Genomic DNA, 57671 nt, shown 5'->3' with positions numbered 1-57671 from the left:
TGCGATTAACTTTTTTCATACTAGTACTGGTCAGTGCGATATTCAGCACCGGCTGTAGTTCAACAGATTACAACCCGACGACCTACGACTATTTTATCAGTCGCGACGACCTCAAACAAAAACCTCTTAAAAAAGTCCTGCTAGCAACAGTTAATGTCAGCGGCGAACCCACTCGCTCCATATTGCGCGACAGTGTTGATAAAGTAGACAAGCAAGTTGTGGAATATCTAGAGAGCAATGGCATTAGCCTTGCGCCCAGCCATTTATTTGATAACGCTTGGCGTCAAGCCCTGTTGACCTTCGGCAACTTCTACGACCCAACAACCGGCAAGGTTGACCGTGTTGGCTGGCAGCAAGTTATGGCCGCAACTCTACAAAGCTTAAAGGAACAAAAAGACATCGACGCCATCGTGTTTACCGATTTACTCGAACACGACATCCAGCACAGCCCAGGCATGAAACACTATGCGCGCTGGTATGGGGTTAGCCGCGAGCCAGCAACTGAAGGGCCTACCTCGAGTGTTCCAACCGACTTCAATTGGACCCAAGTAATTAAGGGCGCCACCCTGATGGTCACTATTTATACGCCAGACGGTAAACCCCTGTTCTCTAGCCGCGGCGGTATCGACACGCTACACAGTATAGACTCACGTAAATCTCAAAAAAGCTTTGTGCGTCGCAGCAAAATTTTAAGCCGTTCTAGCAGCATTGAAGAGGGCATAGAACTCGCCTTCCACCCTCTTATCAAAATGAGCCGCTATCCAGGCAAGCCCGAAAAGCTCACGCCTGCCGCCGCCGAGTAGGCAAGCAACTAGCCACATCGTGGCCTCTGTTCACGCAGAAGGCCACGAGTTAACTGCAAAACTTCCCGCAAGCCCAGCCAGGCTCCCCTACTCCGCAGACAACGCCACCCCAAGTAAAAATTGTCCGGTTACCGCAAGAAGCCCCGTGATTCAGCTCGGGTTCATATTGACCATGGCATCCTGCAGGTGTTTTCTAGCCAAGGAGTTACCGTCATGAAGTTAAGCATTAGCCTTGTCCTTGTAGCTGGGCTGGCATTCGCCGCAAATAGCTACGCTGACCATAAGCGCAGCAACACCGAATTTGAGGCCCGCTACCGCTATCAGAGTGATAACGGCCACAATCGTCACTCCTACAAGCGCCACCATGACCACGATGTATACTATGTGCGTGAAGACCATCACGACCACCATTACGATAATCATGATCGCTATTATGTTCGCCATGTTCACAGCCGCGACTGCGGGCATCACTATGAACCCGCTTTTAATACCCGAGTTAAAGTATTTCTTGGGATTTAACTAGCGAGAGTATTCGAGCCGTATCGAGGGGCGGCAAGCCACCGCCCCTATGCTACTACTCTCCGAGTTTAGTTTTCATGCCGCTAAACCACGCCAGCAATACTGGGCAGGTCTCGGGAATTTTTCGTTTTACCCAACCACAAAAACCAAGTACCACATACAGATCAATATCGGCCTGTGACATATTTTTACCAACCAAAAATTCTCGGCCAGCCAGCTCCGCATCCATCGCCTCAAAAAAAGCACCAATACGAAGATTACCACGCTCAACTAATTGGGGGATTTGCGGCATTTTCAATGGCCCTGGCAGAGGCCTATCTTTAAACGCTTCACCTTGGTTGCGCAGCACCTCTGCAACTGCAGAAAAGCCCTCAAAAAATATTTGATGGCAACGGCCGACAACTTGGGCACGCTCCACATCATTACTGCCAAATAAGCTGCGTTCAGGGTATATCGTGTCCAAATACATACAGATGGCGATGGTATCGGTGAGCACCGTGCCGTCATCAATTACCAATGTTGGCAGGGTTGAGCGAGGGTTGACCGCACAAAAGCTTTCGGAGAATTGCGCCTTACTCATTAAATCAACTTCTTGGGTATCGACATTGATGCCCTTGTATTTCAATAACAGAGCCACTCGACGCGGATTTGGGGCCGCCGAAAAGGTATATAATTTCACTATGTTCACCCTCTTTTATCATTTTGGGAAATCAGCTACTTGGCACTGATTTATTCAGCTTTAGTTCAGCCTCAGCCACGTAAACTGCATGCTAACTACTCAAAGGAGTATATGCCATGTTGAAGTACTCTGTAATTCCCCTACTAATCGCTTGCTCGAGCGTTGCTGTAGCCGACCATCGCCACTACAGCCACAGCACAACTCGCCTTGCGTGGGTTACCCAGGCCACGCCTATCTATGAGCGCGTATCCTACTCAGCTCCCCAGGAACACTGCTGGCAAGAAACTGTTGCTTATGAAGAGCGCCGCAGTAATAGCGCGCCAATTATTGGCGCAATATTAGGTGGCGCACTGGGCAATGAGCTAGGCCATCACAAAAGTAATAAGCGAGTAGGTACCGTTGTAGGCGCCGTACTTGGTGCTACTGTTGCCACCGACATTTCACATAGGCGCAGTGGCAGTCACTATGAAACCGTTAACCGCTGCGAAATTCAGGAGCGCCGTGAATGGCGAGAGGAAATTGTTGGCTACAATGTCAGCTATCGCTATCAAGGAGAGATTTATCACACTCGTTTACCCTATAATCCAGGTAAGCAAATTGAGATCGACGTGAACGTTACTCCCCGCGGGTAAGGGCGAATGCCTAGGAATTTTATGAGCAGAACAGAGCTGTACAAAGTGAGTATTTTAGCTGGTGCCTGGATTCTTCTTGCCGCGCAACTGAACGCTGATCCGCTGCGCGGCGCAACAGGCGGCCACCTTGGACTACCTGAGCGGCCTCAATTTGAACAGCGGTTCGATTCGCGAGCAAAAGATGCCATAACGGCCAACGAGGCGATTAGCATTGCTGAACGGCGCTATGGCGGCCGTGCAGTAGGTGCCAAAAAGACCGGTACTGGCTACCGCGTTCGTATCCTGCAAGATAATGGCAAAATCAAAAATGTCACCATTGATTAACCGCTGACCGGACATCCTTATGCGCATTTTAATTGTAGAAGACGAGCAATTGCTCCTAGAACAGCTTCGTCGTCAATTTGAGCAGGCTGACTATGCCTGCGACTGTGCGGCCGATGGCGCCGAGGGACTCTTTCTCGGCCAAGAAAACCCATACGACCTTGCGATAGTTGATCTGGGTCTTCCAAAGCTAGACGGCATTAGCCTTATCAAACAATGGCGTAGTGAGGGCCGCAAATTTCCAGTTTTAATATTAACCGCCCGAGATCGCTGGCAAGACAAAGTTGAGGGCCTAGAAAGCGGAGCCGACGACTATGTCGCCAAACCCTTTCAAATTGAAGAAGTCATGGCCAGAGCCAATGCCCTCATTCGTCGCTCGGCTGGCTTTGCAAGCCCACAGCTGGAGTTCGGCTGCTTGACTATCGACACCGGCGCCAAGCGTGCGCTGTTAAATAAACAAGCACTCGAGCTCACCGCCTACGAATACAACGCCCTTGAGTTTATGGCGATGCGCAGTGGTCAAGTAGTATCTAAGACCGACCTAACCGAGCATCTTTACGACCAGGATTTTGATCGCGACAGCAATGTTATCGAAGTATTTATCGCTCGACTGCGCAAAAAAATTGACCCTAGTAATACCTTAAAACCGATATCCACCTTGCGCGGCCGGGGCTACCGTTTTGAGCTAAGCGAAACCCAACACTAAGATGCCCAGTACTCGCCCTGGCTCAATCACACGTCGCTTAATACTTGCCAGCCTCACTTTAATGCCCCTGCTACTCGGCTTAACGGGCATCGCTATCGATCGAGCCCACACCAGTAGCCTAATCAGCGCCGAAGAAGAGCAGTTACGACTGCAATTTTTTGGCTTACTCGGCGCCATCGAGTGGCAGGACGGCAATTTTGAAATGGGCGATAGGCTCAAAGAACCACGTTTCTGGCAATTCCGCTCGGGTCTCTACGCCGAGATAAAAGAGCGCAATGGCACCGTGGTGTGGCGCTCCGTATCGAGCGACACCTTAAATCTGCCCCCACCAAAAGACATGCCGCGCTCTGGTCGCGAATTGTTTGATGAAACGAAGATCAACAACAAGCCGTTTTTCACCTTTCATTACCACGCAATTTGGGAAACCGAGAACGACAACGACGTACCGCTATTATTTTCTTTGTACTCACAGCAAAGTACATTGCTAAACGAGCGCAATAATTTCCGTGCTCAGCTCAGCCTGTGGCTTGGTCTAGTACTCCTTCTCTCCCTGTTTATTAGCGCCTTTATTCTGTATTGGGGACTTCGCCCACTGCGTGAGCTAGCACGAGACCTACGCCGCTTAGAGCACGGCGAGACCCTGAAACTCAGTACCAACTACCCTCGTGAACTGCGCGGTATCACCGACAACTTAAATCAACTACTCGACAAAGAGAAAAAACAACGCGAACGCTATCGCAATACCCTTGCCGACCTCGCCCACAGCCTTAAAACCCCACTAGCGGTATTGAAATCGGGCAGCGCTGACCCAGCGGCAACCCAAGATCAAATCACGCGCATGGACAATATTATCAACTACCAACTAAAGCGCGCGGTAAGCAGTGGTAAACAGCAATTAGCCAGCAAAACCCCTATCAAGGCCCTTATTGACCGCCTCAGCCAATCCTTAGAAAAAGTGTATCGCGACAAATCTCCCCAGTTCCAAAATCAATTACCCAACAAGCTTGCGCTCGCAATCGACGAGCAAGATGCCATGGAGCTATTCGGAAACCTTTTAGACAATGCCAGCAAAGCTTGCCAAGGCAGAGTTAGAATCACAGCAAGTGAAAAACAACACGCCTGCCACGTTCACATTGATGATGACGGCCCCGGCATGACTGAAGATCAGCGCCAGCAACTTTTACAAAGGGGCTTACGTGGCGATCAATACGGCCAAGGCCATGGCTTAGGGCTGGCCATTGTTCGCGACATTATTGACAGCTACGATGGCGAAATACACTTTAGCGACTCAGCTCTAGGCGGCCTAAAAATCACCCTTGTCCTTCCAAAACGCTAATTACCCACAATAAAAAAGGCCAGACTGCTAGCAGCTGGCCTTTTTTTAATCACCGCGTCTACGCAGCGTATACTGACTTAGATAGGCAGTAACGCAAGCGGGTTAACAGGCAGCGCACCTAGACCTGGCAGGCTCGGTAAGCCGCCGCCAAGCAGCGAAGTTGGGTCAACCGGCAAGGCACCTAAGCCAGGTAGGCTCGGCAGACCGCCACCAAGCAATGAAGTTGGATCAACCGGCAAGGCACCTAAGCCAGGCAGGCTCGGCAGACCGCCACCAAGCAATGAAGTTGGATCAACCGGCAAGGCACCTAAGCCAGGCAGACTCGGCAGACCGCCACCAAGCAATGAAGTTGGATCAACCGGCAAGGCACCTAAGCCAGGCAGGCTCGGCAGACCGCCACCAAGTAATGAAGTTGGGTCAACTGGCAAGGCGTCCAAACCAGGCAAGCTCGGTAATCCGCCACCGGCTAAAGAGGTTGGATCAACGGGTAATGCATCTAAACCGGGAAGGCTGGGTAAGCCACCCGTGAAACCGCCCAGTTGTGCATCGACATCAGACAATACATCGATGACTGGTGCCAATGGGCCAGCAAAGCTCAGTGCACTTCCTGACACGAGTGCAACAGCCAAGGCTAGTTTTTTAATATTCGTCGTTTTCATAATGTCCCCTATGCTTTCTTCAAGCGCTATCCATTATTATCAATACAGCTAAGTCACAGTGAACTTTGTTTTAACTTAGCCGCAAACCGCACATAGATACTACGTATTAACGCCTATATTCAGGTGTGATATTCATCACAAAAAAATGGCACTTAGAGGGGAATAGATACAACAATGACACACAACAGCCTCATCGCGCACTATCGAGAAGTAATAATATCGAGGTTAAACGTTCAGTAAAACTCAGAGGGGGCTGTTAACTGCCCGCTGCCGAGAGCCCCTCGGCAGCGTAGTAAAGAGCGCGATGACAAAACTAGAAAGTTAGTTTAATACGCCAAAAGAAATCGACTTCTAACGCCGACAGAGCATCTTCGTTAAGATTGTCGTCATAAAATGGTGTTGCAGCAATCAGCTCTGTTTTTAAGTGTTTCCCCCACTCCGCCTTTAGGGTAAAACCAGCGTCAGCAATAGCCCGCACATCGCCAGATTGGCCTGCAGCATCTTCGTACCATGCTTGACCATGCTCGACAAAAAGCGAAGGTTTAAACTTTAAACCTAATAACGGCAAGCCGTTGCTCTCTATAGCAAGTTTTGTATACACACCTGAATCACCCACTAAGACACCAGGTAAATACGCGCTGAGACCACTGCCACCGCCAAGGAAAAACTGTTGCTGCAGTGGCAATTGCTTGTCATTAGAAAACTGACTCACAAGGTCAAGTTTAACGCTAGCCCAGTCGGCAACCGCCATTTTAAGTCCCGCACGAGGTTTGAATACCACAAATTCGCCAGTGCGCCGACCAACAGCTACAACTCCCTCACGACTGTCGGTACCCAATGTACCTCCCTCCCCTTCTAATCCAGCCTCAATAAAGCCCTGTGCAGTTAACTGACTACCAACACCAAACAACCTAAGCAGCTTATTGTATTTAAGCCCCACTTCCAGGGTTGTGTGAGGCTCATCCAGTGCCGCACCAAGATTCTTTACATCAATAAAACTGTCAATTTTTTCTAGGCGCTGGGAACTGGTAAAGCGATGAAAGCTATCACTACTAATAACCTGCTCACCGGTAAGTGCCACCGCTGTTGTTTCAGAATACAAATGAAGTGTCGTACTCTCCGCTGTAGCGGGCGCTGACGGATCGTTTGGTAAATTCAAATCGAGACCAAGCAAGCCGCCGCTAATATCACAGACCACAGGTACCGAGCACAAACCTATCGAGGTGCCGCTGTCTGGCTCCGCGGGCACATCGCCCTCAAGCAGCACATCTGCGTCACGCTGATACTCTGTATAGCGTGCCTCTAAACCGTATAAACCAAAACTACTCGGGTAATTAACTCTGAAGGTGTAACCGTCGTAATAATCACCACCATTAACCTCGCCAAACTCAGTTAACGCGCGATCGTAAGATAGGGAGGCTTCGATTCCACTGCTGAAATCATGCTTAAGTGTCGCGTTTGCAAAATAGCGGCCAAGAAAGCGATTACCAAAGTTATTCACGCTGAGACTAAGATCAGTACTGTCGTAGTCAGCTTTTGGCTTCTCAGTAAACACCAAGGTGTAAGCAGCAGGGTCACCAGCTACCTGATAGGTCACGGCGTAATCTAGCCCCGCCCGATCACTTTTTAAATTAGCGAGAACCTGCTTACCGCCAAATTCAGATTTACGTAAATCTTCGTCACCAACCAACCCCGAGAAATAAGGAGTGATACTGTCTGGCGCCTTAATCCCCGACAACCTACCATTGATCACATGGGCATAAATTGTTTTATCGCGCTGGGCAAAATACACCGTAACTAATAAATGGCCTAGCTGATAATACGCTTGGTTCAGGGCATTTACTGCCTGCGCAGGAGACTTCGCAGCCCCCATAATCATATCGACTTGCTCGCGACTCAAATAGCGATTTCCAGATATACGCAAATCGTAATCGCCCACTTTTACCGCAATAACGCTTTCAGAATGCTGCGCTGAATATTGCTCTATTCGATCTGCAGTGGATGCTTGCGGTGGAATAAGTGGTGGTAAATCGATAGCCATACAATCTCCAATATGATTTTATTTGCTTTGCTCACGGCGCTCGTTCAGAACAAGCAACTCAACACGTCGATTCCGAGCGCGTGCTTCAACCAGCGCCTTGCTCCCAAGGGCGTATATAGCCACCACCGGCCGGCTTTCGCCATAACCGCGAACAACAAGCATTTCCGAGGGGACACCCTCAGCCAAAAAGTATTTTTTTACAGATTCGGCTCTGCGCTCGGAGAGCCGCTGATTATATTTTTCACTGCCTAAATCGTCGGTATGACCGCCAATTTCTATTCGCAAACCGCGGTTTGCCTTGAGTATTTTTGACGCTTGGCGAAGCGTCGCAGTCGATGACGCGGTTAGCAGCGCAGTAGTGTCTACGGCAAAGGTCACGCCAATAAGCTCCAGTGGCGCCTTGGCGTCCAAATGACATCCCGAGGGCAATACCATCGCATGTGGTGGTGAATTTAGGCACTGATCATGGCTGTCACAAACACTATCTTTATCTTGGTCAGTACAGTGATACTTACCATCTTTGGGCAGCTTCTGTGTAGACTCGCGATTCTGTCGTGTTGTTTTATCTTTACTATTATCAAAACCCACATTAGAGCCATTGCTAGAACCAGGCAACTCCACGGTAAGCACAGTCGGATTGATGTCTGCGTCGCTCGCCGTTTCCTGTAAAAATTCAAGCACTGCGCCCTGAGAATCCCCTAGGCCCATCAATGGTGCCAACGCCCCCCCAACAGGGTCATCTGCCACGGGTGCACCCAAAAGTAATATGTCTTGGCCACTGACACTAAGACCAAGTAGGCCGCTGTCACCAAAAACGTCTACCCCAACAAGATTGCCCAAGCCACCCGCATCTTCGTTCAGAAGATCGACATCAGAAAGGGCATCGGTTACTGGCGCTGTCAGCGAACTGCCCATCAAATCAACATTAATCAATTGGGCACGCAAACTTGGCGATATGGCAATAACGCTAAACGTTAGAAAAAGTAACTGCACTAATCGAACCAAAAGATCTTAACACTCCGCATGACAGTAATATTAGATACAGCTATTGCTGGAAATTTGAGCAACTCTTGACTTTAAGCCAAGTTAATCACAGTACAAGCATAGTGTGGCATAGCAACACAGCTTTACCAAATAACAAAAAGCCAGCCCCGTGAAACAGAGCTGGCTTTGAGGAATTCTACCTTAATAAAGCTATGTGAAAACGGTAATTACTCGCTATCACTCCCAACTTAACTCTGGCTTTACTCGAACGATGGCCCATCGCCATCAATGGTCAGCGCACCTGCTGGTGTCGTCAATACCGCAGAGAACTCAGGAGAATCACCGCCGCCACCAAACATAGCGGTCAAATTAGCCTGTAAATTTTCCGCTGCACTTTGCACCGTGGGGGGAATCGCTTCGATATCGGCTTGGATTGCAGTAGGATCAGTTGCAAGGGTATCAAAAAGATCAGTTACTGCATCAACAGTACCGCCATTACCCGCTACATCGTCGGCGAGCATGTCTACAGCAAAAGTAAACTGAGTTACGTAGCCCGCCAAGGGGTTTCCGCCGCCGCTGGGAATCTGATCTGTAATTGCTGACAATGGGTTTTCACTACCCTCGCCTTCCTCGCCACCGCCATCAGCACCGGGAATTTGGTCCGTAACCGGTGCCAGTGGGTTATCACCACCGCCCAAGCCAGTAATTTGATCTAATACTGGCTGCGCGGGATTATCACCGCCACCCAATGATGTAGGGTCAACCGGCAGCGAGTCAGCGCCTGGAAGTGAATCCGCACCGGGAAGCGAGTCGATTCCTGGCAGAGAATCCATTCCCGGTAAACCGCCGCCAGATAACGCCGCTAACTGCTCATCTAAACCAACAAGCTGGTCACCTAAAGCCTCAAGTGGTGAACCAGACAATGCGTCGGCAACTGGATCGACAACAGGCGCAACTGGACCGGCCAATGCAATAGAGCCCATTGAAGCTAATGCAGCTGCAAGAGCGAGCTTTTTCATAGTAGGTGTTTTCACGATGTGTACTCCAGACAATTTAGAAACGCATATTATTCAATTAGCCTCGCACAACGACAGACCTCGCACGCGTTAATCGATTATGCTGTACTTGAATAGTACATGAAAACACCTATTGATTTTAGTGACTACCATCACATGCAGACCAATCTAACAGGAAAACTCAAGCGACCTCATGCAATCACGTCAAATAACACGGCAATAAACATCGAAGTTGGCATGAAAAAGAGAGGATTCCCCTTATAAATCCAGTATTAATTTCTATTTGCTACGCCAACGCAAAACCTCAGCACAATTCCCTTGTCTATTTGAGCCTCTGCAAATAGCGAGATAATTGGTCATTAATAACGGCCATGGCATACTGCCTTCGATAAACGATTGGCCCTAACTCGTGACCCACTCAGTGCAGCCCCCTTACTAAGCTCATGCAGCGACGGGAACAAGCGGCACTCCACACAGCCCAATAGATCTTCACGAGAATCTTATTCAGGACACACCATGAGTGACTTTGCCCCAAGTGGGCTGCTAAAAAACCCCCACGCCCAATCTATCCTCGCATCGACTGGGCTGCGCAAATTGCGCAGCTATCCCCGCGCTCGGGCGATGCTAGCGGCCAGCAAAACCGTTATTTTGGATTGCGGCAACGGCCATCAACTCCTCGGCGAGTACGCCGCCCAGCCCAAGCGCAGCAAAGGTCTAGTCACGCTCATTCACGGCTGGGAAGGCAGTTCACAATCAACGTATATGCTCTCGTCCGGCGGCGCTTTATACCAAGCGGGCTACGATATATTCCGCTTAAATCTTCGCGACCACGGCCCCAGCCACCACCTTAACCGTGAACTTTTTAATTCTGCACGTCTCGACGAGGTGGTCGGCGCCATCGCCGCAATCCATGAAATCTACCCCCAGCCTTGGCAGTTTTTGGCAGGCTTCTCACTCGGTGGCAATTTTGCCCTGCGGGTCGCCGCGAAAGCCACTGAAGCAGATTTAGACATAAAGCAAACCGTTGCTATTTGCCCAGTAGTCGACCCCGCAAAAACCATGACGGCGCTAGAACAAGGCTGGTGGGTTTACGAGCAGTACTTTGTACGGAAGTGGCAGCAGTCGCTGCGTAAAAAAATCAATCTTTACCCAGAGCTGGGCTATCAAAAAAGTTTATTTAAGCTAAAAACCCTGCGCGACATGAACAGCTATTTTATTCCGCATCACACGCCATTCAGCAATGTTGAAGACTATTTCCGCGCCTATTCTATCGCCGAAGAAGCCCTCAGCACCTTAAGCTCACCCGCACACATCATTGCCGCGCAAGATGATCCTATTATTCTTGCCGAAGATTTTGCACGTCTAGCCAATAGTGAGCACCTCAGCATTGAAACCAAACGCTACGGTGGTCACTGTGGCTTTATGAAAAACTACCAGCTCGACAGCTGGCTAGACGGCCGCCTACTGGAATTAATCAATCTCCGGCGCTACCCCAGTGGCGACCCAGCAAAACTGCACACGTTAGCCAGCGATTGAGTTAAGCCCGCGCGATTTGCTCGGCAACCGCCAGCAAACGCACAGCCTCTTCAACATGCAACGCCTCAACCAAGCGCCCATCAACCAGCACCACGCCCTTACCCTCGGCTTGAGCTTGTTGCCAAGCTACTTGAATCTTCTCTGCCCGCGCCAAGGCTTCCGCCGAGGGCGAGAAGGCCTTATTGGTCACCGCAATTTGCTTGGGATGAATCAATGTTTTGCCATCAAAACCCAGTTCAACCCCCTGCTCGCAAGCCAGCGCCAAACCCGCTTCGTCATCAAGATCTAAATGCACGCCGTCAAACACATCAATACCGTTGGCTCTGGCCGCTAACACACACAAACCTAGAGACGTCAGCATTCCCAAACGCTGTGGCGTGTGCGGCACCCGCAAATCTTTGGCAAGATCAGACGTCCCCAGCACAATACCGTCCATGCGCGCATGAGCACCCGCAATCTCGTTAACCGCCAAAATCCCCCGCGGCGTTTCCGCCATTGCCCACAATTTTAAACTGGCGGCCGCGCCAGCCTGTTGCAACACCTGAACCACCGCGTGAATTTCCTGCGCCGACTCAACCTTGGGCAAGCACAGCGCAGAAATCGGCGCCGTTGCAAAGGCCTCAATATCTTTACGCCCCCACTCGGTATCAAAGGCATTCACCCGCACCACTAGCTCGCGCCTGCCGTAACCACCGGCCATAACAGCTGCCAGCACCTGCTCCCGCGCCACGTTTTTTTGCTCAGGCGCAACCGCATCTTCTAAATCTAAGATGAGAACATCGGCATCAAGCCCCCGCGCTTTTTCTAGGGCCCGAGCATTGGAACCGGGCATATACAGCACTGAGCGACGCGGATTAGCGGCCATAGTAAAAATTCTCTCTTTAGAATGAAATAGGGTAAAACCGCAGTTTAACACAGCCCAAGCAAGCTCAGACCAGTTAGACCACTGCGCCAATCATAAGCATTAATTGCGAATCATTATCAATAACAGGTAGAATATCCGCCCCTACTCCGGTCGCGGAGTATTACTGAATATGCGGAGTCTGTTAATGCCAGCGCTGTTTCGCCAGATTTTAGTCCTTATCAGCTGCCTTATGCTCTCCAGCCTGCTTCATGCTAATGACAGCAGCAACACCAAAAAACCCAACGTAGTGGCGGCTCAAGCAGTAGTAAAGCACTACGCCGAACTTGCCTACGCCGTGTACAGCGACGCTGAAAGTAGCGCCCGTCAATTGCAAACCAAGGTCGAAGCCTTTTTAAAAGCACCAAGCCCAGCAGGCTTAGTCGCCGCGCAGCAGGCGTGGAAAACTGCCCGCATTCCCTATCAGCAGAGCGAGGTGTTTCGTTTTGGCAACCCCGTCGTAGACGACTGGGAATACAAGCTAAATAGCTGGCCCCTCGACGAGGGCTTAATTGACTACGTAGCAGAAGACTACTTCGCCGCGCTGGGCAATATTGGCGGCAGTCTCAACATTATTGGTAATCCAACTATTAATCTGGGCGGCGAAGTGCTCGACGCCAGCACCATTACCCCCGAATTACTGCGCAGCCTACACGAACTTGGCGGCTCGGCTGCCAACGTCGCCACGGGCTACCACGCAATCGAGTTCTTGCTCTGGGGACAAGATCTCCACGGTCATGAACTCGGCGCAGGCGAGCGCCCCTACACCGATTACAGCCTTGGCGATAACTGCAGCCACGGCAACTGTGACCGCCGCGCCGCGTATTTGCTCAGCGCCGTCAGCGTTCTTGTCGACGACCTCAGCTATATGACAAAACAGTGGGCGCCGAACAAAACCGACAACTACCGCGCGCAGCTACTCGGCCTTAAAAGCGATATTGTCTTAGCGCGGATGTTTAGTGGCATGGGCTCGCTGTCGCTAGGTGAATTGGGCGGCGAGCGTATAAAGGTGTCTTTAGAGGCCAATTCCACCGAAGATGAACACGACTGCTTTAGCGACAACACCCACTGGTCTCATTACTATAATGGACTCGGTATCGAAAACCTGTATCTCGGTCGCTATCAACGTCTAGATGGCAGCATTCTTAGCGGGCCCGCACTGGGCGACCTTGTCCGCCAAGCTAAGCCAGCAATCGACAACAAAACCCGCAAGGCCTTGAGCGATACCATGGCCAGCCTCAAAGTATTAAGCGACACCGCCGAGGCCGCGCAAAACCCAGTGAAATTCGACATGTTGATCGCTGAAGGCAATAAGCAGGGCGAAAAAATCCTTAGCGATATACTCGCCGCCTTAGTCATCCAAACCCGCGCCTTTGAGGCTGCCGCGAGCGCGATACAGATCGACCCCACAGCAACAGGCATATAAGCTTTGAAAAGTCGGCGCTCAATGCTGGCTTTAGTACTTGCTAAAGCCATGCTTTGTATAGGTTTGCTCAGTTTGCTCGCCTGTGAAAGCCCTCTGTCTACACCCTACCCCAGCGCAATGAGTTTTAGCCGCGAGCAAGGTTCGCCACGCATGCTGCTGCAAGCCCAGCCACAGCTCAGCATTGAACAGCAACTCGACTGGGCGGTGGGTAAAAGTTTTGCGACCCAAGCTTGGGTCAGCGGCCCAGCCAGCACCACCGCCAGAGACGGACTCGGTCCCTTATTCAATGCCAATAGCTGTGTCGGCTGTCACCAATACAACGGGCAAGGCCAGCTGCCCGAACACGGACCAGGCTTAGTTTTGCGCATCGCGCCCAGCGGCGCTCAGCACCAAGCCTATGGCGAGCAGCTGCAAGATCACGCCCTCACCGGCACCCTCGCCGAAGGCCAAATTACTTGGCAAACCGTATCGGCATTACTCGCGAATAGACAGGGCATAGTGGCTCCGTTGAATCACCGCCGTTACTACATTAAAAATGGCCAATACGGCGACACCAGCGAGCTAGCGTATTCGGCTCGCCTCGCGCCAGCACTGATTGGCATGGGCTTGCTCGACGGCATCAGTGATGAAGACATTTTGCGCCACAGCGACCCCGATGACCGCGACGGCAATGGTATTTCCGGCCGCGCTATTCAACGTTGGGATGCAGCAAGCCAGCGCTTTCGGCCAGGAAAATTTGGCTGGAAGGCCAGCCAAAGTAGCTTAAAACAACAAATTGCATTGGCCTTTAGCCAAGATATTGGTATTCGCTCACCCATTTATCCCGCAGCTAATTGCCCAGCAAATACGCCTAGTTGCGACACTCAACACGAACATGAAATCAGCGCGAAATTATTGGACGCGGTAACCAACTACATTGCCAATCTCGCCATACCCAGCCCGCGTCATAACGCCGATTTTGAAAAAGGTTTTAGCGTGTTTCAGCAACTCGGCTGCGCCGCCTGCCATATTCCCGCAACGCAGACCCATATTCGTGCAAGCTACCCGCAGCCGGCTAACTCGAGTACCCTAGCTCGCAGCGAAACCATTTACCCCTTTAGTGATCTACTGCTCCACGATATGGGCCCAGCACTCGCCGATGAGCACAACACCGACAACACTCCCGCCACCGAATGGCGCACGGCGCCGCTGTGGGGGCTGGGTATGCGCAGCATAGATCCAGACCATACGCGGCTACTCCACGATGGCCGCGCCAATTCTATTCACGCCGCCATATTCTGGCACGGCGGCGAAGCCCAATTAAGTCGCCAGCAATATTTGCAACTCGAATCTAATTCACAACATTTCCTGCTGAATTTTCTAAAGGCACTGTAATGATCGCAATAACTACCCAAACCATAAAATCCATGGCCCGCGGCGCACTCGCGGTCAGCGCCGTTAGTTTGATCGCCGCCTGCAGCCCGCCGCCCGCCGCCAAAGTACTAGCGGATACCAGCGAACGCTACATCCTAACTAGCTACCACGAGTTTTCAACGACAAGCCTGCAACTCGCCGAAGCCGCCGCTCAGTTTTGCGCAGCGCCCACTCAAAGCAGCGAGGCCTTTGAGGAAGTCCGCACCCAGTGGCGGCGCAGTGTTATCGCTTGGTCTGGAGTACAAAATCTCCAGTTCGGCCCCTTACTGGTCGACAATCAAGCTTGGAAAATTCAGTTTTGGCCAGACAAGAAAAACCTCATCGCCCGCAAGGTAGAAACGCTATTGCGCAGCGCGGAAACACTCGACATCAAGCGTATCGACGACAGCAGCGTAGTGGTTCAAGGCTTATCTTCACTTGAATATTTACTATTTGACCAAGCGGCCGGCAAGCTCGACAGCTACAGCAATGCCACCGGCCCTCGTCGCTGCGACCTTCTGGTCGCCGTCGCCACCCATCTTCACGGAGTCGCAGCAGGCTTATACGATGCGTGGCGTCCCGAGGGCGGCGACTATCTACACAGCTTTATAAAGACCGGCAAAAACAACCCCGAATACCCCGACGACAGCATTGCTCTCGCCAATTTACTCGACACCTTAGTGGCGGGAGTTGAGCTGATTAAGCGTGACAAATTTGAACGACCACTCGGCCTAGACAGCGACACCAGCCGCGCCCAGATTTACCTGTTGGAATGGTGGCGCAGCCAATACGCCAAAGAAGCCATTATCGCCAATTTAAATAGCTTACAAACTCTGTTTAACGCCGATGACGGCTACGGCTTAGATGACTATCTAACTGATGTTAAGCAGCGCGGCGACTTAAGCACAAAAATTCAGCAAGGCTTTACTAGCAGTATTGCTAGCGCCAAAGCCATACCAAACAGCCTATTCAGCACTGCCAAGCCCCGCGAGCAAGCCGAGCTAATCGCCTTTCAAAGTGAACTTAGCCAATTGCTTAGCTTGCTGAGAATGGACCTGCCCGAGGCATTGGGAATCAGCCTCGGTTTTAACGCCAAAGACGGCGACTAAGTCCATCTGTATTCGGCATTAGGAGCCCCACAAGCACCATGCAGCGACGCCATTTTATACTCTCCACCACAGCCCTATTATGCGCACCGGTGCTGGCCACTCGGCCAGCGCTGGCTAAGTCAGCGAATTTTACGCCAGTGCTCAGCGCCGCCAGCGATACCGCGGGCAAACATATTGGCCTGTGGCGCGACGACCACTGGCAAATTAGCAAAACTATCCCCCACCGCGGGCACGACAGCCTATTCCACCGCCAGCGCCAAGAGCTCGTGTTTTTCTCACGCAGGCCTGGCCGCGAGATGTATATCATCGACGCCCGCAGCGGCGCCTTGCGGCATACCATTAGCAGCAATGATGGCTACCACTATTACGGTCACGGCTGCACCAGTGCCGACGGCCGTTTTTTATACACTACTGAAAACAATATTGCCGACAACGGCGCCGGCAGCATTGGCGTTTACGACTGCGAACAGAATTATCAGTGTATTGCTCATATGAGCTGCGACGGCATTGGCCCCCACGAGCTGGCGCTAATGCCCGACGGCAAAACCCTAGTAATTGCCATAGGCGGCATAAAAACCCTACCTGCGAGCGGGCGCGAAACACTAAATGCCGACAGCCTAGCGCCTGCATTGCATTATTTAGATATTGCCTCTGGTGAGATTATGGAGCGTCAAGCCGCTCCGCATTTTCAGCTGAGCTTGCGCCACCTCGATGTTAGCCCCGACGGCCAAGTCTTGGTTGGCGCGCAATTCCAAGGTAGCTTGCCCTCGCGCCTGCCGCTGGTTTACAGCCACCGCCGCGGTGGCGAGCTCACCGCCATGGACTACGGCGAACAGCACCTTCAATTCAAAAAAGACTATATTGCCAGTGTCAGCATTGACGATCGCGGCGAGCACGCCGTAAGCAGTTGCCCACGCGACAATGTGGTCTGTCTCTGGGATTTAAAACACCAGAAATTACTCAAGGTTTACCCCTTGCGCGACAGCGCTGGCGCCATCTACGACCCCAACTTTAAGCAATTTATTTTAAGCAATGGCAGTGGTCAGCTTATGGCTTTAAAACCCGGCCAGCCTACACTGACACCCCTCGCCTATGCGGCGGGTACCCAATGGGACAATCACCTGACACTGCTGAGCTAGCAATCCGCAGCGCCAACAGGGAAATACTATGAAACGTCGAAGCCTAATCAAAAACAGCGCCGCCGCGATAATCGCCAGTTCACTGCCCCGCTTCACCTTAGCGATGGCCTCGGCGGATAAAAGCAGCGGCCCTCACTACGACTATATTCTCACCGCTGAGGTCGCCACCGCACACTTAGCCGACGGCGGCGACAGCGAGATATTTGGCTTTAATGGCCAATTTCCGGCGCCAGTTATTCGCGCCAAACAAGGCCGGCCACTGCGCGTTAAATTTGTAAACAAACTGAATGAAGCCAGCACCATTCACTGGCACGGCATTCGTATAGATATAGCCATGGACGGGGTCCCCTATTTAACCCAGCCACCAGTGCCCGCTGGCGGTAGTTTTATCTACGAATTCACCTGCCCCGACGCCGGCACTTTCTGGTATCACCCCCATATGAATAGCGTCGAACAACTGGGCAAAGGTCTGGTTGGCGCCTTGATTGTTGAAGAGCGCGACTTACCCGACTACCACGACGTGATTATTGGCTTAAAAGACTGGCGGCTAAACCCTGACGGCAGTTACTTGCCCTTATCACTACCCCGAGAAGCGGCCCGTGCCGGTACACTGGGCACCCTCGCCACAGTAAATGGCAAACAAAAACCCGTCATTGAAGTGCCGGCCGGCGAGCGCCTGCGCCTGCGTTTTTTAAATTTGGACAATACTCGGGTTTACAATTTAAGCCTGCGCGACAAAAACACCAAAGTCATCGCCATTGACGGCAGCCCTATTGCCGAACCTTACCCCCTCGAGGTTCACCCCACTGGCGCCGGTATGCGCCTCGACGCCGGCCTTATCAGCCCCAGCGAAGCCGGTGTCGAGATTCCCATTTACGATATGAAGGGCCGCTTTGGCATTGAAATTTGTCGTTTAAAAACCGTGCCCTCGGCAAAAACAAAAGCCGCCAAAACCGGCATTCCCGCTCTGCCCGCCAACCCTATACCCGCGCCGCAATTGGCCGAGGCAGAAACCCTAAGCTTTGTATTTGAGTGGGCTGGGGCAATGTCGCCCAGCAGCAAAGACGGCCAAGTCGATCACAATTTTTGGCTTATTAACCGCCGCGCATGGAGCGATCACAGCCATCAGCATTTACCCGAGCCACTGGCCACCCTCAGCTTGGGCAAAAGCTATATTTTTGACCTACATAATGCCACACCCCACCATCACCCCATCCATCTTCACGGTTTGATTTTTACGGTATTGGAGTCGGATAAACGCAGCCTCACCCCCTACCACACCGACACCATTTTATTAGAGAAAAACGAGCGCGCGAAAATTGCCTTTGTCGCCGATAACCCCGGCCGCTGGATGTTCCATTGCCATGTTATTGAGCACATGCAAACCGGTTTAATGGGCTATATTACGATCGCCTAAGCTGACAAATGGGAGGGCTAAACCACAGGTCAGTCACACGCCAGTGCCAACTAAGCGTAGGCGCCAGCCCCCCATTCCGGTAAAATGCGCCGCTTAAAGCATTTCAGAGGTTTCTATGACCAATCCCAAAGTCGGTTTCGTGAGTTTAGGCTGCCCCAAAGCGCTAGTGGACTCCGAGCGTATTCTCACCCAACTGCGCATGGAGGGCTACGATATTGTACCCAGCTATGACGATGCCGACGTGGTGGTGGTCAATACCTGTGGTTTTATCGACAGCGCCAAGCAAGAGTCGCTAGACGCCATTGGTGAAGCCCTCAAGGCAAACGGCAAGGTTATTGTGACTGGCTGTATGGGCGACGACGCCAAAATTCGCGCCGTACACCCCAATGTTTTGGCAGTTAGCGGCCCCGCCGCCTACGAAGAAGTGGTTGGCGCGGTGCACGAATGGGCGCCGCCGGTACAAAACCACGACCCCTTTGTCGATTTAGTGCCGCCCCAGGGCATTAAACTCACACCTCGCCACTACGCCTATTTAAAAATATCCGAAGGCTGCAACCACCGCTGCAGCTTCTGCATTATTCCGTCGATGCGCGGCGATCTGGTTAGCCGCCCTATTGGCAGTGTGCTCGAAGAAGCAAAGCGCCTGGTCGACGCTGGGGTGCGCGAGATTCTGGTGGTTTCCCAAGACACCAGCGCTTACGGCCTAGACACCAAGTACAAACTCGATTTCTGGAATGGTCAGCCGATTAAAACCCGCATGCTAGAGCTGTGCGAGGCACTGGGCGAAATGGGCGTGTGGGTACGCTTGCACTATGTTTACCCCTACCCCCATGTCGATAATGTCATTCCGCTCATGGCCGAGGGCAAAATTCTGCCCTATCTGGACATTCCCTTTCAGCACGCCAGCCCCAAAGTGCTAAAAGCGATGAAACGCCCCGCGCATCAGGAAAAGACCCTTGATCGCATTAAAAAATGGCGTGAAATCTGTCCCGATCTAGTAATTCGCTCAACCTTTATCGTTGGTTTCCCCGGCGAGACCGAGGAAGACTTCCAAATTCTGCTGGATTGGTTAAAAGAAGCCCAACTCGACCGCGTGGGCTGCTTTGAGTACTCGCCAGTTGAAGGCGCCACTGCGAACGACTTGGAAGACCACGTTCCCGACGATGTTAAAAAAGACCGCTGGCAGCGTTTTATGGTGGTCGCCCAAGAGATTTCCGCCGAGCGCCTGCGCGCCAAGATCGGCACTCAGCAGGAAATTCTCATCGACACCGTCGATGAAGAAGGCGCCATTGGCCGCAGCGTGGCCGATGCCCCAGAGATCGACGGCAAGGTTTACCTAGACGGCTTTACCGACGTCAAACCCGGCGATGCCTTAGTGGTCAATATCATCGACTCCGACGACTACGATCTGTGGGCTGAACCCGCCTAATGAATCTGCTGCTACTGCAGCCTGAGGACTTAGGCGCCGATTCCAATCACATAACGCTAAACGATGCCCGCGCAGCACATATTCGCTCTGTGTTGCGCGCCTCAATTGGCGACACCCTCAAGATTGGTTTATTAAACGGCTTAACAGGCAACGCTACCATCACCGCGATGAGTGACACTGCAGTTAGCCTAGAATTTGAACTCCACACCCCGCCACCGGCAAAACTGCCGCTAACACTGCTTCTCGCTTTACCTCGACCCAAAATGGCAAGACGAATTATTCGCGCTGCCACCGAATTAGGCGTAGCCGAAATCATTCTGTTAAACAGCTATCGCGTGGAAAAAAGCTATTGGCAGAGCCCCCTCGTTAGCGACGAAACTCTGCACAGTGCGATGCTGGAAGGTTTAGAACAGGCGGGTGATACGGTGTTGCCAAGTTTGCGCCGAGCAACCCGCTTCAAGCCCTTTGTCGAAGACGAACTGCCGAGCCTGCTTAGTGATAAATTAGGCCTACTCGCCCACCCCTATGCGGAGCAAGGCCCGCCGCAGTCCGTGCAACAAAACTGCCTACTCGCCATTGGCCCCGAAGGCGGCTTTATTCCCTACGAGTGTGAAAAACTTATCGCGGCCGGTATGCAGAGCTTTAGCCTTGGCCCGCGTATTTTGAAAACAGAGACCGCGGTATCCACGTTGATCGGACGCTTGTTTTTGTAATCGTAAATTCAGCGTAATTTATCTCAAAGCACGTTCAACATAATCCAAACGATCTTGGCCAAAAAACATCTCATCACCCACAAAGAATGTCGGCGCACCAAACACATGGCGTTCAATCGCCTCATTGGTAATTGCTTTTAAACGATCTTTAACCGCATCTTGTTCGCACAAGCCAAACACCTCCGCCGGATCAAAACCCGCAGCGAGCAAAACCGCACTCACCCCCTCCGGCGTCGTCATGTCTTTGCCATTAACCCACAGCGCGGTAAAAACAGCGCTGATATAGTCGTGAAACCTCGGCGTGTCCAAATGCGCTGCAGCGCCGCGCATCAACATTAAGGTGTTCACCGGAAAGTACGGATTAAAGTTGAATGGGATTTGGTAATAGTCTGCCGCGCGCTGTAAATCGACCAGCATATAGCGCGCTTTGCTCGGAATCATCGCTGGCGACTGATTACCCGTTGCCTTAAATACACCGCCCAATAACATCGGCTTATAAATGATCTCAGCGCCAGTGCGCTCAGCTAATGCCGCCAATTGCGTCCATGCCACATACGTTGCCGGACTGCCCACATCAAAAAAGAATTCGAGAGACTTACTCATTATTTCATTCCTGCCTAGAAGGTTTCTTGCCAAGGGCGAAGGTCAAACTCATGGGTCCAGCAATCCCTCGGCTGGCGATGAATTTGCCAGTACTGCTCAGCGATGTGTTCGGGATCAAGAATTCCTGCCTGTGCTTTAGTTGCGTATTTATCGGGGAAATTGTCTTTGATAAAGGCCGTATCAATCGCGCCATCAATAATCGAGTGCGCTACGTGAATACCCTGTGGCCCCAGTTCCCTAGCCATACTTTGCGCGAGTGCGCGCAGGGCAAACTTGGCACTGGCAAAGGCACTAAAGCCACTCCCTCCGCGTAATGACGCAGTGGCACCAGTAAAAATAATCGTGCCCTTATTGCGCGGCAGCATTACTTTTGCCGCCTCGCGGCCAGCGAGAAAACCGGCAAACGCCGCCATTTCCCAGACCTTTTGGTAAACACGCGCGCTAGTGTCAGTTATCGAAAACATCACATTTGCGCCAATATTGAAAATAACGACCTCAATAGGGCCAATATCCCGCTCAATGAGTTCAAACAGCCCGACCATGGCGTCTTCCTTGCGTGCGTCGCAGCCTAGGGTATGTACAACACCGCCCTCGGCCTCGATTTCGTCACGCAGGGGCTGCAGGGCATCGACATTTCGCCGTGTTGCCACAATTGCGTAGCCACCGCGAGCAAAACGTTTAGCGATCGCGCTGCCCGTAGCATCCCCAGCCCCTATAACCACCGCGACGGATTGCTTATCTAGTTGAGCCATAGAATATCCACCATTAAGTTCTTTTTTGGAACTAATAAAATATAGGTTCCTTTTTAGAACTTGTCAATTTATTCTACACACTCGATTTTTAGGATTTTTTTATGCGCTGGGAAGATCTAGACCAACAACCCTGCTCACTCGCCCGCACATTGGCCGTGGTAGGTGATCGCTGGACCTTGCTTATACTCCGCGACTGCTTTCTGGGAGTAAGACGGTTCGATGCCTTTGAACAACGCCTTGGGATTACTCGTCATGTGCTCACGGATAGGCTCAAAAAACTGGTTAGCTATGGCGTGCTTTATAAATCGCCCTACCAAGAACGCCCACGGCGAGAAGAATACCGATTAAGTGAAATAGGGCTGGAATTGCACCCCGTGATCCTTGGCTTAGTTAGCTGGGGCGACAAACACATGAGCGACGAGCGCGGCGCGCCTATTGTCCACATCCACAAATCCTGTGGTCAGCCAATGCACCCCATCACTCACTGCTCCGAATGCGGAGAAGCGATTACAGCAAAAGATATAAAATTGAAGGTCGCTAAAAAATGGCAGGACGAATTAAACGAGTTTCTGCCTATAAAAAAGCCATTACTAAAGTCATTGCTATAACGATCAGAATAAAGCGAGATAGAAACTTGGCGCGGCACTGATACACAAGCCACGCCAAGGTAATTTACGGTATTAGCAAGATCAGTAGACTTAATCAGCTTGCTCGGGCATATCCCTGCGAATATGTTTAGCCGTTAATGCGCACAATACCAAACACGCCAAGGTCGCGGCGCTTACCCAAAACAGCAGTGAATAGCGTAGACTTTCATTGCCGTAAGTCGGCTCTAAATAGTCGCTTAGGCCACCGACCAACACCGGCCCAAAACCCAAGCCAATTAAGTTGACCATTAATAACACCACCGCCGAGGACACCGCGCGCATACTCGGTTTTACTAAACTGTGGGTGACGGTAATCAGCGGCGCAAGGTAAGTCGCTTGTATGGCTGCGGGAATGATAAAGAACAGCAGCGCGGTGGTGCCGTCGCTACTCAGTAGCATTGCCGCCACTAGCGGCAGCGGTAAACCGTAGGCCAGTGCAATGGTGCCAGGATACCAGCGGCGGTCTTTTAAGCCCAAGCGGTCTGCCACATAGCCCATCGAAAAAGTGCCAAGTGCGCCGCCCACGCCAATGGTTAGGGCCAGCCAATTACCGACGGTGCCGGTGCTCATACCAAAGCTGCGAATCAGAAAAGACGGCGTCCAGCTATACAAGCTGTAAGCGCTAAATGAAGCGAGTGCGCCAGCAAAGACCATATAGCGAAAGGTCTTCTTTGACCACAATAGTGTGATGGTTTCCAGCAGTGTCGGGTGGGCTTCTGCAGCCTGATTTTCCAGTGCTTTCGCCACCTGCCGCTGGGGTTCTTTAACCGTAAACTTAATAACCAAGGCCAATAAAATACCGGGAATGCCCACCGCCATTAAGGCTATGCGCCAGCCGAAATATTCCTGAATCCAGCCGCCCATTAAAAAGCCGACTAGCATGCCGATATTGACGCCACTATTGTAGGTAGCAATGGCGGTTGCCCGCTCTTTCATGGGGAAGATATCTGAGATCATTGAGTGACTTGGCGGACTGCAACCTGCCTCGCCCACACCTACCCCAATTCTCGCCAGCAGCAATTGCCAATAATTTTGCGCCAAGCCGCAAGCGGCGGTCATCATGCTCCACAGCCCAACAGAATAAGCGACGATGTTTCTGCGATTTCCTCTATCTGCCCAGCGCGCAATAGGCAGGCCCATCACAATATAAAAAACCGCAAAGGCAAAGCCCGTCAATAAGCCGAGCTGGGTATCTGACAAGCCCAAATCGGCCTTGATCGGTTCTTGCAAGATCGACAGTATTTGCCGATCTACGAAATTAAACATATAGGAAGTTGTTAGCAGCGCTAAGGCGTAATAGCGGTAGCGACTATTACTATAGCCATCAGATCTTACATTAGCGCTTTCAAGACTCATCACAACTCCACAAATTATCTTTATTTTTTGCTTTAATTATTTCGCAATGTGATAGCAGGCCGTGCTGCGAACCACAATACGACCATCCACTTTCATTACGGCATGTGAATACAAAGTACCCTTGGTTTCCCTGACTAAATCTGCCTCAATTTCTATCCATGCGTCTCGGGGCACCGGCGCAATAAAATCAATATCCAAATTCTTGGTCGGAAAATGGAAGTTTTTGCTGCTTATTTGATTTTCCACCGCGACGAGCTGCATATCAGCAAGATAGGTCAGTACGCCCCCGTGGCAAGTGCCGGCCTTATTGAGATGGCAATCGTGTACCCGAAACCCGAGTACCTTTTTTTCACCTAATTGCTTTATATAAATATTCCCCATGTGCACATCAAAGCCTGGGGCTGCGTCAACTAAGTGAAAACCATCTGGAATCATGTCATTTTTTGTCATTTCTACATCCCTTCATTTTCAAGCATCGTTTGCGTTTACATAATTTGGTATGGACACAATACCTCCTTAAACGATTTATAAAAACGACACTATCATCTATTTTCCAGTACAATTCCTAGCACAGTACTCAGGTGGCAACGCTACTAAGTGCCGCATTCAAAAATCTATCCACTAATCCGATTTGCTGATAATAATCATCACCACCGCGACGCCGAGAGTATTCGTACAATATTGCCAGTTTCCAATCGACGAATACTTGATACCATTTTAAATTCGATACATCACGGCCACTGCCCGCCACGTAGCGTGCGATTAAATCAGCGGGTTCTAAGTAACCGTCTTCCAAAACCGCGGCGGCCAAATCTTGGGTTGGGGTGCGGGCTACGTCATGGCGGGGATAGCAGTTAATAAAATAGGCAAGGTCGAATAGCGGATCGCCAAGGGTTGCCAACTCCCAGTCTAAAACAGCGAGGAGCTGAGTCGGCGCCGTCGCTTTCCACATGACATTACCAATACGGAAATCGTTGTGCACAATGCAGGCATCGGACTCCATTGGAATGTTCGCAGCAAGCCAGTGGGACAACTCCGCGAATGCGGGAGACAAATTTACATCATCGGGGATCAACGACTTAATACGTTTAAAATGCCGAGCATTAAAGCCGTCTGGTTTACCAAACCCCTCTAAACCTCGGGCGCGCCAATCTACTTTGTGCAGGGCAACAAGCGTATCGACCAAGGTTTCCGCCATGAATTGACGTTGAGCAGGAATCGCTAAGCTAGCAGGTGTGACATCAGTTATGACTTCACCAGCGAGGTATTCCATAATATAAAACGGCACATCTAAGACCTGTAAAGCATCTTCCACAGCCAGTACTTTGGCGACAGGCACGCCACTGTCTTCCAGCGCTTTAATCAAGCGCGCCTCACGCAGAACGTCATGAGCACCCACCGGTAAAGGTGGCGGCGGCGGCCGACGCAAAACCATCTCATGCTTGCCGTCGCTGACCAAATACGTCAGATTGGAGTGACCATCGCCAATACGCGTCGTCGTGAGTGGGCCATCAGTTAAGCCTTGCTCGGCAAGGAAATTCTGCAGCCGCTCCAAACTCCCTTCACACCATTCCCAGCTCATGATTTTTTATTCAGCGAAGCAAGGTAATTTACATAGGATTTGGGCCAGTGGGTTTCAAACTGCCCCGCCGCTGCATGACCGTCAATGGTCGCAGTGCAGGCGGCTTCCATAATCATGGTATCCATTTTGTCATTGGTCGGCAGACGCACTAAGCCAAAGCGCTCCATTTGCAGATGGGTAACACCACCACGGGTATCGGTGATCGCCGCTTCTACTTGGCGCTGGCCCATATCATCGTCGTAGCTGGCGTGATGTTTAATGGTGTCGATCGGCAGCACTTCGCCGTCTTTAACCACATAGCCAGCAACGCCCATTTCGCCCTTGGCGATATAGATCCAGGCATTGACGATATGGCGGCCATCTGGGGTGTAGGCAATAAGCCATTTCCAATGATGAGGCACACCCCATTTGCGCGTACCCCAGGAATGATCGCGATGACCTATGCGGTCCCACTCAATGCGGCGGTCGCCAAACTCTAAAAATCCGGTAACGCGGCCGGTTTGCTCAAAACGATTTAGCGCAAACCATTCGGGTAAACCGGTGGGGTTTTGCCGATAGCTAAAGGCATCGTGAATAGCGGTAAAATTGTATTCCAATTTAAGATTGTCACTCTCGTACTTGAGCACCGCCGTCTTGCGCAAGTCTGGCTGGGTCAGGCTCAAACCCGACAAGGAGAAGTTATCAAAGTCCATGCTGTCGGCAACTTCGCCATGACCAAGGTCCAGCACATAAGGCTCTTGATCTTCACCCCACACCACAAAATTAAAGCCCGCTTGTCCGGTGCCCGCCAAATAGAGATAGGCCTGAAAGCCGAGCTTCTCGTCGGGCATGATCATTTCCCAGAACAGGGAGTCGCGCATTTTTCCGCCAGGCAGTGGCCGATGACGTAAATCATCCTGATCTTGATACTCAGGGCTTGGCGCCTCGGCGGCGGTTGGAATATACAAATTAGCTAATGAGGTCATAAGTTTTCACTCAATTCGGTTTATGGTATTTACGAAGATGCGTACTGCACGGCATGACGACCCACGCGCTCTCGGGCGATGATCAATTTCATAATGCCGGCGGTACCATCACCAATTTCTAGGCCCATCACATCGCGCAGGCGCTGCTGGTGGGGAAAATCCTTGCTCCAACCATAGTGACCAAAGGTCAGCAGGCATTGATGGATAACATCGCGGGCGTAGCGCGGCCCCATCCATTTACACATTGCGGCTTCTGAGGTGTGGGGCAAATTGGCATCGCGCAGGCTTAAGGTGTGCATACACAATTGGCGAATGGCGGCGATTTGGGATTCGCCTTCTGCCAAGGGAAAAGTGACCCCTTGAAACTGGGCGATGGGACGCCCAAAAGCTTCACGGTCTGCGCTATAGGCCCATGCTTCGTCTAAAGAGGCTTGGGCCGCGCCGCAGCATTGCAAACCAATAAGGGCGCGGCTGTAATCAAAACCCTGCATAACTTGGCTAAAACCCTTACCCGCTTCGCCAACACGGTGGCTAGCGGGTATGCGCACCTCGTCGTAAAAGATCGAACCGCGACCAATAATGGCGCTGCCCAAATCGTCATAGCGGGTTTGGCTAACGCCCTTGAAATGGTGGGGAACAAAAAATGCCGTTACGCCAGCGGCCTTGTCGCCCTCACCTGTGCGGGCAAATACCAAGGAGGCATCGGCGCAATCGGCAAAGGTAATAGACGCTTTTTCACCACTCAGCACATAGTCGTCGCCATCGCGCCTAGCCCGCATTTTTAAGGCGGCGGCGTCGGAGCCGCCACTGGGTTCGGTTAGGCAAATAGCGACAATCGACTCGCCAGCTACCGTTTTCGGCAGCCACTGCCCAGCAACATCGGGATGGGCATAACGCATTAGAATTGAGCCTACCAAAGACACATTCACGGGCAAGGCGCTGATATTAAAGTCGCCGTAGGCCATCTGCTCGGCAAGCACACCGGCCGATAAAGCATCTAAGCCCATGCCGCCAACTGCCTCTGGCAAATCAACACCAAGAAAACCTAAGTCGCCAAGTTGTTTCACAAGATTGCGATCTAGCACGCCGTGGCGCTCCCGCGCTTGGTATTCTGGCAGTAGCGTTTTTAATGAAAAAGCCTTTGCCGCGTCGGCTATTTGCTGTTGAAGCTCGGTTAATAGCATCGCACTTAGCCCTTTTCTTCAAGGATGCTTGCTTGCACATACAGCTGGCGCAAACGCATTTTATTAATTTTACCCGTTGCGGTTAACGGCATTTCCTCAATGAATTTAATGTCTTCGGGCAACCACCATTTTGCGAGGGTCTGGGCCATGTGTTGACGCAGCGCGTCTGCCGAGACTTCTTGGTTCGCATTTAGGGTACATAATAAAAAGGGCCGCTCCTGCCAGCGTGGGTGGGGCGCCGCCACCGCTGCAGCCAAATTGACTGCAGGGTGGCTCGCAGCAGCGGCCTCTAACTGTGGTGAACTTATCCATTCACCGCCGGACTTGATAACATCCTTAGCCCGATCAACGATTTGAATTGTGCTGTCTGGGTAGATTGTGGCGATATCGCCGGTGTCTAGCCACTGGACGGCTTGATCTTCGCTCTCGCCAACATAGCGGGCGGCAACGATTGGGCCGCGCACTTGTAAAATACCCGAGGCGATACCGTCGTGAGTAAGGCAATTACCCTCCTCATCCACAATGCGTAAATCGGCTTGAAAGCCAACACGGCCCTGGCGACTGAGCGCGATTTTGCGGATGTCGGCCTTATTCGTTTCACCGGCTGTTGGTGGCAAGCTCGCGCGGGTCGCGCCGGGAACTTCGGTCATCCCCCATGTGGTGCGCACACCAATACCGCGACCCTCTAATAAATCAAAAAGCTTTTCGGGTATGGCCGTGCCCGCAACCAAGGCGGTACTTAGCGATGGCAGGCTTGTTTCACTGCTGTCCGCCTTGGCCATAATATCGCTCCACACGGTAGGTACTGCACCGGCAATGGTTACGCCTTCTTGGGCCATTAATTCAACGACGCCAGCGGACGAGAAATCCCGGCCCGGCAATACCAGCTTATGGCCATTCATGGGTGCAGAGAACGGCATCATCCAACCGTTAGCGTGAAAGATGGGAGCAATGGGCATAGCACACACCAATTCACCATTACGGGCGCTGCCGTACATATCCACCATGGTCATATTCATGGCGCAAAGCGTTAAGCTGCGGTGGCTGTAGGCCACGCCTTTGGGCCGCCCCGTGGTGCCCGAGGTAAAACACACCGTCGCGGCATCGCGCTCGTCAAATACCGGCCATTCAAATTGATCATCCACACCGTCTTTCAATGCACTTAAAGAACAGTATTTTCTGAGGCTAGTTGCGGGCAGCGCTTCGCCTTCGTCGAGGTAAATCCACTGCCTGATAGAATCGGTATTGCGATCTATCTCTTCTGCCAGTGCTTGGGTATCTGCGTCGTAAAAGCAGACCGTATCTGCCATCAGTTCGATCATGTAACACAGATCATTCACGGTTAGCCGTGGATTCAGCGTATGCAGCGGCGAGCCGATGCCCAACACCCCGTAAAATACTTCAAGGTGATTAATGGTATTCCACGTTAGGGACGAGAAATGGGTGTCGCTATTAAAGCCAGCGGCCAGCAAGGATTTGGCGAGTTGCTTGCTGCGCGAGCGCAGGGCCCGCCAATTACTGCGTTCAACACGGCCATTGATTTGACGCGATATCACTTCAGTCTCACCGTGGTGGTCTGCGGCGTAGTCGATGAGCCGAGACAATAGCATCGGCACGTCCATCATTAATCCTTGCATAGGGTTCTACTCTTTAAATCAGGTGTTTTTATAGTTTGGGCGACGCTTTTCTTTAAAGGCTGTTACTGCCTCTTGATGATCTGCCGTGCCCATCAGCAGGTTTTGCTGACGATCTTCTATGGCGACCGCCGCGTCTAAACTTGGTGAATCGACTGTTGCTGTGAGCGCTTCTTTGGTTAAGCGCAGGCCAAGGGGTGATGCTTGTAACATGTCGTCGGCCAGTAATAAGCCCTGCTCGAGCAACTGGTCTTTTTCGACCAACTCCGACACCAAGCCCATGGCCAGCGCACGTTCAGCAGTAATGAAGCGTCCGGTGTACAAATACATGGCGGCGTTGGAAAAGCCGATAATTCTTGGTAAAAAATAACCCGAGCCCATATCGGTACCGGTTAAACCTACTTTGATATACGCGGCGTTCATCTTGGTACAGGGTGCGGCTAAGCGAACATCTGCCGCTAACACCAATGAAAAGCCACCGCCGCAAATTGGGCCGTGACATAAGGCAATAATCGGTTGCGAGCAGCTGCGCATTAATTTAATTAATGCCGATGCTTGGCGCTGCACTTCGTACTGCTGAGATTCACGGCCCTCACCTGAGGCAAATGCACTGGAATCTAAATCGGCACCGGCGCAAAACGCGCGACCTTCGCCGCGGAGCAGCACAATTCGAGTATGGTAATTGCTTTGCAAACCGAGAAAGTAATTGTATAAATCGCTGAACAATTGCTTATTTAGCGAATTAAGCGCCTCAGGGCGATTGAGGCTAACAATATCGATATCCCCACGGCGCTCAATGCTTAGAAATTGGTAATTATCTTTCATTATTGAATATTCCAAAAAGACAGCGGTTTTAAAGCAGGGTGCGTTAAAGAACGACGCACCCTGCTTAGCAACATTAAGACTTATATGGGTCCGACAGGACTTAGTAAGTCCACGCCACGGTGGCACCAAAGGTTCTTGGCAAACCGTAAATGTTGATAACCTGACCAGGCAAGGCGAGTATCGTGCTGCGATACTCTTCGTCGAGCACATTGTTAGCCCACACGCTGGCACGCCAGTTACTGTCAATGTTGACCGTTGCTCTCACATTGGCTAAGCCGTAAGCATCTTCTTTGGTATAAGGCGCCGTGGTGCCGTATTTAGCATCAGCTTCACCTGGCTCGTGGAAGAATTCGCTGTTATAAGAGTAGTCGCCACGCAGAATCAGCTCCATTTCGTCTTTGAGGGGAATAATGTATTCCGCACCAATGTTGAAGGAGTTCTCTGGCGCCCTAACCATACGAGTATCTGAATAATCGACGGCATTACTTGCCACATAATCAAGATACTTGGCATCGGTGTAGGCATAGGCAAAGTTCAAGGTTAGTGCCACGGTAGGCCGGTACAACAAGTCCATTTCCAAGCCGCGAATTTCACTTTCACCCGCGTTATCAATTAGCGATGGCGTGCTGCCGTCGCTAAGTTGAACCACGCGTGATACTTGAATATCGGTGTAATCAAACTGATATACTGCGCCATTAAAAGTCAGCGAATTATCTAGCCACTGTGATTTAAAGCCAATTTCATAGGCAACGAGCTGCTCAGGCTCAAATACAATGCCAGCCTGTGATGCGGTTAGTGATGTGTACTGATAGCCACCCGATTTAAAACCCTGACTGTAGCTGGTGTAAAAACTCAGTTCGTCATTTACGCGGTAATTAAGAACAGCTTTAGGGTCAGTTGAAGTAAACTCCTGCTCTGGATTAACAACCACAAAATCTGCGCTCACCAATGGTCTGGCATCTGTTGTGGTACCAGACAATATTGCTGACTTAGTATCTTTTGTATAGCGCAAACCCAAAGTCAAATCTAACTGATCTGTTAGAAGAATTGTTGCCTGACCAAAGTAAGCATTACTGGTGGTATCGAAACTACCTCCGGTGACGTCGGTGGGATAACTACCGTCCGCCGTTGGTGCGTAAACTGCTGAGTCTGGACCGTATTTAAACGTATCAAAGTGGGTGCTCTCATCACTAAAGTAATAAATACCCGCTATCCAATCTACCTTACCGTTAAACGATAAGGAGCCATCGGGCGTTGATACAAAGCGAACTTCTTGTGTAATTTGCTCCGAGTCCTCTACCGAGATTTGACGCATTACATCTAAACTGGTGTTATCAAAATCACGATCATCTGAATACGACATTTCGCGATAGGTCGACACAGAAATTAAGGTGCCGGATTCAAGATCGTATTCAATTTTTGCGTTTAAAGCATCAACATCACGGCTGTAATCTGTGTCTGTTGTATAGAACTGTTTGAATTTATTGCCCGACTTTTTCGGCGTACCCCCACCACCTAACAGAATTCCGTCTGGATTGGCAGTAGAACCAATGCTTTCACCCTGAAATGAGTCCCCGGTGTCCCGTGCAAAATCTGCAATTAAATCCATGCGCAAATTATCGATAGGGGTAAACAATAAGCGGAAACGACCGCCACTATTATCTAAACCTTGGGGATGTTCGCCAGTCGTTAAATTCGTCATATAGCCTTCGCGATAGCTATGCCACAAGGCCGCGCGACCAGACAATTTACCTTCTATTAACGGCCCAGACACCGCGCCAAATAGATTTTTGCTGTTGTAATTGCCAGCACCAATTTCAGCCTCTGCCTCAAACTCGTCGCTGGGCCCTTTTGTTACTACATTGACGACACCACCAATCACATTGCGGCCGTACAATGTGCCCTGCGGGCCTTTAAGTACTTCAATACGCTGAACATCTTTCAGGGTACCCAAAACCCCGCCGGTGCGGCCGAGATAAGCTTCGTCAACAAATACCCCAACCGACGACTCTGAACCTGGATCAAATTGACGTGTACCAATACCGCGAATATAAAGCTGCGGCCGACTAGTGCCAAAACCACCCGCGTAAAAGCCTGGAACACGCGGGGCAACTAAAGACACATCAACAATGCCCGCATCGCGCACTGCTCGCTCATCAAATGCCGAGATACTCGCCGGAATGTCTTGAATACTTTGGCTTCGCTTTTCGGCAGTAACTAAGACTTCCTCGAGCATGGTGCTTTCTCGCGGAGCGCCAAAAACCTGCGCTGCTGCCGGAATTGTTAAACAGATAATTCCCAGTTTCGTTAATGCTTTTTTCATACCAATAACCCTTTATGATTTTATTTTTCACACTCGAAGCCAGAGCGAATCCAGGTTTAAAAAATGATTGTGCTGTCGAGCCACCTTCGCCGCCCCTCACTCTTGTTACGCATACTAACTATCTACATGCAGCTTTGTAAACTTACTTGTTTGAAGCAAACAAGTTTAATTTGTTATATAAAAACTCATTAACCAAGTTTTTTTGTTATATAAAACCTGCAGGCTTTGTAAAGCCCCTAGGCCAGCCTCAGCCACAAGCACGCCGAGCTATAACATAACTACTGTTTTTTCAATTACTTATGAAGCCTAATCAATACGGCAGCAACCCCTCAATCCAATAGCACCTTATTAAAATCAAAGCCCGTCACAAGATACTTGTTTCAAACAAACAAATATCTTGTGACGGGCTATAAATCAGCATACAATTTCACCTACTGCACATTTGATAAGCCACGTATATGAAAAACCCCGAAAACCAACCAAAGCTCACCCAAGCTGAGCGTGTCGCCAAGTCAGACGAAAATATGCTGCAAGTAGCGAATGAGCTTATTCTGTCTATAGGAACAGAAAAGACCACACTCAAAGAAGTTGGCGAGCGCGCAGGCTACAGCCGCGGCTTGGCCAGTGCGCGCTTTGGCTCAAAAGAAGAATTATTCAAACGGATACTGATAGAACACAGAAAGCTATGGTTTGGCTACCTGCAAGAAACAGAGGGCACGTCCGGTATTGACGCTATACGCGCGCGAGTTGACGCTGTTGAACATATTATTAGCAACGAACCAGATAACATTAAAGTGATGTATACCCTCTGGTTTGACTCGCTGGGCCACCCTTCCGTACTAAGCGAAGAACTGGTTCGCTACAACACCGAGTCCCAAAAAGGCCTGACTAAAATTGTGGCCGATGGTGTAAGGAGTGGCGATTTCCCTGCCGATATTGATATCCCGCAATTTGTGATTGATTACTATAGCCGCATTTACGGCCTAATCTACCAGTGGTTGGTCACCCCCGACGTTGTTGATATCAAAAAGTCACTGGCCTCGCTAAAACGCTACTGCGAATATGTATTGGTAAAAAATGTTGGCGCTTAAATACTCGGAGTAACTCCCAGCCATTCGACAAACAGCCGGCCAAGCTAGCCCGCACCTAAATTTCTATTCAATTCCCTGCTCTGATAATATGGCCGCCCGGGTTCATTTATGCAGCAGGATCATTTCATGGCTTTTACCGATAAAACCGCCGTGCCCTATAGCGGCGACGATCTTGTACGCTATATAGATAAGGCCATTCAAGTTAAGCCACCAAGTTCAAAATTCGTTAAGTTGGCGGACAAGCTTATTACGCGGATGTTCGACCCCAAGCTTATCGACACCCACAACATCCCTAAGCAGCCATGTTTATTTATTGCCAATCACGCTATGTACGCTGTAGACGGCCCAATTATTGGCCTGCCAATGCTCACCGAACAACAGCGCTTTTTACGACCGCTCAGCGACAAATTTCTGTGGAACTCATTCAATGAGAACCTGCTACTGAATAACGGTATTGTTATTGGCCACCCAGATGTATGTACGGCGCTAATGAAAAACGGCAGTGATTTACTGGTCTTTCCCGGCGGTGCCCACGAAGCGACCAAGTCAGCTGAAGATAAATACAAACTCCTCTGGAAAGAGCGCTACGGTTTTATCAAGCTCGCCGCCAAACATGGCTATACCATTGTACCCACCGCCATTGTTGGTCCAGAGGAATTCTACGGGCACCTGATAGAGGGTGAAGACCTGCCCAACACCATTTTAGGACGCGGTTTAAAACGCCTAGGTATTATCAATGAAAATACCCGCAGCGATTTATTCGGGCCGGTGCCTGTCGGGATATTTGGTACTTTAATCCCCAAACCCCAGAAATGTTATATCCAATTCGCACCGCCCCTCGATCTAAGCAGATACAAGGGCAAGCGACTCGCGCAAAAGACCATGGTGAACCTGCGTCAGCATGTGGCTGATGCGATTAACGAGATGGTACCGCCGCTGCTAGAAAGACGTGACGAGGATGCCCTGACGATGGGACGGATACGGCGTTTACTAACAAGATAGCAATTAAGCAGGCAAATATAAGCTGCGACTAGCCGCTAGTATCGCTAACACCACGGCCGCCCTCGCGTTTTACGTCGCCAGCGAGACTGGCGACGGGCGCGAATTAAGTTAGCCCTCTCCTAGCGCCAACTCTCATTCAATTTATCCAAAACCTTCTGACCAGGACAGAGTTCTGCCGCCGCCAGATCCCGCAAGGGAGCCTTGCTAGTACCGAGAATTTCATGCAAGTCTTGAGAATTTTCATCCATATACAGCAAGCCGGTAAGAATTTGGTCTTTGGCTTTGTAGTCTTTAATCAAGCGCAGCGCCGAGCGGCGACTGGTGATATCAAGTTCAGGATCAGCTTTGTGCAAATGCACCACTGAGCCGTCGTGCAAGGCAACTTCCTTAGACTCGCCCTGTTCATACTCAGTCGAAATTTCTTCTTTAAAGGGCACAAAATCCACGGTGCCCGTTGCTGCTAAATGCTCGCGCACATGTTCATAACCCTTGGTGGATTTTGGGTTGTTATTAAAGGTAACACAGGGCGAGATCACGTCGATAAAGGCAAAGCCGCGGTGACTAATTGCCGCTTTAATCAGCGGCACCAATTGCGCACGGTCTCCCGAGAAACTGCGCGCAACAAAGGTTGCCCCTAATTGCAGTGCCACGCTAGCCAAGTCAATAGGCTCAAAGTGGTTGGGTTCACCTTTTTTACTGGCCGAACCAATGTCTGCGGTGGCAGAGTCTTGGCCCTTGGTCAGCCCGTAGCAGCCATTGTTTTCGACCACGTACATCATATTTAAATTGCGACGGACAACGTGGGTAAACTGACCCATGCCAATAGATGCGGTGTCACCATCGCCGGACACACCAATATAGATTAACTCACGGTTAGCCAAATTAGCGCCGGTTGCCACCGAAGGCATACGGCCGTGGACCGAATTAAAACCGTGGGAATTCCCTAAAAAATACGTCGGGGTTTTTGACGAACAACCAATACCCGACAGCTTGGCTACTTTGTGCGGCGGTAGCGCCAACTCAAAGCAGGCTTGCACAATGGCGGCGCTTATCGAGTCGTGACCGCAACCGGCGCAAAGCGTTGAGATAGCCCCTTCGTAATCTTTGCGGGTAAAGCCCAAGGCATTGCGAGGCAAATCTGGGTGACGAAAGACCGGACGAATATAGCTCATTACACAGACTCCTTCACTGAGCGTTGTTTACGCAACGGGCGCACATTGTCGCCGCGCACAACCTGCAGTATTTCTTCACGAATATACTTTGCCGTTATCGGGGTGCCGTTGTAATTTAAAATTGGAATTAATTGCCGCGGTGAAATCAGACACTCATTCACCAGCAAGGTCCGCATTTGTGCGTCGCGGTTTTGCTCTACCAAAAACACGGTTTCGTGTTCTTCGATAAAGGCATCCACGGTTTTATTAAACGGAAAGCCCCGCAGGCGCAAAGTGTCTATTGCGACGCCTTCAGCTTGTAGGCTATCGATTGCTTCAAGGGTGGCGCAGCGGCTGGTGCCGAAATGAATCACGCCAATTTTGCTGCCCTTGCCCGCTTTAATCAGCTCGGGTGCGGGCACCCGCTGTTTTGCGGTGTCCCATTTTTTGAGAAGGCGCTGCATATTTTTCTCGTAGGCATCGCCGTCTTCGGTGTATACCGCGTATTCATCCCGCGAGGTTCCCCGCGTAAAAAAAGCGCCTTTGCTGGGGTGGGTACCTGGATAAGTGCGGTAGGGAATTCCGTCGTCATCAATATCCAGATATCGACCAAAGCGCTCGCTCATTGCCTCTAACTGCTCTTCATTAAATACCTTGCCGCGCTGGTATTCCCGCGTGTCGTCCCACACCAGTGGCGGCGACATCGTGTCGTTCATGCCTAAATCTAAATCCGTGAGCATAATCACCGGGGTTTGCAATGACTCGGCAAGATCAAAGGCTTGGGCCGTCATTTCAAAGCATTCGCGCGGCGTGGAGGGAAACAACAAAACATGCTTGGTGTCGCCGTGAGAGGCATACGCACAGGCTAAAATATCAGACTGCTGAGTGCGGGTTGGCATACCCGTTGACGGCCCTGCACGCTGCACATCAATCAGCACCGCTGGAATTTCAGCAAAATAGGCCAAACCCAAAAACTCACTCATAAGGGAAATACCGGGGCCGCTGGTGGCGGTAAAGGCCCGCGCGCCATTCCAACTGGCCCCAATCACCATGCCAATCGCCGCCAGCTCGTCTTCGGCCTGCACAATGGCGTAATTTTTATTGCCACTGCCGGGATCAATCCGCAGGCGTTTACAGTATTTATCAAAACCGTCGACAACCGAGGTTGAAGGCGTAATCGGATACCACGCTGCGACAGTGGCACCGCCATAAATAGCGCCGAGACCAGCTGCAGTATTACCGTCAATCAGGATTTGATCGCCAACTGCATCACGGCGCTCTAAGCGAATACCCAAAGGGCATACATAGTGCTCGCTAGCGTAGTGATACCCCAATTCCAAGGCGCGCACATTGGGAGTAATAAGTTTTTCTTTGCCGCGAAATTGGTCCGACACCAGGCCCCTGAGCACTTCAAACTCGATATCTAACAGCGCGGCTAGAGCGCCAACATAGATCACATTGCGAAACAGCTGCTGCTGGCGGGGATCGCTAAACTCCCGCTGACATAAGTCCTTAAGGGGCACACCAATAAAGTGGACATCGCTGCGCATCATACGCAAATCGAGTGGTTTACTGGAGTCATAAAAGAAATAGCCGCCGCTATCGATTTCCTGAATATCCTTGGCCATGCTCTGGGGGTTCATACCCACCATCATATCGACGCCACCGCGGCGACCGAGATAGCCCTTTTCACTGACCCGCACTTCATACCATGTGGGCAGGCCCTGAATATTAGACGGGAAGATATTCTTAGGGCTAACCGGCAAGCCCATTCGGAATACCGCCTTGGCAAACATATTATTAGCACTGGCCGAACCGGTACCGTTTACATTGGCGAATTTAATAACAAAGTCGTTAACTGCTTCGATTCGTTTCATCTCAAACGCCCTGCCCTGCTTTGCTCACCGTGTAGTAGAATTTCTGCATATCCCAAGCGGCCGTTGGGCAGCGCTCGGCACACAGACCGCAGTGCAGGCACATATCCTCGTCTTTAATCATGGCGCGGCCGGTAGCTAAATCCTCCGACACATAAATAGCCTGCTCGGTGTTTTTAGCGGGCATTTTCAGCTTGTGCCGCAGCTCCGCCTCGTCCACATCATTAACCACAATACTGAGGCAGTCGGTGGGGCAAATATCGACGCAGGCATCACATTCAATACAAAGCTTTTCGCTAAATACGGTTTGTGCGTCGCAATTCAGACAGCGTTGGGCCTCATGAAATGCCGTTGCGGCGTCAAAGCCTAATTCCACTTCTAACTTACGATTATTGAGGGATTTTTTCAGCTCAGCCTGGGGTACCTGGTAGCGCACATCACTAGCCACTTCACTGTCGTAACTCCACTCGTGGATTCCCATTTTTTGACTTACGAGGGTCACGCCCGGCGGTGGCCGCTTGGTCACCGATTCGCCTTGGCAAAACAGATCTATCGAGATTGCCGCTTGGTGGCCATGGGCCACGGCGGTAATGACATTCTGCGGGCCAAAAGCGGCATCACCACCAAAAAACACCTTGGGGTTACTGGACTGAAAAGTCACTTTATCAACGACCGGCATATCCCATTTGCCAAATTCAATATCAATGGTACGCTCAATCCACGGGAAGGAGTTCTCCTGGCCAATGGCAATCAGCACATCGTCGCAAGGTATAACAACAGGGTCTTCGCCGGTAGGCACCAAGCTGCGACGGCCTTTTGCGTCGTAAACGGCTTTGACTTTATCAAAGGCCATGGCCACAAGACGCCCATCTCCCAATACAAATTCTTTGGGCATATGGTTGTCTAAAATCGGAATACCCTCGTGCTGGGCATCTTCCTTTTCCCAGGGTGAGGCTTTCATTTCAGCGAAAGGGCTACGCACCACTACCTTGACTTCATCGCCGCCCAAACGCCTAGCCGTGCGGCAACAATCCATGGCGGTATTACCACCACCCAAGACAATTACTCGCTTACCAATAGTCTCGATATGCTCAAAAGCAACGCTGGAGAGCCAGTCAATACCAATATGGATATTGGCTGCGGCCTCTAGCCTGCCGGGAATATCAAGATCGCGGCCACGAGGGGCACCGCTGCCCACAAAAACCGCGTCGTAGTCTTTATCGAGCACCGCTTTTAGGCTGTCGACATAATGATTAAAGTGGGTGAGCACCCCCATATCAAGAATGCGATCGACTTCTTCATTGAGCACATTTTCAGGCAGGCGAAACGCAGGAATTTGACTGCGCATAAAACCGCCACCAGCGCGTTGATCGTCGTATAGATCAATACTATAGCCCAGCGGCATAAGATCCCTGGCCACCGTCAGCGCGGCTGGCCCAGCGCCAATCAAGGCAATGCGTTTACCATTCTTTTTCTTGGGAATGATAGGCATCAGAGCGCTGATATCGCCCTTGTTGTCAGCAGCGACTCGCTTCAGGCGACAGATCGCAACGGGTTCATCCTCAACTCTCCCCCGCCGACACGCTGGCTCGCAGGGCCGGTCACAGGTGCGCCCCAAGACCCCAGGAAAGACATTGGATTCCCAGTTAATCATGTAGGCGTCGGTATAACGCTGAGCGGCAATTAAACGGATATATTCCGGCACCGGCGTGTGAGCTGGGCAGGCATACTGACAATCGACAACCTTGTGAAAATACTCGGCGTCGCGAATATTGGTAACTTTCAATGCGCCCCCTTAATTTATATTTATTGGGTAGCGAGGTGCCGGACAACAGCGGGGCCGACACCCCGTGATCGATATCGATTACAGCACAGCAAGAACAATAATTCACTAGAAAAATGGCACTATAAGCAGTAGGCCGCTGGCCGTGCATGCCAGAAAAATCCTGCACTTTAAACGCTACACTTAAGCCCACAAGCCCACACCCACCCATCAATATTCAGCTTTACACAGCGGAGAAACCTGCTTTTTCAGCTGTCTGTGCTAGGGTAAGCGATGCACACACGACTACGCTCATAGGAGTTCAACCATGCAGTCCACAAAACACCTGCTCTCAGAGCTGATTTGCGGCGAGCAGAGCTACCAATATTACGATTTGCAAAAATTGGGCGATGACAATTTGGCCCAACTCCCTAAGTCACTCAAAATTTTACTAGAAAACCAACTTCGCCATTTCGACGGCAAAACCGTAAACGCCGACATTATCGTTGCGTTCTCACGCTGGCTCGACAACGCCAGCGGCGGCCAAGATCTCAATTTTTCGCCCGCCCGAGTATTGATGCAGGATTTCACCGGAGTACCCGCGATTGTCGATTTAGCCGCCATGCGCGATGCCGTTGCCAAGCGCGGCGGCGATGTATCGGCCATCAATCCGCAAATCCCAGTACACCTTGTTATTGACCACTCGGTCACCGTGGATCAATACGGGTCCCCCCAAGCCTTTGGCGAAAACGTAGCAAAGGAGATGGAGCGCAACGAAGAGCGCTACCGCTTTTTAAAATGGGGCCAATCGGCCTTCCGCAATTTTAGCGTGGTACCGCCGGGGACCGGTATTTGCCATCAGGTTAACTTAGAGTATTTGGCCCAAGTGGTATGGGTGAGCGAAGACGGCAAGATGGCCTATCCCGACACCGTGCTTGGCACCGACAGCCACACACCGATGGTAAATGGCTTGGGCGTACTCGGCTGGGGCGTGGGCGGCATAGAGGCCGAAGCAGCATTGTTAGGTCAGCCCTATTCAATGATGCTGCCCGACGTTGTTGGCTTTGAACTGAGCGGCAAATTATTGGAGGGCGTTACCGCAACCGACTTAGTGCTCAGCGTAGTAGAAATTCTGCGCCGCGAGGGCGTGGTCGGTAAATTTGTTGAATTTTTTGGCGACGGCTTAGCCGAACTCAGTGTGGCTGACCGCGCCACCATCGCCAATATGGCGCCGGAATACGGCGCAACCTGCGGTTATTTCCCAGTAGACGAAGCCACCCTCGCCTACCTAAAACTAACCGGTCGGCCGTCGCAAACCATTGCCCTGACCGAGCAATATTGCAAAGCTCAAGGTCTGTGGCGAAACCCCGGCGACCAGCCAGTATTCAGCCACAGCGTAACCTTAGACTTGACGAGCGTGGTACCCAGCCTAGCCGGTCCCAGCCGCCCCCAAGACCGAGTCGCGGTTAGCGATCTAGGCAATGCCATGCGCGACTATCTCGCTGCCAGCGAGCGCGATTTAAACGAGACCGCCAACATTGAAGAAATGAAGCTCAAACTTCACCACGGCGACGTAGTTATTGCCGCCATTACCAGCTGCACCAACACCTCTAATCCCGACGTTATGATTGCGGCGGGCTTGGTCGCCCGCAAAGCGCGGGAACGAGGTTTAAGGGTAAAACCGTGGGTAAAAACCTCGCTGGCACCTGGCTCTAAAGTCGTTAGTAAATATCTGGCCGACAGCGGCCTGCAGGACGACCTCAACTCCCTAGGTTTTGATCTAGTTGGCTATGGATGCACTACCTGCATTGGCAATTCTGGGCCGCTGCGCGAGCCCATCGCTAGGGCCATCGACAGTAAAGACATGGTGGTTTCCGCCCTATTATCGGGTAACCGAAATTTCGATGGCCGCATCCATCCGCAGGTCAAAGCCAGCTGGCTGGCCTCACCACCGCTGGTAGTTGCCTATGCACTGGCAGGTACTACCCTGCGCAACTTGCAGGAAGAAGCCATAGCAACCGATAGCAAGGGCGTGGAGGTTTTCCTCAAAGAACTGTGGCCGAGCACGGCCGAAATTCACGAAATACGTAAAATTGTGAGCGGCGCGATGTACCGCGACGCCTATAAAGATGTCTACCTTGGGACCGAGGAATGGCAGGCAATTGCTGTTGAAAAAAGCGACACTTATCAGTGGCAAGTTGACTCAAGCTATATTCGCTGCCCGAGCTTTTTTGACAATCCACAGCTGGCCGGCGAAGAATTCCCCGCCTTACACAGCGCGCGTATTCTGGGCCTGTTTGGCGACTCTATCACCACTGACCATATTTCCCCTGCAGGCAAAATTGCCACCGACAGCCCCGCCGGTCACTACCTACAGAGCCTTGGCGTTGCCCCCAGCGATTTCAACTCCTACGGCTCGCGGCGCGGCAACCACGAAGTAATGAGCCGCGGCACTTTTGCCAATACTCGCCTACACAACAAACTGGTGGACCGCGAAGGCGGCTACACCCTCGCGCCAGACGGAGAAACCGTACTGCCCATATTCAAAGCAGCCATGAAATACCTTGACGACGACAAGCCACTCGTCATCATTGCCGGCAAACAATACGGCTCCGGTTCAAGTCGTGACTGGGCAGCCAAAGGCACCCTATTACTTGGTGTAAAAGCCGTTATTGCGGAAAGTTTTGAGCGAATTCATCGCTCCAACTTGGTCGGCATGGGCGTTATGCCCGTTGAGTTCGATAAGGAAATCCCAAGAGAAATGCTCGACCTGCAAGGCAACGAACGCGTTGACATCATCCCCTGCGAGGAGCAACTCAAGCCCAAACAAACCGTACGCATTGTGCTATCGCGCAGCGATGGCAGTCGCCACGAGGTATTGGGCCGCTTGCGCATTGACACTCAAGAAGAGCTCGCCTATTTCCGCCACGGCGGCATTCTGCAATATGTACTCAGCCAGCTTAATAATTAAAAAACGCCTCCGCTTTGTCGCTAAAGATTGACCCGGCAACTGCGGATGGCATACTCACTGCTTGCAATGCGGGGTAACTAAAATATGAAAATTCATCTCGAAGTTGAAATCAGCCCAGAAGAAGTGCGCCGCATGGTCGGCCTGCCTGACGCCCAGCCATTATGGGATGCGGTATACAAACGCATTGGCGAAGGTGACACCGAAATGATCCAGCAAATGGCCAAAACCGCGTTTACAGAAGGCATGAAAACCCTAGATCTATCGGCGCGAGTACTTAAATCATTAAGCGGCTTAGCCACCAATCGCAAAACAGCTGACAAAGCCGCGACCGACAAACCGAGCAACGAAACCAATAGTGCTAAAAGTACCGGAAAAACCACTGCCACAAGCACTACCCCAAACAAAGCAGAAAGCGTAAAGTCCGGCCCAGTTCGGCGCAGTGCTAGCAGTAAAAACAAAGACTAATTTCCTAGCCTCAATCAAGAGTTAATATCATGGCCAGAAACACCACTGGTGGTAAAAAAATCGCCTCCACCGGCAAAGTCCTGCGGGTTAGAAACGCAATGATAAAGGACATCCCAGCCATTGCTGCGCTCTCTAAGCGGGTTTACGACGGCACTGGGATCGACCCCTATACTCGCGCCGAATTGCGCGGCCAGCTCAATAATTTTGGTGAAGGTAAATTTGTTGTCACCTTAGAAGACGATATTGTCGGCTACTGCGCAACCTTCCGCGTAAGTGGTGACGTGTGCCTAAAACCTCATAGCTGGGCGGCGATTACCGCCAACGGCTACGGCACCCGCCACGACCCCGAAGGCGAGTGGATGTACGGCATGGAAGTCTGCGTAGACAGCAGCGTGCGCGGCTACCGTATTGGTCAGCGGCTTTACAATGCGCGTAAAAAGCTCTGTGAATCACTGGGACTAAAAGGCATTGTCTTTGTCGGCCGCCTGCCTAGCCTCTCGAGGCGTATGAAAAAATACGGCAGTGCACAAAACTACTTAGACGCCGTGGTTAGCCAAAAAACCCGCGACCCGGTGTTATCGTTCCAACTCCATAATGACTTTGAAGTACTCGACCTAGTCCCCAACTACTTAAATGCCGATAAAGACTCGATGGGCTACGGCGTACATCTGGTATGGAACAACCCCAAGGTTGAAACTGCCGCAGCTGCGGCGCACATCAAACGCCACGGCGGCCGCCAACCCGACACTGTGCGGGTCGGCACCGTGCAATATATGCAACGTAAAGTAGATTCTTTTGCGCAGTTCATGACGTTTATTGAATACTTTGTTGACGTAGTCGCCGACTATAAAGGCGACTTCGTCGTCTTTCCCGAGCTAATCACCCTACAACTCCTGTCGATTGAGAATCAGGAGTTAACACCAATTCAATCAATAGAAGCGCTGACCAAATACACGCCACGTTATGTTGAAGCGATGCAAGATTTGGCTGTGCGCTATAACATCAATATCATCGGCGGGTCACATCCAACTCGGGTCGCAAATGGTCGGGTAGAAAACATCTCTTATGTTTTTCACCGCGATGGTCGCGTCGACGAACAGGCTAAAATCCACCCAACCCCCAATGAAGTGTATTGGTGGAATATCGAAGGCGGCAACGAGCTGAATGTAATCGACACCGACTGCGGCCCAATTGGCGTGTTGATTTGCTATGACTCGGAGTTTCCGGAGCTCGCTCGTCATTTGGTTGATCAGGGCGCAGAAATCCTATTCGTACCTTTCTGCACAGACGAACGCCAAAGTTACCTGCGGGTGCGCTACTGCTGCCAGGCCAGGGCCGTCGAAAATCAAGTTTACGTGGTAATGTCCGGCAATGTCGGCAACTTGCCCAATGTCGCAAACATGGACATTCAGTACGCCCAAAGCGGTATCTTTACTCCCTGCGACTTCCACTTTGCTCGCGACGGTATCGCCGCCGACACCACCCCCAACGTGGAAACCGTGGCCATTGCCGATTTACGCCCAGAGGCATTAAGGGTCGCGCGCAATAGCGGTACGGTGCAGAACTTGCGCGACCGCCGTCATGATCTGTATCAGACAAAATGGCGGGGTAATTAAAGGCTGAATGCTAGACGGGAGACGCTAAAAACCAAAGCACCGGTGTTTTTGCGTTTTTCGTCTCCCATCCAGCGTCTCCCGCTACGAAAGCGGGCAACTAACCCCTGTACCACCCAAACCGCAATAGCCGCCTGGATTCTTGTCTAAATACTGCTGGTGATAATCTTCGGCGTAATAAAACTCAGTGGCCATTACGATTTCGGTGCTAATTTCTGGCAAGCCGGCTTTACTTAACGCTTGTTGATATTGCTCGGCGGAGGCTTTTGCCAGTGCCAACTGGGCTTCGTCTGAGCAATAAATACCCGAGCGGTATTGGGTGCCAATATCGTTGCCTTGACGCATACCCTCAGTGGGATTGTGGCTCTCCCAAAACACGGTCAGCAATTTTTCCGCACTGACTATTGCAGGGTCAAACACCACTAACACTACCTCGTTGTGGCCGGTCATACCCGAACATACTTCGTGGTAGCTCGGATTTGGAGTGTAGCCGCCGCAATAGCCAACTGCCGTGGTATACACCCCCGCTTGCTGCCAAAACTTACGCTCAGCACCCCAAAAACAACCAAGGCCAAACACCAGCTGCTGGAAGTCGGCTGGGAATGGTCCAACCATTGGGGTTTTTAACACCGTGTGCGCGGCTGACACCGGCATTTTCTCACTGCGGCCAGGCAGTGCTTGCTCTGCCGTGGGGATAATTGCTGGCTTGCGGTAGCGATCAAAAATACTCATAGCACAGGCTCCTTATATACTTCCATAAACTGGTAACTACTATGCCTTGATTTACCACTCCCAGGCCAGCGCCAGAAAGTGATAAAACCCTACGCCCTTCAATGACTTTGGCATATGGCTAGCAAGGGGATTTTAACAGGATTTTTTATTGCTATTTGGGGGGAAACACGTTTAAATCGCCGGCTCTTTCACCTACGCGGAGGATTTATGCTAAATGAAAAGCCTAGATCATATGCCCTCTTTGGAGGCCGGCGCTGCCACGTGTAACCCGATTACACAGTCCGACGAAAATCTCGACCACCTCATTATTCGTGACGGCGTAGCTTACGCTGGAACGCATTTAATTATCGATCTGTGGGGCGCCTCCCACCTCGACGAACTCCCCCGCATGGAAAAAGCCTTTATTGACTGCGTCAATGAATGCGGTGCAACGCTGTTACATATTCATATGCACCACTTTACTCCAAATGGTGGCGTTTCTGGCGTTGCGGTATTGGCAGAGTCACATATTAGTGTGCACACTTGGCCAGAGCGCGACTACGCTGCCTTTGACGTATTTATGTGCGGCGATGCAAAACCAGAACTGGCTGTAGAGATCCTGCAAAAGGCCTTTTCACCCACTCGTATTGAAGTGAGCGAAAACCTGCGCGGGAGAATGGACGATGTCTGAGTGGTTTAACGAAACCCTCCACGGCGACTACCACCAAGGTTTTAAGGTTCGCGAGGTCTTGTTTGAAAGTAAGACCGAACACCAGCATCTCGTTATTTTTGAATCCGGTAGCTTTGGCCGGGTCATGGCGCTGGATGGCATCATCCAAACTACCGAGCGCGATGAGTTCATCTATCACGAAATGCTGGCTCACACCCCGCTGTTCGCGCATGGCAATGCCAAAAATGTGCTAATTATTGGCGGCGGTGACGGTGGCCTACTTCGCGAAGTGCTAAAGCACCCCGAAGTAGAAAGCGCTGTGCAGGTCGAAATTGACCAAGCTGTTATCGATATGTGCGTTAAATATCTGCCCAATCACTCTGCTGGCGCCTATGAAAATCCCCGCGCAGAAATTGTGATTGGCGATGGTATTGATTTCGTCAAGCAGTGCGACCGCCAGTTTGATGTCATCCTGTCGGACAGCACCGACCCCATCGGGCCCGGCGAAGTGTTATTTACATCGCCATTTTACGAAGGGATCAAACGCTGTCTGAAGCCCGGCGGTATTTTTGCTGCTCAGAATGGCGTGGCCTTTATGCAACCCGATGAAGTCAGCACCAGCCATAGACGCTTGTCACCGCTGTTTAGCGATACTGCTTTTTATGCTGCTGCGGTCCCCACCTATATCGGCGGCGTAATGACCTTTGCTTGGGCCAGCAACGAGCCAAGCGCTCGCACGCAAGACTTAAGCACTTTACAAGCTCGGTTTGCTGCCAGTGGAATCAAAACCCGCTACTACAATCCGGCGCTGCACATTGGTGCTTTTGCCCTTCCCCAGTATTTGCTCGACAGCATAGACTGAGGCAGGCCACTGCCCGCCGCTTTCGCGGCGGGCACAAAGTCCTGTGTTTTTTATGCCTAACCCCTCCCGTAAACTTTCCGTGCGTCAACCCAGTTTATCCGTCAAAATAGCACCAACTTGGCTGACAGCCGTCATCGATTATTGTTAGGGTAGACAACTAATAACGTACTACTATTAGCCAAATTAAAATCAACGATACAAAGCCGCGCCGCCACTCTGATATAGCTTAATATGCTATGCGACGCTAACAGCGCCCGGTGCATCCGGGAAAACACCCAAAACCAACATGGCCGTATACATGAAATTTCGCTTTCCTGTTGTCATTATTGACGAAGACTTTCGCTCAGAAAACATCTCTGGCTCCGGTATCCGCGACCTCGCCGACGCCATCAGCAAAGAGGGCATGGAAGTCATCGGTTTAACCAGCTACGGCGACCTTACCGCCTTTGCACAACAGGCGAGTCGCGCCTCCTGCTTCATCCTATCAATCGACGATGAAGAGTTTGGCGACGGCAGTGACGAGACGGTGAGCCAAGCCTTGGAGTCTATTGGCCAATTCATGACCGCTGTGCGCCAGCGCAACACCGATATACCGGTGTTTCTCTATGGTGAAACCCGCACCTCGCGGCATATTCCCAATGAAATACTGCGCGAACTGCACGGCTTCATTCACATGTTTGAAGACACCCCAGACTTTGTGGCCCGTCACATCATTCGTGAAGCCAATAAATACCTGTCAGCCCTCGCGCCGCCGTTCTTCCACGCGCTGATGAACTATGCCAGCGACAGTTCTTATTCGTGGCACTGCCCAGGTCACTCAGGCGGGGTCGCGTTCTTAAAAAGCCCCGTTGGCCAAATGTTCCACCAGTTCTTTGGCGAGAACCTACTCCGCGCCGACGTGTGCAATGCAGTAGAAGAGCTCGGCCAGCTGCTCGACCACACTGGCCCGGTTAGCGCCAGTGAGAACAATGCCGCACGCATATTTGGCTGCGACCACCTATTCTTTGTGACCAACGGCACCTCGACGTCCAATAAAGTGGTATGGCACTCCACCGTCGCCCCCGGCGATATCGTGGTGGTTGACCGCAACTGCCATAAATCGATTTTGCACAGCATCATTATGACCGGCGCGATTCCGGTGTTCTTAATGCCAACCCGCAACCATTACGGCATTATCGGCCCAATTCCAAAAAGCGAATTTGAGCCAGCGGCAATCCGCAAAAAAATTGAAGATCACCCCTTCGCCCGCCACGCCGAAGACAAGAAACCACGTATTCTGACCATTACCCAGAGTACCTACGACGGGATTGTGTATAACGTCGAAGAAATTAAAGACATTCTCGACTCCACCATCGACACCCTGCATTTTGACGAAGCCTGGCTGCCCCATGCCGCCTTTCACAGTTTCTATCACAATATGCACGCCATCGGCGCCGGTCGCCCGCGTTCCGACGACACCCTAGTATTTGCCACCCAGTCTACCCATAAGCTCTTGGCGGGCCTTTCTCAAGCATCGCAGATTCTTGTGCAAGACGGCACCCAGAGGAAACTCGACACCCACCGTTTCAATGAGTCGTATTTAATGCACTCATCCACCAGTCCTCAGTACGCGATTATCGCCTCGTGCGACGTGGCTGCAGCCATGATGGAAGCGCCTGGCGGCACCGCGCTGGTTGATGAATCCATTATGGAAGCACTGGATTTCCGCCGCGCTATGCGCAAGGTCGATGCCGATTACGGCGACGATTGGTGGTTCCGTGTTTGGGGGCCAGAGGTATTGGCCGAAGAAGGTATTGGCGACCGCGACGACTGGGTTATTCACTCCGACGACCGCTGGCACGGCTTTGGCGATATTGAGTCTGGCTTTAATATGCTCGACCCAATTAAGGCAACTATCATTACCCCAGGCCTTGATGTCGATGGCAATTTCGATGAGATCGGTATCCCCGCGTCTATCGTCAGTAAATACCTCGCAGAACACGGCATTATCATCGAAAAAACCGGCATGTACTCGTTCTTCATCATGTTCACTATCGGCATCACCAAGGGCCGTTGGAACTCGATGGTGACAGAGCTACAGCAGTTTAAAGACGACTACGATCAGAACCTGCCGCTATGGCGGGTAATGCCCCAGTTCGCCGCCAAATTCCCGAAATACGAGAAAGTCGGCCTACGCGATCTGTGTAGCGATATTCACAACGTTTATAAAGAATACGATCTGGCGCGGATTACCACCGAGATGTATCTCTCGGAAATGGAAGCGGCAATGATCCCCGCCGACGCGTGGGCCAAAATGTCTCACCGCAAGGTTGAACGCGTCCCCATCGACGAGTTGGAGGGCCGAATTACTGCCATGTTGGTAACCCCCTACCCACCAGGTATTCCGCTACTCATTCCAGGCGAACGCTTCAATAATATTATTGTGCGCTACCTGCAATTTGTACGTGACTTTAACTCCCGTTTCCCCGGCTTCGAAACCGACTGTCACGGCCTTGTTAAAGAAAAGGTCAATGGCGTTGATCATTACTTTGTCGACGCGGTTATTGACGAAGAATAGTCGAAAAATACTAACGGCCAGAGCATCGCTAAGCGAGATAAGTAACTTGAAACGCACAGTACTATTGGGTTTTTCTACTCTTGTGCTTAGCGCATGCACAGCTTTAAGCATCGACCTCGAACCAGCGTTCAGCGCAAACGCTGACGTTTATCCGGTCACTGGCAGGCAAGGTCTATTAATTCGTCAGCGCCTTAGCTTTGGCCCCTTTCAGACCGGTGTTGTGGACCGCGACTGGGACAGTAGCAGCAATATTCAAGTTGCCAATTACAAAAGCAGTGACCGTCACGGCGGCTTTCGCTACACCCTGCAAGGGCCTCGCGCCGAGCAGCAACGCGTAGATTGTCAGCACAATAACAATAGTGAGTCACTGAATTTTGGCAGCGCGCAACGCGGAGAATGGAGCTGGTTACTGGCCGCAGAAAACCGCTTCAACTGTGAAATCAAGCGCGATAAAACCAGCCCGCAGTGGCAAATTGCCATGGGTCAGCGCGGCGCTGAAACGCACCGCCGTGGCGCCCTGTACAGCAACGACGCCAGCTACCAGATAGACAGCATCCACAGTGCAAACAACGGCAGTATTAACATCGGGGGAATCGGCTACCAAATTAGCCGCAATCAGCAAATGCTCGCCGCCGTGGAAACCATCGACCAAGGACGCGTGTGGTTACGTAATGCACTCAGCACAGACGAAGCCCAGCTACTGGCCGCCGCTGCGAGCGCATTATTGCTCTATCAAACACCTGAGGATTAAACTTCGGCATTAACGCCTAAGCCCTAGGAAAAGCCTCATCACAGTGCACGCCAAGTAATTAATTGTGCAATCCGTCGACTTGGCGCAAGCGAGCTGAAAACACTTCGCGAGAAAAAGAATCCGAGCAACTACCCGCCATTCGCAGCAACTTTTCCCCTTTTCCGCCAATTAAGCCCTTATATCACCGATCTTCCGCCCACACTCAAATAATAATTGCCTACTGGCCTGAACTTTGCTAGCTTCGGTGTGTCCGATCAATAGTTGAGATTAGTCGTATCAGGATTAGCTTTTACCGCGTAGTAAACACCCACGTACGGAAAAGCAGCTAGCAAGCCGTGCATTTTTGCCCTCTTGCGAACTGACACCAGATCAATGACCTGAAACAACAGGTCAAATCGGCAAAACCAGACAGTTTTTTCGGTGAGCAACAATACCTTGCGATCTAAGAATTCGCTTTAGTTTAAAGCCAAAAAATTCGCGACGGCATACTCACAAAAAAATTGTCAAAAACGAAAGGCTGTCATACCCCTGTCATTTGAAACAGCGATAGTGGCAACCAGCAGCAAGAAATTAGTAAACACTAATGACAAAGGAAGAAGGCGCAGAAGGCGCAATGGAGAACGATGATGAACAAACAAAATAACGATGTGAATGTAAAAAACTTATGCAGCCGCAAACTTTGGGAACTGCTAAAAAACGCCGAGTGGCAAGATAATTCCGAGCGCTTTGCAATTGAGCGTGAGCTATCAGGACGTCGCCACTATATTGAAGAACTGGAAAAGCTTAGCGCCCGAGAAACCATGCATTAAGCACTACCATATAGGGTAGCAAGCCCAGCAGCAACCACGGCAAGCTACCCGACCAAAACACCAATTGCTCCTCACACACACGATGTATCGCCAGGCCCAATAAGGCTGGCACCTGTTTAGCGTCTAGCATTTCAGAGGCCGGCGGCATCGTTATCCCACGCAGAATCCCGCTACTAAGCAAAGCACTCGAAAATCGCCCCCCCGCTTCAACGTCACTGGCCAATTTATAATAACGCCCATTTATCGGCGCATCGGGCAATCGCCTAGCCGACTGCTTTAAGGCTTGGGGCAGAGAGAAGCCCGCGCCAATGCAATCGGCCAAATGATTCATATAGTGATAACTCTGGTACTGGCTAAGGGCGCAACCGACACCTGGCAAGCGATAACTGATACTCAAGCAAAACCTTTGCAGGGCCGCAGAGTATTGCACCGCTTTAAGCAGGCCGTAAATCGCAATCAAGGGCAGTAATGAGGCGACGCCAATATTCATAGCCTCAGCCCCCGCCATAAACCCGCCACTAAACCAAAGCAAGGGCAAACCGCAGCTAGCAAGCAGTACAATGGCCAGAGGCAACCATAGCTGGCGGCGAAGATTGCGACGAAATTCGGTCTGTAAGCGATAGTGTTCAGCCAAACGCAAATAGATTTTTGCCAAATTACCCACCGCCAAACCAAGCTGCATAAACTGCAGCTCCCAGCGGGTAAACATGCCGCCATCACGTAACTCGTCGAGCACAATCCGCTGCCCACTGGCAAACTGCTCGGCCAGCTCGTCGAGCTGCGCCCGCTGGGCCGTGCGCTGCCCCTTACTCAACAGCGCGACCACCTGATCCCAATTGTTTTCACCGGACTGACTGGCCTGATACAAAGACTGAAACAACACGAAGCGCTGAGCGGGGGATGATCCTGAATCCATGAATAAATCCATTGCGTACAATTGATGGGTCTAAAGCCCACAAGGCTTTATACTTTAGCACAGCTTAAATCGCGGGTAGCGGCTGCACAGGCAATTGCACCCCAGAAAGGACTTAGAATGATAATACGTTTGTTTTTTGCCGTGCTTATTCTCTATGGCATTTATCGATTTGTAAAAACCGTACAAACCAAACCCGTTGATAAGCGTCGCGGTTATTATATAAGTTTGCTAATTGGTTTGGCTGCCGCAGCGCTCGTATTGCTGTCGCTAACCGGTCGCGTCCATTGGATCGCCGGTCTCATTGGTGGCGCCCTGCCCTTCGTTCGCCAATATGTTTTAAAACACATATACCATCGCCTGAATGGCAATCTCGGCAGTAGCAACAAGCAGCAGAACTCACAACAAGACGAGCAAGCCCCACCACCGCGGGCCAGTACAAGCATGAACAAAAACCAAGCCCTGTCGGTACTCGGCTTGAGCGCTGGCGCCAGCGATGAAGAGATTATTGCTGCTCATCGCAAGCTGATGCAGAAATTTCACCCCGATCGAGGTGGCAACGACTTTCTAGCCAGCCAAATTAATGACGCCAAAGACGTTTTGCTCGGCAGGCGCGGCCGCTGATACGGCAGGTTCACCCGCGCGGGCAAACACGGTAAAATCTGTGCCCTTCATTATTTCATTATTCCCAGACAAGGGCTTCAATGACTACTATTTTCGTCATTCAAAATCAGCATGGCCACTACCTTGGCAAACAGCAACAGTGGCTCGATGGCCGCGACCGGCGCCTACTATTTCGCACCGCCCACCGCGACGAGGCGGTAAATGTCATTTTTGAGCAAAGCAGCAAAGATATCTACCTGCGTGCACAACCCCTAGAATGCGAGCTCGATGATAGCAAACAGCCGATTGTAAAGGCTGGGCCGCCTATTGCAGATGAAAATACTGAGCTTAGCTATGAAGCCGGCACGGCGACCGAAACCGCAGAGCCAGCAGACGCCGAACAGCTTAATTTAGGGGAAGACGATATTTCTGCACAATAACTTGAAACTGCATCACCACGCCACCATCTAATAATCGTCATTAACACACCGGAAGTCTGCGCCATGATGCGAATTCTCTTATTTCTTGCCACCAACTTAGCCATTGTGTTTGTTGCCAGCATTACTCTGAGCCTACTCGGCGTAGAAAGTATCATGGCCAGCAATGGCGTCGACCTCAATCTGTCATCGCTATTAATTTTTTGTGCTGTGTTTGGCATGAGCGGCTCGCTAATCTCGCTACTAATTTCAAAATGGATGGCCAAGCGTGCGACACGTGCTCAGGTTATCACTACACCCAATACCAGCGAAGAGCGCTGGCTGCTTGAAACCGTTGCAGAGCTTGCCCAAAAAGCCGGTATTGGTATGCCTGAAGTCGCTATATTTCCCTCTCCGTCGGCCAATGCTTTTGCCACTGGTTGGAACCGTAATGCAGCGCTAGTCGCAGTATCTGAAGGCTTGCTTCGGCAAATGCGTCGCAACGAAGTTCGCGCGGTACTCGCCCATGAAATAGGCCATGTTGCCAATGGCGATATGATTACCCTGACCTTGATTCAAGGCGTAGTGAACACCTTTGTCATGTTTTTTGCCCGTATTATTGGCCACACTGTTGACCGCACTGTATTTAAAACTGAGCGCGGCCACGGCATCGCCTTTTACGTCACTACCTTTATTGCCGAAATGGTTTTAGGCATTTTGGCCTCGACCATAGTGATGTGGTTTTCACGCTGGCGGGAATTTCGCGCCGACGCCGCCGGCGCCAGCCTCGCTGGGCGCGAGGATATGATCGCCGCCCTACAGCGTCTGCAAGCGCAACAAGGGCTGCCCACTGACCTGCCTGGCGAAATGAGCGCCTTTGGTATAAGTAGCCAGACCAAATCCGATTTGGCAGCGTTATTTAGTTCGCACCCACCGCTCGAAAAACGCATTCAAGCCCTGCGGAATGGCCTGTAATGGCCTTCACTGTAGAGCGCTCCCAGCTGGTTGCCGCACTTCATGGCATGAGCAGCAGCAACCTAAGCCCCGGCGCCAGCGGCAACGCCTCGGTGCGCACCGCCGACGGCGGTATGCTAATCTCAGCCAGCGGCCAGCTAGCCGGCAATACTCGCCCCGGCGATCTTGTCTATATCGATAGTGATGGCGAAATCCCCAAGAATCAGCGCAAGCCTTCTAGCGAATGGCGCATGCACTGGCAGGTTTACCTCGATCATCCCGAAGCTGGTGGTATTGTTCACTGCCACTCGCGCTACGCCACGGTGCTAGCTTGCCAGCGTCGCGCCATTCCGGCCTTTCACTACATGGTTGCCATCGCCGGTGGCGACTCAATTCCCTGCGCCCAATATGCAGCATATGGCACTCAAGAGCTGTCTGCCTACGTTAGCACTGCGCTGCAACAACGCCGCGCCTGCCTAATGGCCAATCACGGCCAAATTGCTTATGCAGCAGATCCCCTGCGCGCCTTGGCACTTGCTAAAGACATCGAAGAGTTAGCCGCCAACTATTATTTAAGTTTACAGGGCGGCGAACCCGTGATCCTAAATCAAACAGAAATGACAGAAGTGTTAAGTCGCTATGCCGACTACGGCCAACAAAGTTAGGCTTAGAATTCGGCCCCTCGCCCCTAATCACACTGTGAATTTTGCCTCCTAAATTCCAGCTTTCAGCGGTATTTAATTTTAAAAGCCTGTGCTAATCTCGAGTGCACCATTATTGAGCAAAAACATAATATAGCTCAACAATGGTGCAAGTGTGTGCACTTAAAAATGTCACATAATTATAAAGAGCCTGTCATTAGCCAAGATTACATTGGCTGACAACTGTTCATAACGGGGATGTAGCAAATGAAAAAGACTCTATTAGCCAGTGCGATCGCAATTGTGGCAACCAGCCATGCTTATGCCGACTATCAATTTGAACTCGGCGCGGTGTATACCCAGGGAGAAGCTACCAATACCGACTACGACGGTTTTGGTATCGGTGGCGAATTTCATTTTGATAAAGTAGATACCAGCAAAGGCCCGCTGGCAGAAGCCAGCTTCCTTGATAAATCTTCTTTCGTTAGCTTTGCCTTTATCAGTGAAGAGGATGACGTAGCCAATGCTGACGAAGAAGAAACCACCAATATTGGCGGCCGCTTTGTTACTGCAACCAACATCATTATCGAAGCCGATTGGACAACCGTCGACACCGGCAACTCCGATGCAGACTCTATCCGCGTCGGTGTGGGTACCTACCTAAATGACAATAGCGACGTTGTTGTAAGCTACACCACTGAAGATGACAACAACGCCGACGTAGACTACCTCGACGTCGCCTTTCACGGCGTGAACCCGCTGAACCAAGGCGCGTCTGTTGCCTATGACGTGGCTGTTGGCTATATCGACACCGACAACGATAGTGGCTATCAAATCGCTGTTGGCGGCACATACTACTTCAATACCATGTTCGGTATAGGCGTAAACGCTGGCATCACCGATGTAGGTGACGCCTCTAGCGACACGATCAGTATTGATGCTAGTTTCTTCCCCAATCCGCAAATCGAGCTTTACGCATCGATCTTTGACTCTAGCATTGAAGTGAATAATAACGACGCTGATGCTGACGGCATTTTACTCGGCGCCGCTGTGCGTTTCTAATTTCAAACGATCCCACGCAACGTCTTAAAACCGCCGCTAATCCGGCGGTTTTTTAGTTTATGTCCCGCGGGGTTTAAGCCGCGCCGTGGGCAAACTCTCTAGCGGATTATCCGGCCATGGATCCTTGCCAACAAGTTGACACTTGCTCTAGAAAGCAACTAAAAGCTCCGTAAGATACTGATATATATATCTTATTCTGCTTAGTCGCTTAATAGCCGTTGACTGTCAACAATGACGACTATATTGACCGCCAGAATCCTGACTTACCTGAGCGTTGACAGTTTCCAATCTATCAAAAAGCCGACTGTACGAACCGATTAATTATACATATTTCTCATGTGGCAAAGAGTAATTTCAGAATTCGCCGCTTCGACAGAATGAACGTAAGCGATAAATAAACCACACTTTATACGAGCCACGCATTCCAAGGTAGCCGCGCCCGGAGTTTTTCATCACTCGCTAACGGGGCATTTCCTGATCTGGTAAAAAGCGGATGGTGAAAAAGCCGACTTAGATGGAAATCTGTTAAATGCTCTACAGTCTCAAACGTCACGTTCAGAGAACAATTTTTCCAGAAACGTCTTGTTAGCATTGATCAATGCTAACACTTATAACCTATTGCTTTTGATCGTAGTCGACTAACCAATACAGCATCAGTTGAAGATCTAGTATTTATCGCTCTAACCCAGTCAATAGCCCTACCACCAAAATCTCTACTAGGGTCGGCATTTTTTAATAAATACTGAGCAATCCATACGCCGAAGGGAACATAGGCATTACCCGTCATAGCGGTAGCTACCGCAACACCTCCGAGTCCGAGAATATCTAATCTATTAATTCTATTCTGATTAGTTTCAAACTTTTTAATTTTGTCGTTTAAAAAACCAATTTCTGCAATCGGGTCTTCTATATCTGATACTCCTCTCAAATAGTCACCCAGCCTATCAATATCACTTGAAGTAAAAACATCATCCACTTCCAAAACAGAAACATCATTGTTTAAAGTTAGGAGTCCCTCAATAAAGGGCTCTAGTGATTTTATTGGGTTTACAATAGGAGAATTTTCAACACCAGAATACATGCTTGCGCATAGCTGCGCTGAACTAAAATCAGAATAACTTTCATTTTCGATAGAGCAATAAGTTGCCCCGACAGCCGCTGCCCACTCTACTGACATTGAACTAGCAATCAATTCAATCCGCAAATCCCTTCCTGCAATATTATGAATCAATTCTCCAATTATTGTTCCGACGCCGTTATTAGCAGTACCCATGCCACCCCGGTCACTTATGTTTCGCTCCATCCCTACCCACCCTTGAGCAAGGTTTTTAGCCATTATCTCCCCTATAGGTTTAACCATAGGATCAGAAATATTTTCCAGCAATCTCAATAATTCTCGCTTTGCAGACGCACCAAAAGGTGGGTAAAGAAATGGAATCCTTGAGCGCGTCTCCGCTACCGAAGCGGCAGCTAGTCTGCGCGAGAACAACATGGCGTTAGAATTTACTTCCAGTGCTTTAGCTATAAAATCAATATTATAACGATCAATTGATTGAGGAAGTACAAATTGTATTCGTCCTCGCTCAATCAAACTCAGAAGCTCATGCTCCTGCACGTTAAAAGCAATCAAAGCAGCAACAAAGTGGGTTTTTAGGGGCATTGCAATAATTAAACGCTGATATATCGGTAGATAAGTTCTAATATTACTGGGAGGGAAAACCGTTGCATCTATAAAGCAAGCAGAGCTTTGGCTTAAGAAGGATGCCTTTAATACGTCTTTCCTTGAGAAAATATTCGACGAAAAGACATTGACGCGATTATCAACCCAAAATTCTTCATCCTCCTCATAGGAAGATAAAATGCTACTAGATACCTTACCTTTAATACTCTTGCTTAAAATAAGAGTTAATCCATCCGAAGAATTTCTCGCAGCTTTCTTATTGTTTGTTTCTGGACATTTCGAAGAGGCAACAATTTCGATATCAAAGTTAATCCCCATGTTTGCGAATACAATGTTGACCTCACCCTCTTCTTCTGGTGTTATGTAGTGGCATAGTGAATTTGGCCACCTGATTAGAGGTGATATGATCACCTCTATAACGATACAGGTGATCAATGAGCAACCGTACAAGACCGACTTTTAGCCCAGAATTTCGATTGGAGG

Annotated in this window: 52 protein-coding genes (1 of these 52 running past the window's edge); 30 read left to right on the top strand and 22 right to left on the bottom strand. The window is 50.9% G+C overall.

What is annotated here, in order from left to right; translation table 11 throughout:
- Together AB4876_RS11490 and AB4876_RS11485 are read left to right on the top strand one after the other, a co-directional pair.
- On the top strand, positions 1-803 hold the 3' portion of the coding sequence (locus AB4876_RS11490; protein ID WP_368381800.1) for a hypothetical protein. The gene continues 1 nt to the left of window position 1, outside the view; the window shows 803 of its 804 coding nt (coding positions 2-804); the start codon is cut by the window's left edge — 2 of its three bases fall inside, at positions 1-2; it ends in the stop codon at positions 801-803.
- Positions 804-1016: 213 nt separating this feature from the next.
- Positions 1017-1322: a hypothetical protein gene (locus tag AB4876_RS11485; RefSeq protein WP_368381799.1), complete on the top strand. Its 306-nt coding sequence runs from the start codon at positions 1017-1019 to the stop codon at positions 1320-1322.
- A gap of 55 nt (positions 1323-1377) precedes the next feature.
- Here the strand turns inward: AB4876_RS11485 and AB4876_RS11480 are convergent, their stop codons facing one another.
- Positions 1378-2001: a glutathione S-transferase family protein gene (locus AB4876_RS11480; protein WP_368381798.1), complete on the bottom strand. Its 624-nt coding sequence runs from the start codon at positions 1999-2001 to the stop codon at positions 1378-1380.
- 116 nt (positions 2002-2117) lie between these two features.
- Here AB4876_RS11480 and AB4876_RS11475 point away from each other — a divergent pair, with 116 nt between their 5' ends.
- Genes AB4876_RS11475 through AB4876_RS11460 form a run of 4 tightly spaced genes read left to right on the top strand, consistent with a single transcriptional unit; the run spans position 2118 to position 4996 of the window.
- On the top strand, positions 2118-2633 hold the full coding sequence (locus AB4876_RS11475; RefSeq protein ID WP_368381797.1) for a glycine zipper 2TM domain-containing protein: 516 nt from the start codon (positions 2118-2120) through the stop codon (positions 2631-2633).
- Positions 2634-2654: 21 nt separating this feature from the next.
- On the top strand, positions 2655-2957 hold the full coding sequence (locus tag AB4876_RS11470; RefSeq protein WP_368381796.1) for a PepSY domain-containing protein: 303 nt from the start codon (positions 2655-2657) through the stop codon (positions 2955-2957).
- A gap of 19 nt (positions 2958-2976) precedes the next feature.
- Positions 2977-3660 (top strand): response regulator, encoded by a 684-nt coding sequence (locus AB4876_RS11465; RefSeq protein ID WP_368381795.1) that lies wholly within the window; start codon positions 2977-2979, stop codon positions 3658-3660.
- Position 3661: 1 nt separating this feature from the next.
- Entirely contained in the window at positions 3662-4996 is a 1335-nt protein-coding gene (locus AB4876_RS11460) for an ATP-binding protein (protein ID WP_368381794.1), read from the top strand.
- A gap of 77 nt (positions 4997-5073) precedes the next feature.
- Here the strand turns inward: AB4876_RS11460 and AB4876_RS11455 are convergent, their stop codons facing one another.
- From AB4876_RS11455 to AB4876_RS11440, 4 genes are all read right to left on the bottom strand, one after another.
- Positions 5074-5655 carry a hypothetical protein gene (locus AB4876_RS11455; protein ID WP_368381793.1) on the bottom strand — a complete coding sequence of 194 codons (582 nt, stop codon included), beginning with the start codon at positions 5653-5655 and terminating at the stop codon, positions 5074-5076.
- A gap of 313 nt (positions 5656-5968) precedes the next feature.
- A complete protein-coding gene (locus AB4876_RS11450; RefSeq protein ID WP_368381792.1) occupies positions 5969-7696 on the bottom strand; it encodes a ShlB/FhaC/HecB family protein in 1728 nt (575 codons plus the stop codon).
- A gap of 18 nt (positions 7697-7714) precedes the next feature.
- On the bottom strand, positions 7715-8689 hold the full coding sequence (locus AB4876_RS11445; protein WP_368381791.1) for an OmpA family protein: 975 nt from the start codon (positions 8687-8689) through the stop codon (positions 7715-7717).
- Positions 8690-8940: 251 nt separating this feature from the next.
- Complete coding sequence (locus AB4876_RS11440) at positions 8941-9714, bottom strand: hypothetical protein (RefSeq protein WP_368381790.1); 774 nt, start codon at positions 9712-9714, stop codon at positions 8941-8943.
- Between the two features lie 498 nt (positions 9715-10212).
- Here AB4876_RS11440 and AB4876_RS11435 point away from each other — a divergent pair, with 498 nt between their 5' ends.
- The gene (locus tag AB4876_RS11435; RefSeq protein WP_301027862.1) at positions 10213-11232 is read left to right on the top strand and encodes a YheT family hydrolase; all 1020 of its coding nucleotides are present in this window, start codon (positions 10213-10215) and stop codon (positions 11230-11232) included.
- A gap of 1 nt (position 11233) precedes the next feature.
- On the opposite strand, the gene AB4876_RS11430 is transcribed toward AB4876_RS11435, so the two are convergent.
- Positions 11234-12097: an HpcH/HpaI aldolase/citrate lyase family protein gene (locus AB4876_RS11430; RefSeq protein WP_368381789.1), complete on the bottom strand. Its 864-nt coding sequence runs from the start codon at positions 12095-12097 to the stop codon at positions 11234-11236.
- Positions 12098-12266: 169 nt separating this feature from the next.
- Between AB4876_RS11430 and AB4876_RS11425 the strand changes: the two genes are divergently transcribed.
- From AB4876_RS11425 to AB4876_RS11395, 7 genes are all read left to right on the top strand, one after another.
- On the top strand, positions 12267-13559 hold the full coding sequence (locus tag AB4876_RS11425) for an imelysin family protein (RefSeq protein ID WP_368381787.1): 1293 nt from the start codon (positions 12267-12269) through the stop codon (positions 13557-13559).
- A gap of 3 nt (positions 13560-13562) precedes the next feature.
- Positions 13563-14933, top strand: a complete 1371-nt coding sequence (locus AB4876_RS11420; protein WP_368381785.1) for a di-heme oxidoredictase family protein — start codon at positions 13563-13565, stop codon at positions 14931-14933.
- The gene (locus tag AB4876_RS11415; RefSeq protein WP_368381784.1) at positions 14933-16060 is read left to right on the top strand and encodes an imelysin family protein; all 1128 of its coding nucleotides are present in this window, start codon (positions 14933-14935) and stop codon (positions 16058-16060) included. The genes AB4876_RS11420 and AB4876_RS11415 overlap by 1 nt, the downstream gene beginning before the upstream one ends.
- Positions 16061-16098: 38 nt before the next feature.
- Complete coding sequence (locus AB4876_RS11410) at positions 16099-17199, top strand: DUF1513 domain-containing protein (RefSeq protein WP_368381783.1); 1101 nt, start codon at positions 16099-16101, stop codon at positions 17197-17199.
- 28 nt (positions 17200-17227) lie between these two features.
- Positions 17228-18616 (top strand): multicopper oxidase family protein, encoded by a 1389-nt coding sequence (locus AB4876_RS11405; protein WP_368381782.1) that lies wholly within the window; start codon positions 17228-17230, stop codon positions 18614-18616.
- Between the two features lie 115 nt (positions 18617-18731).
- Entirely contained in the window at positions 18732-20045 is a 1314-nt protein-coding gene (gene rimO, locus AB4876_RS11400; RefSeq protein WP_008249107.1) for a 30S ribosomal protein S12 methylthiotransferase RimO, read from the top strand.
- Positions 20045-20758, top strand: a complete 714-nt coding sequence (locus AB4876_RS11395; protein ID WP_368381781.1) for a 16S rRNA (uracil(1498)-N(3))-methyltransferase — start codon at positions 20045-20047, stop codon at positions 20756-20758. The genes rimO and AB4876_RS11395 overlap by 1 nt, the downstream gene beginning before the upstream one ends.
- Before the next feature lie 18 nt (positions 20759-20776).
- Here AB4876_RS11395 and AB4876_RS11390 read toward each other — a convergent pair whose 3' ends face one another.
- Both AB4876_RS11390 and AB4876_RS11385 read right to left on the bottom strand, forming a co-directional pair.
- A complete protein-coding gene (locus AB4876_RS11390; RefSeq protein WP_368381780.1) occupies positions 20777-21361 on the bottom strand; it encodes a 2-hydroxychromene-2-carboxylate isomerase in 585 nt (194 codons plus the stop codon).
- Between the two features lie 14 nt (positions 21362-21375).
- Positions 21376-22113, bottom strand: a complete 738-nt coding sequence (locus tag AB4876_RS11385; RefSeq protein WP_368381779.1) for an SDR family oxidoreductase — start codon at positions 22111-22113, stop codon at positions 21376-21378.
- Positions 22114-22214: 101 nt separating this feature from the next.
- Here AB4876_RS11385 and AB4876_RS11380 point away from each other — a divergent pair, with 101 nt between their 5' ends.
- Positions 22215-22721: a winged helix-turn-helix transcriptional regulator gene (locus AB4876_RS11380; protein WP_368381778.1), complete on the top strand. Its 507-nt coding sequence runs from the start codon at positions 22215-22217 to the stop codon at positions 22719-22721.
- Between the two features lie 90 nt (positions 22722-22811).
- On the opposite strand, the gene AB4876_RS11375 is transcribed toward AB4876_RS11380, so the two are convergent.
- The 8 genes from AB4876_RS11375 to AB4876_RS11340 form a co-directional block, all read right to left on the bottom strand.
- The gene (locus tag AB4876_RS11375; RefSeq protein WP_368381777.1) at positions 22812-24116 is read right to left on the bottom strand and encodes a spinster family MFS transporter; all 1305 of its coding nucleotides are present in this window, start codon (positions 24114-24116) and stop codon (positions 22812-22814) included.
- A gap of 36 nt (positions 24117-24152) precedes the next feature.
- Positions 24153-24566 (bottom strand): PaaI family thioesterase, encoded by a 414-nt coding sequence (locus tag AB4876_RS11370; protein WP_368381775.1) that lies wholly within the window; start codon positions 24564-24566, stop codon positions 24153-24155.
- Between the two features lie 127 nt (positions 24567-24693).
- Positions 24694-25698 (bottom strand): phosphotransferase family protein, encoded by a 1005-nt coding sequence (locus tag AB4876_RS11365; protein WP_368381774.1) that lies wholly within the window; start codon positions 25696-25698, stop codon positions 24694-24696.
- A complete protein-coding gene (locus tag AB4876_RS11360; RefSeq protein WP_368381772.1) occupies positions 25695-26663 on the bottom strand; it encodes a DUF7064 domain-containing protein in 969 nt (322 codons plus the stop codon). Before AB4876_RS11360 ends, AB4876_RS11365 begins: the two co-directional genes overlap by 4 nt.
- A 29-nt stretch (positions 26664-26692) precedes the next feature.
- Complete coding sequence (locus AB4876_RS11355; RefSeq protein ID WP_368381771.1) at positions 26693-27847, bottom strand: acyl-CoA dehydrogenase family protein; 1155 nt, start codon at positions 27845-27847, stop codon at positions 26693-26695.
- Positions 27848-27852: 5 nt separating this feature from the next.
- Positions 27853-29484 (bottom strand): AMP-binding protein, encoded by a 1632-nt coding sequence (locus AB4876_RS11350; RefSeq protein ID WP_368381770.1) that lies wholly within the window; start codon positions 29482-29484, stop codon positions 27853-27855.
- 18 nt (positions 29485-29502) lie between these two features.
- Positions 29503-30306, bottom strand: coding sequence for an enoyl-CoA hydratase/isomerase family protein (locus AB4876_RS11345; protein WP_301026471.1), 804 nt, complete (start codon positions 30304-30306; stop codon positions 29503-29505).
- 100 nt (positions 30307-30406) lie between these two features.
- A complete protein-coding gene (locus AB4876_RS11340; protein WP_368381769.1) occupies positions 30407-32629 on the bottom strand; it encodes a TonB-dependent receptor in 2223 nt (740 codons plus the stop codon).
- A gap of 458 nt (positions 32630-33087) precedes the next feature.
- On the opposite strand from AB4876_RS11340, the gene AB4876_RS11335 reads away from it, so the two are divergent.
- The gene (locus AB4876_RS11335; RefSeq protein ID WP_368381768.1) at positions 33088-33720 is read left to right on the top strand and encodes a TetR/AcrR family transcriptional regulator; all 633 of its coding nucleotides are present in this window, start codon (positions 33088-33090) and stop codon (positions 33718-33720) included.
- A 126-nt stretch (positions 33721-33846) separates the two neighbouring features.
- Positions 33847-34722, top strand: a complete 876-nt coding sequence (locus AB4876_RS11330; RefSeq protein ID WP_368381767.1) for a lysophospholipid acyltransferase family protein — start codon at positions 33847-33849, stop codon at positions 34720-34722.
- A gap of 119 nt (positions 34723-34841) precedes the next feature.
- Here AB4876_RS11330 and AB4876_RS11325 read toward each other — a convergent pair whose 3' ends face one another.
- The 3 genes from AB4876_RS11325 to AB4876_RS11315 are packed head-to-tail and all read right to left on the bottom strand — an operon-like array spanning position 34842 to position 39533.
- Positions 34842-35894 carry a 2-oxoacid:ferredoxin oxidoreductase subunit beta gene (locus AB4876_RS11325; protein ID WP_368381766.1) on the bottom strand — a complete coding sequence of 351 codons (1053 nt, stop codon included), beginning with the start codon at positions 35892-35894 and terminating at the stop codon, positions 34842-34844.
- Positions 35894-37750 (bottom strand): 2-oxoacid:acceptor oxidoreductase subunit alpha, encoded by a 1857-nt coding sequence (locus AB4876_RS11320; RefSeq protein WP_368381765.1) that lies wholly within the window; start codon positions 37748-37750, stop codon positions 35894-35896. Before AB4876_RS11320 ends, AB4876_RS11325 begins: the two co-directional genes overlap by 1 nt.
- Before the next feature lies 1 nt (position 37751).
- Complete coding sequence (locus tag AB4876_RS11315; protein WP_368381764.1) at positions 37752-39533, bottom strand: FAD-dependent oxidoreductase; 1782 nt, start codon at positions 39531-39533, stop codon at positions 37752-37754.
- A 304-nt stretch (positions 39534-39837) separates the two neighbouring features.
- Between AB4876_RS11315 and acnA the strand changes: the two genes are divergently transcribed.
- From acnA to AB4876_RS11300, 3 genes are all read left to right on the top strand, one after another.
- Positions 39838-42480, top strand: a complete 2643-nt coding sequence (gene acnA / locus AB4876_RS11310) for an aconitate hydratase AcnA (RefSeq protein ID WP_368381763.1) — start codon at positions 39838-39840, stop codon at positions 42478-42480.
- An 84-nt stretch (positions 42481-42564) separates the two neighbouring features.
- Positions 42565-42945: a DUF6489 family protein gene (locus AB4876_RS11305; protein ID WP_368381762.1), complete on the top strand. Its 381-nt coding sequence runs from the start codon at positions 42565-42567 to the stop codon at positions 42943-42945.
- A gap of 29 nt (positions 42946-42974) precedes the next feature.
- Positions 42975-44561 (top strand): nitrilase-related carbon-nitrogen hydrolase, encoded by a 1587-nt coding sequence (locus AB4876_RS11300; RefSeq protein WP_368381760.1) that lies wholly within the window; start codon positions 42975-42977, stop codon positions 44559-44561.
- 81 nt (positions 44562-44642) lie between these two features.
- Here the strand turns inward: AB4876_RS11300 and msrA are convergent, their stop codons facing one another.
- The gene (gene msrA / locus AB4876_RS11295) at positions 44643-45290 is read right to left on the bottom strand and encodes a peptide-methionine (S)-S-oxide reductase MsrA (protein WP_368381759.1); all 648 of its coding nucleotides are present in this window, start codon (positions 45288-45290) and stop codon (positions 44643-44645) included.
- Between the two features lie 214 nt (positions 45291-45504).
- On the opposite strand from msrA, the gene speD reads away from it, so the two are divergent.
- From speD to AB4876_RS11270, 5 genes are all read left to right on the top strand, one after another.
- Positions 45505-45960 carry an adenosylmethionine decarboxylase gene (speD, locus tag AB4876_RS11290; RefSeq protein ID WP_368381758.1) on the top strand — a complete coding sequence of 152 codons (456 nt, stop codon included), beginning with the start codon at positions 45505-45507 and terminating at the stop codon, positions 45958-45960.
- The gene (gene speE, locus AB4876_RS11285; RefSeq protein WP_368381757.1) at positions 45953-46801 is read left to right on the top strand and encodes a polyamine aminopropyltransferase; all 849 of its coding nucleotides are present in this window, start codon (positions 45953-45955) and stop codon (positions 46799-46801) included. Before speD ends, speE begins: the two co-directional genes overlap by 8 nt.
- A gap of 298 nt (positions 46802-47099) precedes the next feature.
- A complete protein-coding gene (locus tag AB4876_RS11280; protein ID WP_368381755.1) occupies positions 47100-49358 on the top strand; it encodes an Orn/Lys/Arg family decarboxylase in 2259 nt (752 codons plus the stop codon).
- Complete coding sequence (locus tag AB4876_RS11275; RefSeq protein ID WP_368381753.1) at positions 49312-50109, top strand: hypothetical protein; 798 nt, start codon at positions 49312-49314, stop codon at positions 50107-50109. The genes AB4876_RS11280 and AB4876_RS11275 overlap by 47 nt, the downstream gene beginning before the upstream one ends.
- A 623-nt stretch (positions 50110-50732) precedes the next feature.
- The gene (locus AB4876_RS11270) at positions 50733-50918 is read left to right on the top strand and encodes a hypothetical protein (protein ID WP_368381752.1); all 186 of its coding nucleotides are present in this window, start codon (positions 50733-50735) and stop codon (positions 50916-50918) included.
- Here the strand turns inward: AB4876_RS11270 and AB4876_RS11265 are convergent.
- The gene (locus AB4876_RS11265; protein ID WP_368381751.1) at positions 50893-51834 is read right to left on the bottom strand and encodes a type II secretion system F family protein; all 942 of its coding nucleotides are present in this window, start codon (positions 51832-51834) and stop codon (positions 50893-50895) included. The genes AB4876_RS11270 and AB4876_RS11265 overlap by 26 nt on opposite strands.
- A 117-nt stretch (positions 51835-51951) precedes the next feature.
- Between AB4876_RS11265 and AB4876_RS11260 the strand changes: the two genes are divergently transcribed.
- The 5 genes from AB4876_RS11260 to AB4876_RS11240 all read left to right on the top strand — a co-directional run bounded on the left by AB4876_RS11260 (position 51952) and on the right by AB4876_RS11240 (position 55507).
- Positions 51952-52455, top strand: coding sequence for a DnaJ domain-containing protein (locus AB4876_RS11260; protein WP_368381750.1), 504 nt, complete (start codon positions 51952-51954; stop codon positions 52453-52455).
- A gap of 80 nt (positions 52456-52535) precedes the next feature.
- Entirely contained in the window at positions 52536-52874 is a 339-nt protein-coding gene (locus AB4876_RS11255) for a hypothetical protein (RefSeq protein ID WP_368381749.1), read from the top strand.
- Between the two features lie 63 nt (positions 52875-52937).
- Positions 52938-53825 carry a protease HtpX gene (gene htpX / locus AB4876_RS11250; RefSeq protein WP_368381748.1) on the top strand — a complete coding sequence of 296 codons (888 nt, stop codon included), beginning with the start codon at positions 52938-52940 and terminating at the stop codon, positions 53823-53825.
- Positions 53825-54469 (top strand): class II aldolase/adducin family protein, encoded by a 645-nt coding sequence (locus AB4876_RS11245; protein ID WP_368381747.1) that lies wholly within the window; start codon positions 53825-53827, stop codon positions 54467-54469. Before htpX ends, AB4876_RS11245 begins: the two co-directional genes overlap by 1 nt.
- Positions 54470-54712: 243 nt before the next feature.
- A complete protein-coding gene (locus AB4876_RS11240; RefSeq protein WP_368381745.1) occupies positions 54713-55507 on the top strand; it encodes a putative porin in 795 nt (264 codons plus the stop codon).
- Positions 55508-56108: 601 nt separating this feature from the next.
- Here the strand turns inward: AB4876_RS11240 and AB4876_RS11235 are convergent.
- On the bottom strand, positions 56109-57506 hold the full coding sequence (locus AB4876_RS11235) for a hypothetical protein (RefSeq protein ID WP_368381744.1): 1398 nt from the start codon (positions 57504-57506) through the stop codon (positions 56109-56111).
- Between the last annotated feature and the right edge of the window lie 165 nt (positions 57507-57671).

This window comes from Zhongshania guokunii, assembly GCF_040892635.1.
In the GTDB taxonomy this organism is placed as follows: domain Bacteria; phylum Pseudomonadota; class Gammaproteobacteria; order Pseudomonadales; family Spongiibacteraceae; genus Spongiibacter; species Spongiibacter guokunii.
This window is presented reverse-complemented; position numbering and strand designations above follow the sequence as displayed.

What these genes read in the sequence shown, in the direction of transcription:
- msrA (WP_368381759.1), bottom strand. Translation starts at nt 45,290, where the DNA reads ATGAGTATTTTTGATCGCTACCGCAAGCCAGCAATTATCCCCACGGCA.
- AB4876_RS11365 (WP_368381774.1), bottom strand. Translation starts at nt 25,698, where the DNA reads ATGAGCTGGGAATGGTGTGAAGGGAGTTTGGAGCGGCTGCAGAATTTC.
- AB4876_RS11330 (WP_368381767.1), top strand. Translation starts at nt 33,847, where the DNA reads ATGGCTTTTACCGATAAAACCGCCGTGCCCTATAGCGGCGACGATCTT.
- AB4876_RS11355 (WP_368381771.1), bottom strand. Translation starts at nt 27,847, where the DNA reads ATGCTATTAACCGAGCTTCAACAGCAAATAGCCGACGCGGCAAAGGCT.
- AB4876_RS11245 (WP_368381747.1), top strand. Translation starts at nt 53,825, where the DNA reads ATGGCCTTCACTGTAGAGCGCTCCCAGCTGGTTGCCGCACTTCATGGC.
- AB4876_RS11465 (WP_368381795.1), top strand. Translation starts at nt 2,977, where the DNA reads ATGCGCATTTTAATTGTAGAAGACGAGCAATTGCTCCTAGAACAGCTT.
- AB4876_RS11450 (WP_368381792.1), bottom strand. Translation starts at nt 7,696, where the DNA reads ATGGCTATCGATTTACCACCACTTATTCCACCGCAAGCATCCACTGCA.
- htpX (WP_368381748.1), top strand. Translation starts at nt 52,938, where the DNA reads ATGATGCGAATTCTCTTATTTCTTGCCACCAACTTAGCCATTGTGTTT.
- speE (WP_368381757.1), top strand. Translation starts at nt 45,953, where the DNA reads ATGTCTGAGTGGTTTAACGAAACCCTCCACGGCGACTACCACCAAGGT.
- AB4876_RS11380 (WP_368381778.1), top strand. Translation starts at nt 22,215, where the DNA reads ATGCGCTGGGAAGATCTAGACCAACAACCCTGCTCACTCGCCCGCACA.
- AB4876_RS11265 (WP_368381751.1), bottom strand. Translation starts at nt 51,834, where the DNA reads ATGGATTCAGGATCATCCCCCGCTCAGCGCTTCGTGTTGTTTCAGTCT.
- AB4876_RS11260 (WP_368381750.1), top strand. Translation starts at nt 51,952, where the DNA reads ATGATAATACGTTTGTTTTTTGCCGTGCTTATTCTCTATGGCATTTAT.
- AB4876_RS11325 (WP_368381766.1), bottom strand. Translation starts at nt 35,894, where the DNA reads ATGAGCTATATTCGTCCGGTCTTTCGTCACCCAGATTTGCCTCGCAAT.
- AB4876_RS11270 (WP_368381752.1), top strand. Translation starts at nt 50,733, where the DNA reads ATGATGAACAAACAAAATAACGATGTGAATGTAAAAAACTTATGCAGC.
- AB4876_RS11255 (WP_368381749.1), top strand. Translation starts at nt 52,536, where the DNA reads ATGACTACTATTTTCGTCATTCAAAATCAGCATGGCCACTACCTTGGC.
- AB4876_RS11375 (WP_368381777.1), bottom strand. Translation starts at nt 24,116, where the DNA reads ATGAGTCTTGAAAGCGCTAATGTAAGATCTGATGGCTATAGTAATAGT.
- AB4876_RS11360 (WP_368381772.1), bottom strand. Translation starts at nt 26,663, where the DNA reads ATGACCTCATTAGCTAATTTGTATATTCCAACCGCCGCCGAGGCGCCA.
- AB4876_RS11335 (WP_368381768.1), top strand. Translation starts at nt 33,088, where the DNA reads ATGAAAAACCCCGAAAACCAACCAAAGCTCACCCAAGCTGAGCGTGTC.
- AB4876_RS11345 (WP_301026471.1), bottom strand. Translation starts at nt 30,306, where the DNA reads ATGAAAGATAATTACCAATTTCTAAGCATTGAGCGCCGTGGGGATATC.
- AB4876_RS11305 (WP_368381762.1), top strand. Translation starts at nt 42,565, where the DNA reads ATGAAAATTCATCTCGAAGTTGAAATCAGCCCAGAAGAAGTGCGCCGC.
- AB4876_RS11275 (WP_368381753.1), top strand. Translation starts at nt 49,312, where the DNA reads ATGGCGTTGATCATTACTTTGTCGACGCGGTTATTGACGAAGAATAGT.
- AB4876_RS11300 (WP_368381760.1), top strand. Translation starts at nt 42,975, where the DNA reads ATGGCCAGAAACACCACTGGTGGTAAAAAAATCGCCTCCACCGGCAAA.
- AB4876_RS11390 (WP_368381780.1), bottom strand. Translation starts at nt 21,361, where the DNA reads ATGAGTAAGTCTCTCGAATTCTTTTTTGATGTGGGCAGTCCGGCAACG.
- AB4876_RS11385 (WP_368381779.1), bottom strand. Translation starts at nt 22,113, where the DNA reads ATGGCTCAACTAGATAAGCAATCCGTCGCGGTGGTTATAGGGGCTGGG.
- acnA (WP_368381763.1), top strand. Translation starts at nt 39,838, where the DNA reads ATGCAGTCCACAAAACACCTGCTCTCAGAGCTGATTTGCGGCGAGCAG.
- AB4876_RS11405 (WP_368381782.1), top strand. Translation starts at nt 17,228, where the DNA reads ATGAAACGTCGAAGCCTAATCAAAAACAGCGCCGCCGCGATAATCGCC.
- AB4876_RS11370 (WP_368381775.1), bottom strand. Translation starts at nt 24,566, where the DNA reads ATGACAAAAAATGACATGATTCCAGATGGTTTTCACTTAGTTGACGCA.
- AB4876_RS11235 (WP_368381744.1), bottom strand. Translation starts at nt 57,506, where the DNA reads ATGGGGATTAACTTTGATATCGAAATTGTTGCCTCTTCGAAATGTCCA.
- AB4876_RS11395 (WP_368381781.1), top strand. Translation starts at nt 20,045, where the DNA reads ATGAATCTGCTGCTACTGCAGCCTGAGGACTTAGGCGCCGATTCCAAT.
- AB4876_RS11410 (WP_368381783.1), top strand. Translation starts at nt 16,099, where the DNA reads ATGCAGCGACGCCATTTTATACTCTCCACCACAGCCCTATTATGCGCA.
- AB4876_RS11470 (WP_368381796.1), top strand. Translation starts at nt 2,655, where the DNA reads ATGAGCAGAACAGAGCTGTACAAAGTGAGTATTTTAGCTGGTGCCTGG.
- AB4876_RS11415 (WP_368381784.1), top strand. Translation starts at nt 14,933, where the DNA reads ATGATCGCAATAACTACCCAAACCATAAAATCCATGGCCCGCGGCGCA.
- AB4876_RS11455 (WP_368381793.1), bottom strand. Translation starts at nt 5,655, where the DNA reads ATGAAAACGACGAATATTAAAAAACTAGCCTTGGCTGTTGCACTCGTG.
- AB4876_RS11425 (WP_368381787.1), top strand. Translation starts at nt 12,267, where the DNA reads ATGCGGAGTCTGTTAATGCCAGCGCTGTTTCGCCAGATTTTAGTCCTT.
- AB4876_RS11435 (WP_301027862.1), top strand. Translation starts at nt 10,213, where the DNA reads ATGAGTGACTTTGCCCCAAGTGGGCTGCTAAAAAACCCCCACGCCCAA.
- speD (WP_368381758.1), top strand. Translation starts at nt 45,505, where the DNA reads ATGAAAAGCCTAGATCATATGCCCTCTTTGGAGGCCGGCGCTGCCACG.
- AB4876_RS11350 (WP_368381770.1), bottom strand. Translation starts at nt 29,484, where the DNA reads ATGCAAGGATTAATGATGGACGTGCCGATGCTATTGTCTCGGCTCATC.
- AB4876_RS11320 (WP_368381765.1), bottom strand. Translation starts at nt 37,750, where the DNA reads ATGAAACGAATCGAAGCAGTTAACGACTTTGTTATTAAATTCGCCAAT.
- AB4876_RS11240 (WP_368381745.1), top strand. Translation starts at nt 54,713, where the DNA reads ATGAAAAAGACTCTATTAGCCAGTGCGATCGCAATTGTGGCAACCAGC.
- AB4876_RS11460 (WP_368381794.1), top strand. Translation starts at nt 3,662, where the DNA reads ATGCCCAGTACTCGCCCTGGCTCAATCACACGTCGCTTAATACTTGCC.
- AB4876_RS11475 (WP_368381797.1), top strand. Translation starts at nt 2,118, where the DNA reads ATGTTGAAGTACTCTGTAATTCCCCTACTAATCGCTTGCTCGAGCGTT.
- AB4876_RS11485 (WP_368381799.1), top strand. Translation starts at nt 1,017, where the DNA reads ATGAAGTTAAGCATTAGCCTTGTCCTTGTAGCTGGGCTGGCATTCGCC.
- AB4876_RS11340 (WP_368381769.1), bottom strand. Translation starts at nt 32,629, where the DNA reads ATGAAAAAAGCATTAACGAAACTGGGAATTATCTGTTTAACAATTCCG.
- rimO (WP_008249107.1), top strand. Translation starts at nt 18,732, where the DNA reads ATGACCAATCCCAAAGTCGGTTTCGTGAGTTTAGGCTGCCCCAAAGCG.
- AB4876_RS11430 (WP_368381789.1), bottom strand. Translation starts at nt 12,097, where the DNA reads ATGGCCGCTAATCCGCGTCGCTCAGTGCTGTATATGCCCGGTTCCAAT.
- AB4876_RS11280 (WP_368381755.1), top strand. Translation starts at nt 47,100, where the DNA reads ATGAAATTTCGCTTTCCTGTTGTCATTATTGACGAAGACTTTCGCTCA.